The sequence below is a fragment of the Pseudomonas aestiva genome (assembly GCF_039908605.1).
Classification (GTDB): Bacteria; Pseudomonadota; Gammaproteobacteria; order Pseudomonadales; family Pseudomonadaceae; genus Chryseomonas; species Chryseomonas aestiva.
This window is the reverse complement of the sequence record NZ_CP150916.1, coordinates 4,250,030-4,306,703: the sequence shown is the minus strand read 5'-3', so window position 1 is coordinate 4,306,703 and position 56,674 is coordinate 4,250,030. Positions and strand designations below refer to the sequence as shown.

At 66.0% G+C, this 56,674-nt stretch carries 52 protein-coding genes (1 of these 52 only partly in view); 29 read left to right on the top strand and 23 right to left on the bottom strand.

The window, feature by feature from the left end; all coding sequences use genetic code 11:
- Window positions 1–99: 99 nt before the first annotated feature.
- Genes AABM56_RS19960 through AABM56_RS19950 form a run of 3 tightly spaced genes read left to right on the top strand, consistent with a single transcriptional unit; the run spans window position 100 to window position 1,426 of the window.
- Window positions 100–354 carry a hypothetical protein gene (locus tag AABM56_RS19960; RefSeq protein ID WP_133861518.1) on the top strand — a complete coding sequence of 85 codons (255 nt, stop codon included), beginning with the start codon at window positions 100–102 and terminating at the stop codon, window positions 352–354.
- Window positions 351–914: a lipocalin family protein gene (locus AABM56_RS19955; RefSeq protein ID WP_133861517.1), complete on the top strand. Its 564-nt coding sequence runs from the start codon at window positions 351–353 to the stop codon at window positions 912–914. Before AABM56_RS19960 ends, AABM56_RS19955 begins: the two co-directional genes overlap by 4 nt.
- Before the next feature lie 17 nt (window positions 915–931).
- Window positions 932–1,426, top strand: a complete 495-nt coding sequence (locus AABM56_RS19950) for a YbhB/YbcL family Raf kinase inhibitor-like protein (protein WP_252977208.1) — start codon at window positions 932–934, stop codon at window positions 1,424–1,426.
- A gap of 17 nt (window positions 1,427–1,443) precedes the next feature.
- Here the strand turns inward: AABM56_RS19950 and AABM56_RS19945 are convergent, their stop codons facing one another.
- Window positions 1,444–2,247 (bottom strand): hypothetical protein, encoded by an 804-nt coding sequence (locus AABM56_RS19945; protein ID WP_187980391.1) that lies wholly within the window; start codon window positions 2,245–2,247, stop codon window positions 1,444–1,446.
- A 131-nt stretch (window positions 2,248–2,378) separates the two neighbouring features.
- Between AABM56_RS19945 and pip the strand changes: the two genes are divergently transcribed.
- From pip to mdoH, 4 genes are all read left to right on the top strand, one after another.
- The gene (gene pip / locus AABM56_RS19940; RefSeq protein ID WP_263259277.1) at window positions 2,379–3,344 is read left to right on the top strand and encodes a prolyl aminopeptidase; all 966 of its coding nucleotides are present in this window, start codon (window positions 2,379–2,381) and stop codon (window positions 3,342–3,344) included.
- Window positions 3,341–3,778, top strand: a complete 438-nt coding sequence (gene dtd / locus AABM56_RS19935) for a D-aminoacyl-tRNA deacylase (protein ID WP_187980389.1) — start codon at window positions 3,341–3,343, stop codon at window positions 3,776–3,778. The genes pip and dtd overlap by 4 nt, the downstream gene beginning before the upstream one ends.
- A gap of 216 nt (window positions 3,779–3,994) precedes the next feature.
- Window positions 3,995–5,512 (top strand): glucan biosynthesis protein G, encoded by a 1,518-nt coding sequence (locus AABM56_RS19930; protein ID WP_173150387.1) that lies wholly within the window; start codon window positions 3,995–3,997, stop codon window positions 5,510–5,512.
- Window positions 5,505–8,102: a glucans biosynthesis glucosyltransferase MdoH gene (mdoH, locus tag AABM56_RS19925; RefSeq protein WP_347883657.1), complete on the top strand. Its 2,598-nt coding sequence runs from the start codon at window positions 5,505–5,507 to the stop codon at window positions 8,100–8,102. The genes AABM56_RS19930 and mdoH overlap by 8 nt, the downstream gene beginning before the upstream one ends.
- A 70-nt stretch (window positions 8,103–8,172) precedes the next feature.
- Here the strand turns inward: mdoH and AABM56_RS19920 are convergent, their stop codons facing one another.
- From AABM56_RS19920 to ubiE, 9 genes are all read right to left on the bottom strand, one after another.
- Window positions 8,173–8,883, bottom strand: coding sequence for a 16S rRNA (uracil(1498)-N(3))-methyltransferase (locus AABM56_RS19920; protein WP_133861510.1), 711 nt, complete (start codon window positions 8,881–8,883; stop codon window positions 8,173–8,175).
- Complete coding sequence (gene tatC, locus AABM56_RS19915; protein ID WP_133861509.1) at window positions 8,880–9,677, bottom strand: twin-arginine translocase subunit TatC; 798 nt, start codon at window positions 9,675–9,677, stop codon at window positions 8,880–8,882. The genes AABM56_RS19920 and tatC overlap by 4 nt, the downstream gene beginning before the upstream one ends.
- The gene (gene tatB / locus AABM56_RS19910; protein WP_133861508.1) at window positions 9,674–10,030 is read right to left on the bottom strand and encodes a Sec-independent protein translocase protein TatB; all 357 of its coding nucleotides are present in this window, start codon (window positions 10,028–10,030) and stop codon (window positions 9,674–9,676) included. The genes tatC and tatB overlap by 4 nt, the downstream gene beginning before the upstream one ends.
- Window positions 10,031–10,039: 9 nt before the next feature.
- The gene (locus AABM56_RS19905) at window positions 10,040–10,306 is read right to left on the bottom strand and encodes a twin-arginine translocase TatA/TatE family subunit (protein WP_059230854.1); all 267 of its coding nucleotides are present in this window, start codon (window positions 10,304–10,306) and stop codon (window positions 10,040–10,042) included.
- Window positions 10,307–10,333: 27 nt separating this feature from the next.
- Complete coding sequence (locus AABM56_RS19900) at window positions 10,334–10,666, bottom strand: phosphoribosyl-ATP diphosphatase (RefSeq protein ID WP_133861507.1); 333 nt, start codon at window positions 10,664–10,666, stop codon at window positions 10,334–10,336.
- Window positions 10,659–11,060: a phosphoribosyl-AMP cyclohydrolase gene (gene hisI, locus AABM56_RS19895; protein ID WP_133861506.1), complete on the bottom strand. Its 402-nt coding sequence runs from the start codon at window positions 11,058–11,060 to the stop codon at window positions 10,659–10,661. Before hisI ends, AABM56_RS19900 begins: the two co-directional genes overlap by 8 nt.
- A gap of 277 nt (window positions 11,061–11,337) precedes the next feature.
- Window positions 11,338–12,936, bottom strand: a complete 1,599-nt coding sequence (ubiB, locus tag AABM56_RS19890) for a ubiquinone biosynthesis regulatory protein kinase UbiB (protein WP_263259279.1) — start codon at window positions 12,934–12,936, stop codon at window positions 11,338–11,340.
- Window positions 12,933–13,568, bottom strand: coding sequence for an SCP2 domain-containing protein (locus AABM56_RS19885; RefSeq protein WP_263259280.1), 636 nt, complete (start codon window positions 13,566–13,568; stop codon window positions 12,933–12,935). Before AABM56_RS19885 ends, ubiB begins: the two co-directional genes overlap by 4 nt.
- On the bottom strand, window positions 13,568–14,338 hold the full coding sequence (gene ubiE, locus AABM56_RS19880) for a bifunctional demethylmenaquinone methyltransferase/2-methoxy-6-polyprenyl-1,4-benzoquinol methylase UbiE (RefSeq protein WP_017641038.1): 771 nt from the start codon (window positions 14,336–14,338) through the stop codon (window positions 13,568–13,570). Before ubiE ends, AABM56_RS19885 begins: the two co-directional genes overlap by 1 nt.
- Before the next feature lie 151 nt (window positions 14,339–14,489).
- On the opposite strand from ubiE, the gene AABM56_RS19875 reads away from it, so the two are divergent.
- Entirely contained in the window at window positions 14,490–14,768 is a 279-nt protein-coding gene (locus tag AABM56_RS19875; protein WP_347883656.1) for a polyhydroxyalkanoic acid system family protein, read from the top strand.
- Window positions 14,769–14,775: 7 nt separating this feature from the next.
- Here the strand turns inward: AABM56_RS19875 and AABM56_RS19870 are convergent, their stop codons facing one another.
- From AABM56_RS19870 to AABM56_RS19845, 6 genes are all read right to left on the bottom strand, one after another.
- Complete coding sequence (locus AABM56_RS19870) at window positions 14,776–15,147, bottom strand: DUF971 domain-containing protein (protein WP_263259281.1); 372 nt, start codon at window positions 15,145–15,147, stop codon at window positions 14,776–14,778.
- Window positions 15,148–15,198: 51 nt separating this feature from the next.
- Window positions 15,199–16,548 carry an ATP-dependent protease ATPase subunit HslU gene (gene hslU / locus AABM56_RS19865; RefSeq protein ID WP_042136625.1) on the bottom strand — a complete coding sequence of 450 codons (1,350 nt, stop codon included), beginning with the start codon at window positions 16,546–16,548 and terminating at the stop codon, window positions 15,199–15,201.
- Between the two features lie 19 nt (window positions 16,549–16,567).
- Window positions 16,568–17,101: an ATP-dependent protease subunit HslV gene (gene hslV / locus AABM56_RS19860; protein WP_017641034.1), complete on the bottom strand. Its 534-nt coding sequence runs from the start codon at window positions 17,099–17,101 to the stop codon at window positions 16,568–16,570.
- A gap of 245 nt (window positions 17,102–17,346) precedes the next feature.
- Window positions 17,347–18,084: an SPOR domain-containing protein gene (locus tag AABM56_RS19855; protein ID WP_133861501.1), complete on the bottom strand. Its 738-nt coding sequence runs from the start codon at window positions 18,082–18,084 to the stop codon at window positions 17,347–17,349.
- An 18-nt stretch (window positions 18,085–18,102) separates the two neighbouring features.
- Window positions 18,103–19,860, bottom strand: a complete 1,758-nt coding sequence (argS, locus tag AABM56_RS19850) for an arginine--tRNA ligase (protein WP_263259282.1) — start codon at window positions 19,858–19,860, stop codon at window positions 18,103–18,105.
- A gap of 96 nt (window positions 19,861–19,956) precedes the next feature.
- Window positions 19,957–22,170: a primosomal protein N' gene (locus AABM56_RS19845; protein WP_133861499.1), complete on the bottom strand. Its 2,214-nt coding sequence runs from the start codon at window positions 22,168–22,170 to the stop codon at window positions 19,957–19,959.
- A 157-nt stretch (window positions 22,171–22,327) separates the two neighbouring features.
- On the opposite strand from AABM56_RS19845, the gene rpmE reads away from it, so the two are divergent.
- The 3 genes from rpmE (at window position 22,328) to AABM56_RS19830 (ending at window position 24,751) form a co-directional block, all read left to right on the top strand.
- On the top strand, window positions 22,328–22,543 hold the full coding sequence (gene rpmE, locus AABM56_RS19840) for a 50S ribosomal protein L31 (RefSeq protein ID WP_133861498.1): 216 nt from the start codon (window positions 22,328–22,330) through the stop codon (window positions 22,541–22,543).
- Window positions 22,543–23,370 carry a thermonuclease family protein gene (locus AABM56_RS19835; protein WP_133861497.1) on the top strand — a complete coding sequence of 276 codons (828 nt, stop codon included), beginning with the start codon at window positions 22,543–22,545 and terminating at the stop codon, window positions 23,368–23,370. Before rpmE ends, AABM56_RS19835 begins: the two co-directional genes overlap by 1 nt.
- Before the next feature lie 112 nt (window positions 23,371–23,482).
- On the top strand, window positions 23,483–24,751 hold the full coding sequence (locus AABM56_RS19830; RefSeq protein WP_133861496.1) for a malic enzyme-like NAD(P)-binding protein: 1,269 nt from the start codon (window positions 23,483–23,485) through the stop codon (window positions 24,749–24,751).
- Between the two features lie 54 nt (window positions 24,752–24,805).
- On the opposite strand, the gene AABM56_RS19825 is transcribed toward AABM56_RS19830, so the two are convergent.
- The gene (locus tag AABM56_RS19825; protein ID WP_133861495.1) at window positions 24,806–27,226 is read right to left on the bottom strand and encodes a penicillin-binding protein 1A; all 2,421 of its coding nucleotides are present in this window, start codon (window positions 27,224–27,226) and stop codon (window positions 24,806–24,808) included.
- Window positions 27,227–27,393: 167 nt separating this feature from the next.
- Here AABM56_RS19825 and AABM56_RS19820 point away from each other — a divergent pair, with 167 nt between their 5' ends.
- The 18 genes from AABM56_RS19820 to AABM56_RS19735 all read left to right on the top strand — a co-directional run bounded on the left by AABM56_RS19820 (window position 27,394) and on the right by AABM56_RS19735 (window position 51,350).
- Window positions 27,394–28,458, top strand: a complete 1,065-nt coding sequence (locus AABM56_RS19820; protein WP_133861494.1) for a pilus assembly protein PilM — start codon at window positions 27,394–27,396, stop codon at window positions 28,456–28,458.
- Entirely contained in the window at window positions 28,459–29,049 is a 591-nt protein-coding gene (locus AABM56_RS19815) for a PilN domain-containing protein (RefSeq protein WP_133861493.1), read from the top strand.
- Window positions 29,046–29,699: a type 4a pilus biogenesis protein PilO gene (gene pilO / locus AABM56_RS19810; RefSeq protein WP_133861492.1), complete on the top strand. Its 654-nt coding sequence runs from the start codon at window positions 29,046–29,048 to the stop codon at window positions 29,697–29,699. Before AABM56_RS19815 ends, pilO begins: the two co-directional genes overlap by 4 nt.
- On the top strand, window positions 29,696–30,214 hold the full coding sequence (locus AABM56_RS19805) for a pilus assembly protein PilP (RefSeq protein ID WP_133861491.1): 519 nt from the start codon (window positions 29,696–29,698) through the stop codon (window positions 30,212–30,214). Before pilO ends, AABM56_RS19805 begins: the two co-directional genes overlap by 4 nt.
- Window positions 30,215–32,470 carry a type IV pilus secretin PilQ gene (pilQ, locus tag AABM56_RS19800; RefSeq protein ID WP_263259283.1) on the top strand — a complete coding sequence of 752 codons (2,256 nt, stop codon included), beginning with the start codon at window positions 30,215–30,217 and terminating at the stop codon, window positions 32,468–32,470. It begins immediately after the preceding gene.
- Window positions 32,471–32,475: 5 nt separating this feature from the next.
- Window positions 32,476–32,994 (top strand): shikimate kinase AroK, encoded by a 519-nt coding sequence (gene aroK / locus AABM56_RS19795; protein WP_133861489.1) that lies wholly within the window; start codon window positions 32,476–32,478, stop codon window positions 32,992–32,994.
- Between the two features lie 52 nt (window positions 32,995–33,046).
- On the top strand, window positions 33,047–34,141 hold the full coding sequence (gene aroB, locus AABM56_RS19790) for a 3-dehydroquinate synthase (protein WP_133861488.1): 1,095 nt from the start codon (window positions 33,047–33,049) through the stop codon (window positions 34,139–34,141).
- Between the two features lie 18 nt (window positions 34,142–34,159).
- On the top strand, window positions 34,160–35,758 hold the full coding sequence (locus tag AABM56_RS19785) for an AAA family ATPase (protein WP_133861487.1): 1,599 nt from the start codon (window positions 34,160–34,162) through the stop codon (window positions 35,756–35,758).
- Window positions 35,759–35,974: 216 nt separating this feature from the next.
- Complete coding sequence (gltB, locus tag AABM56_RS19780) at window positions 35,975–40,423, top strand: glutamate synthase large subunit (RefSeq protein ID WP_133861486.1); 4,449 nt, start codon at window positions 35,975–35,977, stop codon at window positions 40,421–40,423.
- A 90-nt stretch (window positions 40,424–40,513) separates the two neighbouring features.
- Entirely contained in the window at window positions 40,514–41,932 is a 1,419-nt protein-coding gene (locus AABM56_RS19775; RefSeq protein WP_133861485.1) for an FAD-dependent oxidoreductase, read from the top strand.
- A gap of 421 nt (window positions 41,933–42,353) precedes the next feature.
- Window positions 42,354–43,421: a uroporphyrinogen decarboxylase gene (gene hemE / locus AABM56_RS19770; RefSeq protein WP_133861484.1), complete on the top strand. Its 1,068-nt coding sequence runs from the start codon at window positions 42,354–42,356 to the stop codon at window positions 43,419–43,421.
- A 92-nt stretch (window positions 43,422–43,513) separates the two neighbouring features.
- Window positions 43,514–44,527, top strand: a complete 1,014-nt coding sequence (locus tag AABM56_RS19765) for an Ldh family oxidoreductase (RefSeq protein WP_263259284.1) — start codon at window positions 43,514–43,516, stop codon at window positions 44,525–44,527.
- A 110-nt stretch (window positions 44,528–44,637) separates the two neighbouring features.
- The gene (locus tag AABM56_RS19760; RefSeq protein WP_263259285.1) at window positions 44,638–46,161 is read left to right on the top strand and encodes an MFS transporter; all 1,524 of its coding nucleotides are present in this window, start codon (window positions 44,638–44,640) and stop codon (window positions 46,159–46,161) included.
- 191 nt (window positions 46,162–46,352) lie between these two features.
- The gene (locus AABM56_RS19755; RefSeq protein ID WP_007161635.1) at window positions 46,353–46,826 is read left to right on the top strand and encodes an RNA pyrophosphohydrolase; all 474 of its coding nucleotides are present in this window, start codon (window positions 46,353–46,355) and stop codon (window positions 46,824–46,826) included.
- A gap of 111 nt (window positions 46,827–46,937) precedes the next feature.
- The gene (gene ptsP / locus AABM56_RS19750) at window positions 46,938–49,217 is read left to right on the top strand and encodes a phosphoenolpyruvate--protein phosphotransferase (protein WP_133861481.1); all 2,280 of its coding nucleotides are present in this window, start codon (window positions 46,938–46,940) and stop codon (window positions 49,215–49,217) included.
- A gap of 76 nt (window positions 49,218–49,293) precedes the next feature.
- Window positions 49,294–50,076 (top strand): sulfite exporter TauE/SafE family protein, encoded by a 783-nt coding sequence (locus AABM56_RS19745; RefSeq protein WP_133861611.1) that lies wholly within the window; start codon window positions 49,294–49,296, stop codon window positions 50,074–50,076.
- A gap of 19 nt (window positions 50,077–50,095) precedes the next feature.
- Window positions 50,096–50,908, top strand: coding sequence for a prolipoprotein diacylglyceryl transferase (gene lgt / locus AABM56_RS19740; protein WP_059313521.1), 813 nt, complete (start codon window positions 50,096–50,098; stop codon window positions 50,906–50,908).
- An 85-nt stretch (window positions 50,909–50,993) separates the two neighbouring features.
- Window positions 50,994–51,350, top strand: coding sequence for a multidrug transporter (locus AABM56_RS19735; protein ID WP_133861480.1), 357 nt, complete (start codon window positions 50,994–50,996; stop codon window positions 51,348–51,350).
- A 23-nt stretch (window positions 51,351–51,373) separates the two neighbouring features.
- On the opposite strand, the gene AABM56_RS19730 is transcribed toward AABM56_RS19735, so the two are convergent.
- The 6 genes from AABM56_RS19730 to AABM56_RS19705 all read right to left on the bottom strand — a co-directional run.
- Window positions 51,374–51,625 (bottom strand): YfhL family 4Fe-4S dicluster ferredoxin, encoded by a 252-nt coding sequence (locus tag AABM56_RS19730; RefSeq protein WP_133861479.1) that lies wholly within the window; start codon window positions 51,623–51,625, stop codon window positions 51,374–51,376.
- Window positions 51,626–51,724: 99 nt separating this feature from the next.
- On the bottom strand, window positions 51,725–52,210 hold the full coding sequence (gene coaD / locus AABM56_RS19725) for a pantetheine-phosphate adenylyltransferase (RefSeq protein WP_133861478.1): 486 nt from the start codon (window positions 52,208–52,210) through the stop codon (window positions 51,725–51,727).
- A 99-nt stretch (window positions 52,211–52,309) separates the two neighbouring features.
- A complete protein-coding gene (locus AABM56_RS19720; RefSeq protein WP_263259286.1) occupies window positions 52,310–53,314 on the bottom strand; it encodes a hydrolase in 1,005 nt (334 codons plus the stop codon).
- Window positions 53,311–53,880 (bottom strand): 16S rRNA (guanine(966)-N(2))-methyltransferase RsmD, encoded by a 570-nt coding sequence (rsmD, locus tag AABM56_RS19715; protein ID WP_133861476.1) that lies wholly within the window; start codon window positions 53,878–53,880, stop codon window positions 53,311–53,313. Before rsmD ends, AABM56_RS19720 begins: the two co-directional genes overlap by 4 nt.
- Window position 53,881: 1 nt before the next feature.
- Window positions 53,882–55,321, bottom strand: coding sequence for a pitrilysin family protein (locus AABM56_RS19710; RefSeq protein ID WP_133861475.1), 1,440 nt, complete (start codon window positions 55,319–55,321; stop codon window positions 53,882–53,884).
- Window positions 55,318–56,674: the 3' portion of a pitrilysin family protein gene (locus AABM56_RS19705; protein WP_263259288.1), read on the bottom strand. Its footprint extends 5 nt past the window's final position; 1,357 of the gene's 1,362 nt are visible here — the last part of the coding sequence; its start codon lies off the right edge, out of view; its stop codon occupies window positions 55,318–55,320. Before AABM56_RS19705 ends, AABM56_RS19710 begins: the two co-directional genes overlap by 4 nt.

Sequence of the window (56,674 nt, the reverse complement as noted above, 5' to 3'; positions counted from 1 at the left end):
TGGCTCTAGCTCGCGAGATCGTGAACAGCTTCTGACGAAGCGAACCCTGGCGGCGGGGCGGGCTCTATAGCCTTGCCGTCAGGATGAGAGGAGGCAGTTATGAAGGGGCGCATGGCGCTGTTGTTGGTGGGCGGTCTGCTGCTGGCCGGCTGCGGCAAGGTCAATCAGGAAAACTATTCCCGGCTCAAGGCCGGCCAGACCAAGGCCGAGGTGGAGCAGGTCCTGGGTGCACCCACGGAATGCGCGGGCGCCCTGGGCGTCACCACCTGTACCTGGGGCGATCGCGGCTCCTTCATCAGCGTGCAGTATCTCAACGACAAGGTGGCGATGTTCGCCGGGCAGGGTCTGCGATGAAAACCTCTACCAAGATTCTACTGCTGGCGGGCGCCGCCGGACTGCTCGCGGCCTGCGCCAGCGGTCCGCGCGAGGTCCCGCCGCTCACCGCGGGCAATGTCGATCTGCAGCGTTACCAGGGCCAATGGTACGAGGTCGCGCGGCTGCCGATGTTCTTCCAGCGCAAGTGCGCCCAGTCCGACGCCAACTATCACGTCATGGCCGATGGCTCGGTGGCCGTGTTCAATCGCTGCCGCACCCTGGACGGCAAGGTCCAGGAAGCTACGGGTACCGCCACCCCGATCAAGCCGGGCGTGACCGATCGCCTGGAAGTGCGTTTCGACACCTGGTTCAGTGGCGTGCTGCCCAATGTGGCCAAGGGACCCTACTGGATCCTCTATGTCGATGACGACTACAAGACCGCCCTGGTCGGCAGCCCGGATCGCAAGTACCTCTGGTTGCTGGCGCGCAAGCCCGAGATTTCCTCGGCGCAGAGCGAGAAGCTGCTGCGTATCGCCCGCGAGAAAGGCTACAACCTCAATCGTCTGGTCTGGCGCGAGACCGACGCCCACATGCCCTAGGCCTCAGGAGCACCCCCGTGAAACTCTGGACCGACGCCTTTTCCGATAACGCCTTCATGCCCAAGCGCCACGAATTCGACGTGGCCGATTTCGGCGCCCACGGAGAGAACATCTCGCCCGCCTTGCAGTGGGCCGATCTACCCGCCGATACCAAGAGCCTCGCGCTGACCGTTTACGATCCCGATGCCCCTACCGGTAGCGGTTTCTGGCACTGGGTGGTGGTCAACATCCCGGTCGGCACCCGGGGTCTGGCGGAAGACGCCGGTCGCGCCGATGGTTCGGGCCTGCCCGCAGGTGCGCTGCAGCTGATCAACGACTACGGCACCCGTGGCTTTGGTGGCGCGGCGCCGCCCAAGGGCGACAAGCCGCACCGCTATATCTTCCAGTTGCATGCGCTCAAGGTCGATCAGCTGCCGGTGCCGGCGGACGCCACCAATGCGGTCGGCCGCTTCATGATCCACCTCAACCAGCTGGCTTCGGCCACCTACACCGGTCTCTACGAGATCAAGTGAGGCAGCGGGCGGACGGGCTAGAACTCGTCCGTCGAGATCGCCAGGCGGATGCCTGCCGCACGCATCTCGGCCAGGAACGCCTCGCCCTGGGCTTCGAAGCCCGGCACCGAATGACTGCAGTCGGTGAGCAGCACCAGGTCCTGGCGCCGCTCCCGCGGCCAGTATTCCAGCAGATCGCGCAGGGTACTGGCCACGCAGTGTGACAGCGCCTCGCCCGCCACCAGCAGGGTGTCGGCGGACTGCAACCGGGCAATCAGTCCGGCGTCCACTACAGTGCCCGGGTCCGCCGGATCCAGGACCTCGGCGCGCAGGGCCGAATAATGTTCGGTGTGGGGATTGCCGCCCTTGGCGATGAATTCCACCAGGCGTCCCTGCTGCCGTCCCCAGCCATTGAGCGCCTGGTGCACATCCTGGTGTACGCCATGGCCCCAGCCACCCACCAGGCAGTGCTCCGGCCAGATCACCAGGCGATAGCGACCCCCGGCCTCCAGGGCCTGCACATAGGCCAGCGCACGGGTGTGCTCGGCCGGATCGCGGGTCTGCCAGCGACCGCTGGCCACGTCGTCCGCGCTGATCTGGGTAAAGGGCGCCGGCGGCCCGCCCCGGGCATCCTGCCAGCCGTGCGGGTGGGCGATGTGCAGCGGCTGGTGGGAATCCAGGGTCACCCGGACCGCGGTGAGTCGGGCACCCAGGCGTTCGATCAGGGCGGCGACACGCTGCAGCCCGGCTACTGCGCCGGGCACCGGCAGGGCTGCCCCCGGCAGGTCGCAGAAATCGTTTTGCGGATCGATCAGCAGCAAGTGCAGCTTGGCATGGGGCATGGCGATCTCCTTGGTGACGGGCTGTCGATGGTGCGGGCGCCGCTGGACGCGAGGCAAGCCCGGGCAGCGTGGAAACCCGGTAAGGTGCAGGTCTATGATGAAGGGGCCGACCCTGCCCCGCGGAGCGCGACATGCTGAATCTGTACCCGGAAATCAAGCCTTACGCCCGCCACGAGCTGGCCGTCGAAGTCCCCCATGTGCTCTATGCCGACGAAAGTGGCTCGCCGGATGGTCTGCCGGTGCTGTTCATCCATGGCGGACCCGGCTCCGGATGCGATCGCCTGAGCCGGCGCTTCTTCGATCCCAATCTCTATCGCATCGTCACCTTCGATCAGCGCGGCTGTGGTCGCTCCATCCCCTATGCCAGCCTGGAGAACAACACCACCTGGCACCTGGTCGAGGACATCGAGCGCCTGCGCGAGCACCTGGGCATCGAGCAGTGGGTACTGTTCGGCGGCTCCTGGGGCTCCACCCTGGCCCTGGCCTATGCCCAGCGCCATCCCGAGCGGGTCAAGGCCATGGTCCTGCGCGGCATCTTTCTCTGCCGCCCGGTGGATCTGCACTGGTTCTACCAGGAAGGCGCGAGCCGACTCTTTCCCGACTTCTGGCAGGACTATCTGCATCCCATCGCCGAGGAAGAACGCGGCAATCTCATTCAAGCCTACTATCGCCGCCTGACCGGCCCGGACGAACTGGCGCAGATGTCCGCCGCCCGCGCCTGGTCCTGCTGGGAGGGCCGTACGGTGACCCTGAGGCCCAATCCCGACGTGCTGGAGAAATTCAGCGAGCATGCCCTGGCCATTGCCCGTATCGAGTGCCACTACTTCATCAACGCTGCCTTTCTCGAACCCGACCAGCTCTTGCGCGACATGCCCAGGATCGCCCATATCCCGGCGGTAATCGTGCACGGCCGCTATGACATGGTCTGTCCCCTGGACAATGCCTGGGCCCTGCACCACGCCTGGCCGGGCAGCGAATTGCAGATCATCCGCGACGCCGGTCATGCGGCCAGCGAGCCCGGTATCTGCGACGCCCTGGTGCGGGCGACCGACCAGATCGCCCGTGAACTGCTCGATCTGCCCCAGGAGGCCGAGTGAAGGCGCTGCTGCAAAGGGTCATCAGCGCCAGCGTCGAGGTGGAGGGAGAGACGGTCGGCGCCATAGGCCCGGGGCTGCTGGTCTTTGTCGGCATCGAACCCGCGGATGACGAAGCGGCCTGTGCTCGGATGCTCAAGCGGCTGCTGGAATACCGGGTATTCGCCGACGGCGAACAGCGCATGAATCTGTCCCTGCAGGATGTCGGCGGCGGTCTGCTGCTGGTCTCCCAGTTCACCCTCGCTGCCGATACCCGCAGCGGGCGGCGGCCGAGCTTTTCCACCGCCGCGCCTCCGGCCCAGGGCGAACGGCTGTTCGGTCACCTGGTGGGCCTCGCCCGTGATCTCCAGCCCGAGGTCCAGACCGGGCGTTTCGGTGCGGACATGCAGGTTTCCCTGGTCAACGACGGACCGGTGACATTTTTATTGTCGATTTAGTGAGGGCGCCCCTTACAGCGCCCTGCCAAGTGTCTATGATTGCGCAGTTCGAGTTTGAACGGTCGTCCAACTGGGGAATCATTGACCCCCGAGGGAGTCGGACCACTGCCTATCCGTTTCGCGACTACCCGTCGCCAAACGTATTCGTACGCTGATTTAGGAGGCTGCGTGTTATCTCATTCCAAAGTTAAGCCGGGCAAGCAGGGCTTCGCCCTGATCGGGCTCTCCGTCGCACTGGGTCTGTTCAGTGCCCAGGCCCTGGCCTTCAGCCTGGACGACGTGGCCGCCAAGGCCAAAGAACTCTCCGGCCAGAAGTTCGTCGCGCCCAAGAGCAACCTGCCCGCATCCTTCAGCGGCATGAAGTATGCCGACTATCAGCAGATCACCTTCAATCAGGACAAGGCCTACTGGAAGGACGCCAAGACGCCCTTCCGGCTGAATTTCTATCACGAGGGCATGCACTACAGCGTGCCGGTGAAGATCAACGAGGTCACCGCCAACAACGTCGAAGAGATCAAATACGATCCCTCGATGTTCAACTTCGGCAATCTGCAGATCGATCAGGCCCAGCTCAAGGATCTCGGCTTCGCCGGATTCAAGGTGCTCTATCCGCTGAACAAGGCGGACAAGCATGACGAGCTGATGACCATGCTCGGCGCCAGCTATTTCCGCGTGATCGGCAAGAACCAGGTCTATGGCCTGTCCGCCCGTGGTCTGGCCATCGACACCGCCCTGCCGTCCGGCGAGGAGTTCCCGCGCTTCACCGAGTTCTGGGTCGAACAACCCCAGTCGGATCGTCGCAACCTGGTGATCTATGCACTGCTCGATTCGCCGCGGGCCACCGGTGCCTATCGCTTCGTGCTGACGCCTGGCAAGGACAGCACCGTCGACGTCGAAGCCAAGGTGTTCCTGCGCGACAACGTCAACAAGCTCGGCATCGCGCCGCTGACCAGCATGTACCTGTTCGGTCCCAACCAGCCGAGCGCCCAGGTCAACTATCGTCCGGCCCTGCACGACTCCAATGGCCTGGCGATCCACGCCGGCAACGGCGAGTGGCTGTGGCGTCCGCTGAACAACCCGCGTCGGCTCTCGGTCAGCACCTACACCATCGAGAATCCGCGTGGTTTCGGTCTGCTGCAGCGCGGTCACGAGTTCTACAAGTACCAGGACCTGGACGAGCGCTACGACAAGCGTCCCAGTGGCTGGGTCGAGCCCAAGGGCGACTGGGGCAAGGGTCATGTCGAACTGGTGGAAATCCCCACCCCGGACGAGACCAACGACAACATCGTGGCCTTCTGGACGCCGGACACCCTGCCGGAGAAGGGCCAGCCGATCGATGTCAGCTATCGCCTGCACTTCACCACCGACGAACCCAACCTGCACACCAAGGACCTGGCCTGGGTCGCTCAGACGCGCCTGTCCACCGGCGATGTGCGGCAGTCCAACCTGGTCCGTCAGACCGATGGCAGCCTGGCCTACATCATCGATTTCGAAGGGCCGAATCTCGACGATCTGCCCGAGGATTCGCAGGTCGGCTCCCAGGTCAGCCTGGACGCCAACGGTGAACTGGTCGAGAACTCTGTGCGCTACAACCCGGTTACCAAGGGCTATCGTCTGACCTTGAGACTCAAGGTCAAGGATCAGACCAAGCCGGTGGAAATGCGCGCCAACCTCGCCCAGGGTGACAAACCGCTCAGCGAAACCTGGACTTACCAGCTACCTGCCAATGAATAACACCACCCGCGATACCTCGGTCGCCGCCACTGGCGACTACCTCGAACACCTGCCGTTGCCTACCGGGCAGCGGCAGGGGCTGGACCAGACGGCCGATGTCGAGTCGCTGCACCGGCAACTGGCCGGTGCCCGCGGCGAGGGCGCCCAGGGCGCCGACGCGGTGATCGCCTCCACCGAGGCACGCCTGGCCGCCGGTTGGGACGAGACGCTGGACGACGGCGAGCTGCTGGGCAGCGATGCCCAGGGGCGTGTCTTCATCCAGGCCACCCCGCCCATGACCCGCTCCATGATGGTGCCCGATCCCTGGCGCACCAATCCCGTGGCGCGGAGCTGGAAGCGTCTGCTCGGCCGCAAGGACCACAGTCGCTGGCAGCCCGATCCCGAAGCCGATGCCCATGCGCACTGGCGCAAGGTGGGTTCCTTCCGGCGCTTCATCCTGCTCATCCTGATGCTGGTGCAGACCGGCATCGCCACCTGGTACATGAAGGCCGTGCTGCCCTATCAGGGCTGGGCGCTGGTCGATCTCAGCGAGGTCTACCGCCAGGGCTGGGGCGAGTCCATCCGCCAGGTGCTGCCCTATGTGGTGCAGACCAGCATCCTGTTGCTCTTCGCCCTGCTGTTCTGCTGGGTCTCCGCCGGTTTCTGGACCGCCCTGATGGGCTTCTGGCAACTGCTCAGCGGACGTGACAAGTACAGCATCTCGGCCAGCTCCACCGGCACCGAGCCGATCGATCCCCAGTCGCGTACCGCCCTGGTGATGCCCATCGCCAACGAAGACGTGCCGCGGGTCTTTGCCGGTCTGCGCGCGACCTACGAGTCGGTCCGCGCCAGCGGCGAGCTGGAGCACTTCGATTTCTTCATCCTCAGCGACAGCAACGACCCCGACAAATGCGTGGCCGAAGAGAAGGCCTGGCTGGAGCTGTGCCGCGAGGTCGGCGGCTTCGGACACATCTTCTATCGTCGCCGCCGCCGTCGGGTGAAGCGCAAGAGCGGCAACATCGACGACTTCTGCCGTCGCTGGGGCAGCCAGTACAAGTACATGGTGGTGCTCGACGCCGACAGCGTGATGAGTGGCGAATGCCTGTCCAGCCTGGTCCGGCTGATGGAAGCCAATCCCCGTGCCGGCATCATCCAGACCGCGCCCAAGGCGTCCGGCATGGATACCCTGTACGCGCGTCTGCAGCAGTTCGCCACCCGGGTGTACGGACCGCTGTTCACCGCCGGCCTGCACTTCTGGCAACTCGGTGAATCCCACTACTGGGGCCACAACGCCATCATCCGGGTTAAGCCGTTCATCGACCATTGCGCCCTGGCTCCGCTGCCGGGCACGGGTTCGTTCGCCGGTGCGATTCTCTCCCACGACTTCGTCGAAGCCGCCCTGATGCGGCGCTCCGGCTGGGGCGTGTGGATCGCCTACGACCTGCCGGGCAGCTACGAAGAACTGCCGCCCAACCTGCTGGACGAACTCAAGCGTGACCGCCGCTGGTGCCATGGCAACCTGATGAACTTCCGGCTGTTCCTGGTCAAGGGCATGCACCCGGTGCACCGTGCGGTGTTCCTCACCGGGGTGATGTCCTATCTGTCGGCGCCGCTGTGGTTCCTCTTCCTGGTGCTGTCCACGGCGCTGCTGGCGATCCACAAGTTGCTGGAGCCCCAGTACTTCTTCCAGCCTCGCCAGCTGTTTCCGGTCTGGCCCCAGTGGCATCCGGAGCAGGCCATAGCCCTGTTCTCCACCACCCTGATCCTGCTGTTCCTGCCCAAGCTGCTCAGCGTGGTGCTGATCATCGCCAAGGGCGCGAAGGAATTCGGCGGTGGGTTGCGGCTGTTCCTTTCCATGATGCTGGAGATGCTCTTCTCGGTGCTGCTGGCACCGGTACGGATGCTCTTCCACACGGTGTTCGTGACGGCCGCCTTCCTTGGCTGGTCGGTGCAGTGGAATTCGCCCCAGCGGGACGACAACGACACGCCCTGGAGCGAAGCCTTCCGCCGCCATGGTTCGCAGATGCTGCTCGGCCTGATCTGGACCGCCGGCGTGGCCTGGCTGGACCCGCGCTTCCTCTGGTGGCTGTCGCCCATCGTGGTGTCGCTGATCCTGTCGGCGCCGGTGTCGGTGATCTCCAGTCGGACCAACCTGGGGCTGGGCAGTCGTCGTCATCATCTGTTCCTGATCCCGGAAGAGTACGCACCGCCGCGCGAACTGGTGGCGACCGACGAGTACCTGCACCTGAACAACCGCAACGCCCTGACCAAGGGCTTCCTGCGCGCCACTGTCGATCCGGTGCTCAATGCCCTGGCCATCGGCATGGCCCGCGGTCGCCATGGCAAGGTAGTGGAGCCGGCCCGTCGGCTGCGCGAAGAGCGGGTGGCGCGGGTCCTGGCCGCCGGTCCCGAGAAGACCAAGGGCGACGACCAGTGGCGTCTGCTCAGCGATCCGGACGGCATGGCGCAACTGCACCTGCAGGTCTGGAAGGCCGAAGAGCACCGCAACTGGCGAGAAGCCTATGCCACCCTGCGGCCACGCTCCCACAGCGATTCCGCTACGGATGCCCCAGCCAGTCCGGCCAGCATGACCCCGCGGCCCGCCTCCTGAGGAGGCGCTCCGCCCACGAAAAAGCCCCAGTGTCGCAGGACACCGGGGCTTTTTCTTGTCCGTGATCCGGCTAGAACAGGCGGGCGAGGAGGGCGGGTACCGCGTTCTCGACGCGCAGGATGCGTTCACCGAGCTGCACGGGCGCCAGGCCCGCTTCCTGCAGCTTCTCGACCTCGTAGGGTATCCAGCCACCCTCGGGCCCGATCGCCAGCGTCACGGGCTCGTCGAGGGCACGAGGGCAGGCGGGATAGCTGCCCGGATGCCCGACCAGGCCACGGGTGCCGGCGGCGAGTGCGGGCAGGCGATCCTCGACGAAGGGCTTGAATCTCTTTTCGATCAAAACCTCCGGCAGCACCGTGTCCCGGGCCTGCTCCAGCCCGAGACGCAGTTGCTCCTCGATGGCCTCGGGCGCCAGGAACGGCGTCTGCCAGAAGCTCTTTTCCACGCGATAGCTGTTGAGCAGTACCAGTCGCGCGACGCCCATGGCGGACACGGTCTGCAACACCCGGCGCAGCATCTTGGGGCGGGGCAGGGCCAGCAGCAGGGTGAGCGGCAGCTTGGCCGGCGGCGGCTGATCGAGGGTGACGTTCAGGCAGGCCTGGCCGGCATCGAGGGACTCGATGTGGCCGGTACCCATCAGGCCGTTCAGCAGGCCAACGCGCATCCGGTCGCCGGCGGCCGCCTGGTGGACCTCGCGCAGATGGGCAAGACGGCGCGGATCGCGCAGCACGACCCGGTCAGCGTCCGTGAAGTCGGCCGCCTCGAGCAGGATCAGATTCACGGGCGTTCGGCGGGCGGCTGGGCGTCGGGACTGGCATCTTCGTCGCTGAGCGGGCGCTCGCGCTTCTGCACGAAGCGACCGAACAGCAGGCCGATCTCGAACAGCAGCCACATGGGCACGGCCAGCATGGTCTGGGAGAAGACATCCGGCGGGGTCAGGATCATGCCGACCACGAAGCAGCCGATGATGACGTAGGGGCGGATCTTCTTCAGGTAGGCGACGTCGACCACGCCGATCCAGATCAGCAGCACGGTGGCCACCGGAATCTCGAAGGCCACGCCAAAGGCGAAGAACAGCGTCAGGATGAAATCCAGGTAGGCATTCAGATCCGGCATCATCACGGCGCCTTCCGGCGTGATGCTGCTGAAAAAGTGGAAGATGATCGGGAACACCAGGAAGTAGGCGAAGGCCATGCCGGTGTAGAACAGCACGATGCTGGAGATCAGCAGCGGGATGGCGACCTTCTTCTCGTGACGATAAAGACCCGGCGCGATGAAGCCCCAGACCTGGTGCAGGATCACCGGCATGGCGATGAACAGCGACACCACCAGGGTCAGCTTGAAGGGTGCGAGGAACGGCGAGGTGACGTCCGTGGAGATCATGGTCGCGCCTTCGGGAAGGACGCGGCGGATCGGCTCGGAAGCGAAGGCATAGATCTTCTGGGCGAAGTAGAACAGGCCGAGGAAGATCAGAAAGGTCGCCAGCACGCATCTGAGGATACGGGTGCGCAATTCGGTGAGGTGCGAGACCAGGGGCATTTCCTGGTCATCGTGTTCGGAGGGCTTGTCGCTCATGGTGCTCTTGGCGGCGTCTGGGGCGGATCCTGCGGGCGTTCGGCAACCACGTCCTGAGGCATGGGCGGAGTAGCGGCGGCGGGCGGTGTCTGGACCTCCGGCGTGGAAGCGGCAGGCTTGGGCCGGTTGTCGCGCTGTTCCATGGACAGGATATGCTCGTTGCGCAATTGCTGGCGAATTTCGTCAGCGCCGATCTCGCGCTCCACTTCCTGGCGGATGCTGTTGAAGCTGCGCCTCAGGCGACCGATCCACAGCCCCGCGGTGCGTGCGGCACCCGGCAGGCGTTCCGGGCCCAGCACCAGCAGGGCGACGAACCCCACCAGCATCATTTCGGGAAAGCTGATTCCGAACATGGCGGGGCCTTAGTCCTTGCGTACCACCGGCTCTTCGACCTTGCGGTGCTCGGCGTCGAAGGTCTGGGGGCGATTCAGGGGAGCATTCGGGTTGGCCGTGCTGGTGGTAGGCGTCGGCTGTTCGGCCTTGTCGTCCTCGTCGGTGTGCATGGCCTTGCGAAAGCCCTTGATGGCCTCGCCCACGTCGGAGCCCAGATGCTTCAGGCGTTTGGTGCCAAAGACGATCACCACGACGAGCAGGATGACGATCCAGTGTTTCCAGTCGAAGATACCCATGGTCTTTCCTCGTTGCGAAGCTTGGGGTCAGGATTGAGTGCGGGCGGCCTTTTCGGCGTGCCCGGAGAGGCCGAAACGACGATCCAGTTCGTCCAGCACGGCCTGGGGATGCTGGCCGAGGGCCGAGAGCATGATCAGGCTGTGGAACCAGAGGTCGGCGGTCTCGTAGATGACGTCGTCGTACTGCTGGCTGATGGCGGCGTCTTTCGCCGCGAGAATGGTCTCGACGCTTTCTTCGCCGACCTTTTCTAGGATCTTGTTCAGGCCCTTGTGATAGAGGCTGGCCACATAGGAGGAATCCGGGGCGGCCTGCTTGCGTTCTTCCAGCACCTGCGCCAGACGCGTTAGGGTGTCAGTCATGGCCGTGCCCTCCGGCATAGATCGCTTGGGGATCCTTGACCACCGGGTCGACGGTCGTCCACTCGCCATCGCGCAGCACGCGATAGAAGCAGCTCTCCCGACCGGTGTGGCAGGCGATGCCGCCAAGTTGCTCCACCTGCAGCACCACCACGTCGGCGTCGCAATCCAGGCGCAGTTCGATGACGCGCTGTACGTGACCGGACTCCTCGCCCTTGCGCCACAGGCGGTTGCGCGAGCGCGACCAGTAGACTGCACGGCCTTCGGCGGCGGTCAGGGCCAGGGATTCGCGGTTCATCCAGGCCATCATCAGGATGCGCCCCGAGGTGGGGTCCTGGGCGATGGCCGGTACCAGGCCGTCGCTGTTCCAGTGGATCTCGTCTAACCAGTCGCTCATGAGTCTGTTCAATACTACGAATTAGGGTACAGGGCTCTGTCCGAAAATTGCCTGCGCTCGGTCATGTGGCGTTAAAAATCCGTTCGGAATGCTCATTTACCGTTCGTAAACTCCGCTTCCTCACGAATTTTTGCCTTGCCTGACCTTCGCTCGGCGACTTTTCAGACAGGCCCTAGCCTCGCACAAGACGCAACTCGAATACAGCGGCAGGGCACCAGTGGCTGAGGGCGTGTATTTCGCCCGATAAAAATGACAGGACGGTTACAGCTTAAGGAGTTCAGCGCCTGATCACCAGAACCAGGCCGCCGACCAGCATGGCCCAGGCCGGCCAGGCGTGGGGCTGGGGATCGAGACCCAGCTGTGCCGCACCCACCAGCAGGACCGCACCGACCACCCGCACGATCCAGTCGTCGTTGCGTCTGCCCCAGGGATTGGGTGGATCCTTGCGATGCGGCTGGGTAATGCGTTCCAGGGTATCGCGCGCCATCTGCGCCAGATGGGGGATCTGCTCCAGTTGCTGCTGGATATTGCGGGCGACCTGCGGCGGACTCAGCCGCTTGCGCATCCACTTTTCCAGGTAGGGCTTGGCGGTGGACCAGAGATCCAGGTCCGGATAGAGCTGGCGGCCCAGGCCTTCGATGTTGAGCAGGGTCTTCTGCAGGAGCACCAGTTGCGGCTGGATCTCCATGTTGAAGCGGCGCGCCACCTGGAACAGCCGCAACAGCAGCTGGCCGAAGGAAATGTCCTTGAGCGGCTTCTCGAAGATGGGTTCGCAGACGGTGCGGATGGCCGCTTCCAGTTCGTTGACCTGGGTGTTGGCCGGTACCCAGCCGGAGTCGATGTGCAACTGCGCGACCTTGCGGTAGTCGCGCTGGAAGAAGGCCCAGAGGTTGCGCGCCAGATAGTCCTGGTCCTCGGGGGTCAGGCTGCCGATGATGCCGCAGTCCACCGCGATGTAGAGCGGATCCCAGGGCTTGGCGGTGCTGACGAAGATGTTGCCCGGGTGCATGTCGGCGTGGAAGAAGCTGTCGCGGAAGACCTGGGTGAAGAAGATCTCCACCCCTCGCTCGGCCAGCAGCTTGAAGTCGGTGCCCTGGTCGCGCAGGGCGGCCAGGTCGGTTACCGGGATGCCGTAGATGCGCTCCATGACCAGCACCCGCTCGCGGCACCAGTCCCAGTACACCTGGGGCACATAGAGGCGCTCGGAGCCGTCGAAATTGCGTCTGAGCTGGCTGGAGTTGGCCGCTTCGCGCAACAGGTCCAGCTCGTCGTAGATGGTCTTCTCGTAGTCGCTGACCACGTCCATCGGGTGCAGGCGGCGGGCTTCGGCGGACAGCCGTTCGGCCAGGCGCGCCAGCAGGAACAGCCAGGCGATGTCCTGGCTGATGATGTTCTTAAGCCCCGGGCGCACCACCTTGACCACCACCTCTTCGCCAGTCCGCAGCTGGGCGGCATGGACCTGGGCCACCGAGGCCGAGGCCAGCGGCTGGTGATCGAAGCGGGCGAAGGCCTGCTTGATGGGTACGCCAAGCTGGGACTCGATGAGCGCCACGGCCTTTTCCGGCGGAAAGGGCGGGACCTTGTCCTGCAGGAACATCAGTTCGTCGGCGATATCCTCCGGCATGAGGTCGCGCCGGGTGGAAAGGATCTGCCCGAATTTGACGAACACCGGTCCCAGACCTTCCAGCGCCAGGCGCAGACGGGCGCCGCGCGGCAGGGTCTTGCTCGGACGTGGCAACCAGCGCCAGGGCAGCACGTAGCGGGTGGCACGCAGGTACCAGGGCAGCGGCAGGGCATAGACGATGTCGTCAAGCCGATAGCGGATGACCACGAAGAAGATCCGCAACAGGCGGTTGAGGGCAGCGAACAGCTTCATTCGTCGGGGTTATCCCTGGTGTTGCGGGCGGTGCCCAGGCGGGCGAGACGGGCGTCGAGACGATCCACGTCCAGGCGCAGGGCATCGATCTCGGCGAAGCGGGCCTCACCTTCGAGACGACCCACCAGCTGGCGGCTCTCCTCGTTCAGCCAGTTGGACAGCGTCAGTTGCAGGCTGTCACGGCTCTGTCCACCGAGCGCCTGGCCGCGCCGGGCCAGATCGCCCAGCAGCGCCGCCGGCAGCGGGCCAAGCCAGCGACTGACCTCGTGCTGCCAGTCCAGCTCCAGCTTCTGCAGGATGTCGGCCAGCTCGATCAGCAGGGTGCTGTCGCCTTCCAGACGCACGTCCGGCTGGTGCAGCACCCGCTGCTTGTCACGGGCCAGGGCCAGTTCGGCCAGACGTGTCGCCGGGGCACTCAGGGTGCAGTCGATATCGCCTTCGTGATGGGCGGCGAAATGCAGGCCGTCACCGGCGGGCAGGACGTACAGGCGCAGCGCCGGTTGCCGGGTCTGCACCGCGATCACCCGGCCGGTCAGGCCGGCCAGCCGCGGCAAGGCCACGGGGTCGAGCGCCAGTAGCGGATTCAGGCCACGCTCAAGCGCGGCCAGCAATGCCTGGGTGACGAGGGCCATCAGGGCTTGATGCCGCGATGCAGGGCGACCACGCCGCCGGTCATGTTGTGGAAGGTGACCCGGGCGAAACCGGTCTCTTCCATCATGGCCTTGAGGGTCTGCTGATCGGGGTGCATGCGGATGGATTCGGCCAGGTAGCGATAGCTTTCGGCGTCACCGGCCACCAGCTTGCCCATCAAGGGCAGGAAGCCGAAGGAGTAGGCGTCATAGGCCTTGGACACCAGCGGATTGGTGGGCTTGGAGAACTCCAGCACCAGCAGCCGGCCACCCGGCTTGAGCACGCGCAGCATCGAGGCCAGGGCCTGGTCCTTGTGGGTGACGTTGCGCAGGCCGAAGGCGATGGTGATGCAGTCGAAATGGTTGTCGGGGAAGGGCAGCTTCTCGGCATCCGCCTGGACGAAGCGCACATTGCTGGCGACGCCTTCGTCGAGCAGGCGGTCGCGGCCGACCCGGAGCATGGAATCGTTGATGTCGGCCAGGACCACCTCGCCGGTGGGGCCGACCAGGCGGGCGAACTGCTTGGTCAGGTCGCCGGTGCCGCCAGCGATGTCCAGCACGCGGTTGCCGCGGCGCACGCCGGAGAGCTCGATGGTGAATCTCTTCCACAGCCGGTGGATGCCCGCCGACATCAGGTCGTTCATCACATCGTACTTGGCCGCCACCGAATGGAAGACCTCCGCGACCTTGTAAGCCTTCTGGCTCTCCGGAACGCTCTGGTAGCCGAAGTGGGTCTGGGATTCGGCCTCGGGGCCTTTGCGCGGATCGCTCATGGGGCTACACCTGGGACAGGGACAAGAGGGCATTCTAGCAGGCCGATCGCCCGGCATGCCCGGCTAAAACCGGGGCTGACCGCTCGGTTCTCGCGATTGGCGACGTGGCGGGCCCTCGCTATAGTCAGGGCCCCTTATCCGGAGTTCCCCGATGTCCCAGATCACCATCGAACGCAGCCATTCGCTTGGCTTGGAAGGCGTTCGCCAGAAGGCCGATCAACTGGCCGAAAAACTCACGCGTGACTATGGGGTGGCCTGCGCCTGGGAAGGCGATACCCTGACATTCACGCGCAGCGGCGTGGATGGACGGATCGAGGTCGGTGAAGACCGGGTGCGGATGCTGGCGACCCTGGGCATGATGTTCTCGATGCTCAGTGGCCAGATCGAGAAAGAGATCGAGCGCAAGCTGGACAAGGCCCTGGCGGCCTGAGCCAGGGCTAGAGCATCAGCTTGACCGCGCTGACGTGTGGGTCCCGCGTCTTGCCGGCGCGGGCCAGCTGCTCCAGGTAGTCGGCCCAGAGTTCGTCGCGGCGACTGCCTAGTTCATAGAGATAGTCCCAGCTGAACAAACCACTGTCGTGGCCGTCATCGAAGGTCAGCTTGATGGCGTAGCGCCCCGCCGGTTCGACGGCGCTGATGCCGACCTGCTGCTTGCCCCACTGCAATACCGGATTGCCGTGTCCCTGGACCTCGGCCGAAGGCGAGTGCACCCGCAGGAATTCGGCGGGCAGCTCGAAGGTTTCCGTGCCATAGCTGACGCTGAGGGTCTTGGAAGCCTTGTGGAGCTGGATGGCGGTTGGGGTACGCATGGCAACTGATCTCGCGGGAGAAGCCGGCGCCCAGCGGCGCCGGCAGTATCGTCACAGTATATAGCGAGACAGGTCTTCGTCCTGCGCCAGTTCGCCCAGGTGGCCGTTCACATAGGCCGCGTCGATGACGATGGGCTCGCCATTCTGCTGGCCAGCGAGGTCGGCGGCGCTGAAGGACACCTCTTCCAGCAGGCGTTCCAGCAGGGTGTGCAGGCGCCGGGCACCGATGTTCTCGGTCTTCTCGTTGACCTGCCAGGCGATCTCGGCGATGCGGGTGATGCCGTCGGCGGCGAATTCCACCAGCAGCCCCTCGGTCTTGAGCAGTTCGCGATACTGCTCGGTGAGGGAGGCATGCGGCTCGGTGAGGATGCGCTCGAAGTCCTGCGGGGTCAGCGCCTTGAGTTCGACGCGAATCGGCAGACGACCCTGCAGCTCCGGCACCAGATCGCTGGGCTTGGACAGGTGGAAGGCGCCCGAGGCGATGAACAGGATATGGTCGGTCTTGACCATGCCCAGCTTGGTGTTGACGGTGCAGCCTTCGATCAGCGGCAGCAGGTCACGCTGCACACCCTCGCGGGAGACATCGGCACCGCTGGTGTTGCCACGCTTGGCGACCTTGTCGATCTCGTCGATGAAGACGATGCCGTGCTGCTCGACGGCTTCCAGGGCGCGGCCCTTGAGTTCTTCCTCGTTGACCAGGCGCGCGGCTTCTTCGTCGCGCACCAGCTTGAGCGCTTCCTTGACCTTGAGCTTGCGCTGCTTGGTCTTGCCCTTGTGCATGCCGGCGAAGAGATTCTGCAGTTGGCTGGTCATCTCCTCCATGCCGGGCGGGGTCATGATCTCGACGCCAGCGGGGGCATCGGCCACCTCGATGTCGATTTCCTTGTCGTCCAGCTGGCCTTCGCGCAGGCGCTTGCGGAACAGCTGACGGGTGTTGCTATCGGTCGATGCCGGCTGGGGCTCGTTGCTGAAGCCCACCGACGGCCGCGCCGGCGGCAGCAGGGCATCGAGGATGCGCTCTTCGGCGGCGTCTTCGGCGCGATGGCGGTTACGCACCATTTCCTGTTCGCGCAGCATCTTCACCGCGGCGTCGGCGAGGTCACGGATGATGGACTCGACGTCGCGGCCGACATAGCCGACCTCGGTGAACTTGGTGGCTTCCACCTTTAGGAAGGGCGCATTGGCCAGCTTGGCCAGGCGCCGGGCGATTTCGGTCTTGCCCACACCCGTGGGACCTATCATCAGGATGTTCTTGGGGGTGACCTCGGGACGCAGCTCGACGGGCAGCTGCATGCGCCGCCAGCGGTTGCGCAGGGCGATGGCCACGGCGCGCTTGGCGTCGTCCTGGCCGATGATGTGGCGATTGAGTTCGTGGACGATCTCGCGGGGGGTCATGGACATGGGCAGTCTCTAAACCGGATCACGCCTGGGGCGCGTCCAGCTCCTCGATGGTCAGGTTGCGGTTGGTGAACACGCAGATGTCACCGGCGATATTCAGGGAGGTCTCGGCGATCTCGCGGGCACTGAGGTCGGTGTGCATGAGCAGGGCGCGAGCGGCGGCCTGGGCATAGGCACCACCGGAGCCCATGGCGATCAGGCCTTCTTCGGGTTCCACCACGTCGCCGTTGCCGGTGATGATCAGGGAGGCGTCCTTGTTGGCGACCGCCAGCATGGCTTCCAGACGGCGCAGGGCACGGTCGGTACGCCAGTCCTTGGCCAGCTCGACGGCGGCGCGGACCAGGTGGCCCTGGTGCTTCTCGAGTTGCGCCTCGAAGCGCTCGAAAAGGGTGAAGGCGTCGGCGGTACCGCCGGCGAAACCGGCCAGCACCTCGCCCCGGTACAGCCGCCGGACTTTCTTGGCGTTGCCTTTCATGACGGTGTTGCCCAGGGAAACCTGGCCGTCGCCGCCGATCACGACCTTGCCGTTGCGGCGTACAGAAACGATGGTGGTCAAGGGAATCTCTCCGCGTTGCTTGGGGCGTCGGCCCCGGTTAAGCGGAGATATGGGGATGGCCGCGGCGCCCTTCAAGCGTCGCGGCGGGGGGATTCGGCAGGTGAGAGTCTGTTCACGGCCTCGCGAGCTAGAGCCAAACCAGGCGAAAGTTCTCGAGGAAGCGCAGTTTACGCGTGGTAAATGAGCATTCCGAGAGAGTTTTCAACGCCGTTTGGCCGACGCGCAGCAGGCCATGGGCAGACTCTTTAGTGACCGCGTCGCTGCTGCAGCAACAGATTCTTGAAGCCGCTGCCGGCGAGCTGTTTCTGCGCCTGGGTCAGCTGGTCGCGATCGCTGTAGGGACCGACCAGTACCCGGTACCAGGTGTCGTCCTTGACCTTGCCCGATTCCACGCGCACGTCCTGGCCGAGCATGATGATCTGGGCGCGGACCCGGTCGGCATCGGCCTGGGTGCGGAAGGAGCCGGCCTGGAGGAAGAACAGGGTTACCGGCGGCTGGGCCTTGGTGGTGGCTTCCTTGGGCGGCGTGGCGGCCGGCTGGCCCGGGGTGGTCGCGGGCGTGGCCGACGTCGCGGTCGCCGGCTGGCCGGGTTGCGCCGGGGTCGCGGCGGCATCCGCTTTGGCCGGGGTGGTCGGCTTGGCGGCCGGATTGCGCGGCACGGCATCCGGCGGCACGATCACCTCGGATTCGGGCAGCAGGGTATAGAAATCGTACTTGGGCTTGATCGGCGTGGGCGGCGTACCCTCGGTCTTGCCGGTAGCGGTCGACGACTTGCCATTGCCCGCCGTGGCGGCCGGGCGGCCTTCTTCCGGCTTGGCACGCTGCACCGCCTTGTTGCCTGGTTCGAGCTTCATCAGGAACACCACGAAGGCCCCGATGGCCAGACCCGACGCAAGCCAGACCCAGCCGGGCAGGGGCTGTTTCTTGGGAGTCGAGGTGTTGCGACTGGCGCCGCGCTTGGGTGGGGCTTTCTTGGTGGCCATCAGGCGGTGATCCGTCTCTTACATGCGTTCCAGGGTGTGCAGGCCGAGCAGTTCCAGACCCTGCTTGAGGGTGCGCCCGGTGAGGGCGGCCAGCCGCAGGCGGCTCTGGCGCAGCGCGGGGTCCTCGGCGGTCAGGATCGGGCAGTTCTCGTAGAAGCTGGAAAACAGGCCGGCCAAGTCATAGAGGTAGCTGCACAGCAGGTGCGGGGTACCCTTGTCGGCAACGCTGGCGAGGATTTCGCCGAATTGCGCCAGGCGACCGCCCAGATCCTGCTCCTGCGGGGCATCCAGGCGGATGCTGCCGGCGGGTTCGCTCTGCTCGGCCTTGCGCAGCACGCTGGCGACGCGGGTGTAGGCGTACAGCAGATAGGGCGCGGTATTGCCCTCGAAGCTGAGCATCTGCTCGAAGTTGAAGCTGTAGTCGCTGGTGCGGTGCTTGGACAGGTCGGCGTACTTGACCGAGGCGATGCCTACCACGCGGCCGATATGGCGCAATTCGTCCTCGCTGAAGGGTGCCTCGCCACGCTCGGCGCGACCGGCATTGCGCTCCTTGACCAGCTGGTAGGCACGTTCCTCGGCTTCGTCAAGCAGGTCGACCAGCTTGACGGTACCGCCGTCGCGGGTCTTGAACGGGCGACCGTCGGCACCGTTCATGGTGCCGAAGCCCATGTGCTCGAGTTGCATGGTCGGCGCGACGAAGCCGGCGCGGCGCGCCACCTCGAAGGCCATCTGGAAGTGCAGGGCCTGGCGCTGGTCGACGAAGTAGAGCGCCCGATCGGCGTGCAGCTGGCGGCTGCGGTAGCGCATGGCGGCCAGGTCGGTGGTGGAATAGAGATAGCCGCCACCGGCCTTCTGCACGATCACCGGCAGCGGATTGCCCTCGGCGTTCTTGAATTCGTCGAGAAAGACGCAGCGGGCGCCGTCGCTCTCGGTAAGCAGGCCGGCGGCGTCCAGATCGCTCACCACCTGGGCCAGGTCGTCGTTGTAGGCGCTCTCGCCCTTGACGTCGGCCGGGGTCAGGCAGACGTTGAGGCGGTCGTAGACTTCCTGGCAATGGGACAGGGAAACGGCATTGAAGCGTTCCCAGAGCCGCAGGCAGTGGGCATCGCCGGCCTGCAGCGCCACCACCAGTTCGCGCGCGCGGGCGGCGAATTCCGGCGAGGCGTCGAAGCGACCCTTGGCGGCGCGATAGAACACCTCGAGATCGGCCAGCTCGCCTTCGGCGGCTTGCGGCTGCTCTTCCATGTAGGCCAGAAGCATGCCGAACTGGGTGCCCCAGTCACCCACGTGGTTCTGGCGGATCACTTCGTCGCCGAGGAATTCCAGCACCCGCGCCACGGCGTCCCCGATGATGGTGGAACGCAGGTGACCGACGTGCATTTCCTTGGCCAGGTTCGGCGAGGAGAGGTCCACCACCACGCGCTGACGCGGCTCGTGCCTGGGCACCCCCAGATGCGGATCGGCGAAGGCGGCATCCAGGCGCGCGGCCAGTTGCGCGTGATTCTGGAAGAAATTGAGAAAGCCGGGTCCGGCGATTTCCACCTTGCTGACCGCCGGATCGGCGGGCAGGGCGGCGAGCAGCTTTTCGGCCAGATCGCGGGGTTTGGCGCGGGCCGGCTTGGCCAGCAGCAGGGCGACGTTGCTGGCGAAGTCGCCGTGGCTCTTGTCCTTGGTGTTTTCGACCTGGATGGCCGGAGCCACGTCGGCCGGCAGGGTGCCGTCGGCGATCAGGCGGTCGAGGGCGTGCTGGATGAGCTGGCGGATGCTGTCTTTCATGATCATTGGCCTTCGGCGTGCGCCGAGCGCGCACTGCGATGAAAACCCGGCATTATCCGTGGCGAGCCCGGCCTTGCCAATGGTAAGCCAATGCCACTAGAAGAGATCGATGGGATCCACGTCCAGCGACCAGCGTACCTGACGGGCTTCAGGCAGGCTTTCCAGCTGGACGACCCAGATGCCCAGCAGGCGATGCAGAGGCGCGCGGCTGCTGCTCTGCAGCAGCAACTGGGCCCGGTGGCGACCGGCTCGGCGCTCCATCGGCGCCGGTACCGGCCCCAGCAACTCCACCTGAGGCAGGGCGAGATTGACCGCCAGGCCCTCGGCGACGTGATAGGCCGCCTCCAGGAAATTCTCCACCTGGTCCTGGCGATGGGCATCGGCGCGCAGCAGCGCCAGATAGGCGAAGGGCGGCAGCCCGGCGGCGCGGCGCTCCTGCAGAGCCTGGCGGGCAAAGGCCGGATAGCCCTCCTCGGCCAGCTGCACCATCAGCGGATGATCGGCCAGATGGGTCTGGATCAGCACCTGCCCTGGTTCCTCGGCGCGACCGGCGCGACCGGCCACCTGGACGATCTGCTGGGCCATGCGCTCGCTGGCACGAAAGTCGGCGGAAAACAGCCCGCTGTCGGCGTCCAGCACGGCCACCAGGGTCACCTTGGGAAAGTGGTGCCCCTTGGCGAGCATCTGGGTGCCGACCAGGATGCAGGGCGCGCCGCTGTGGATGATTCTCAGCAGCTTGCCCAGGGCGTCCTTGCGCGCCGTGGTGTCGCGGTCGATGCGCAGCACCGGGACGTCCGGAAACAGCAGCTGCAGGCGTTCCTCGGCGCGTTCGGTACCGGCGCCCACCGGGCGCAGGTCGAGCTTGCCGCAGGACGGGCAATGCCGCGGCGGCGTCTGGCGCTGATCGCAGTGGTGGCAGCGCAATTCGCCGGAGCCGCGGTGATAGGTCATGCGCGCATCGCAGCGTGGGCACTGGGCCAGCCAGCCGCAGTCGTGGCAGAGCAGGGTGGGGGCGAAGCCGCGACGATTGAGGAACACCAGCACCTGCTGGCCGCGCTCCAGGGTCGCGCCCATGGCCTTGAGCAGTGGCTGGGACAGACCGCTGTCGAGCGGGCGACTGCGCACGTCCAGGCGCTCGAAGCGTGGCGGCTGGGCACCGCCGGCGCGCAGTGACAGGCGCAGGTGGGCATAGCGCCCCTGGTCGGCGTTGTGCAGGCTTTCCAGCGAGGGCGTGGCCGAGCCCAGCACCACCGGCAGATTCTCGAAGCGCGCGCGAACCACCGCCAGGTCGCGGGCGTGGTACCTGAGGCCCTCCTGCTGTTTATAGGAGGCGTCGTGTTCCTCATCGACGATGATCAGCCCAGGGTGTTTGAGTGGGGTGAACAGCGCCGAGCGGGTGCCGACCACGATGTCCAGTTCGCCATCGCGGGCGGCCAGCCAGATATCCATGCGCTCGCGATCGGTCAGCGCCGAGTGCAGCAGGGCGATGCGCGCATTGAAGCGCTGCTCGAAACGCCCCAGGGTCTGGGGGCCCAGGTTGATCTCGGGGATCAGCAGCAGCGCCTGGCGCCCCGCTTCCAGGGTGGCGCGGATCAGTTGCAGATAGACCTCGGTCTTGCCGCTGCCGGTCACCCCTTCCAGGAGATAACAGTGGAAGCCGCTGCTGGCGCGGACCGCTTCATAGGCCAGGCGCTGCTCGCTGTTGAGTGGCAACTCGGCCTGGGCCAGCCAGGAGCCCTGGTGCCGGGTCGGCTGGTGATAGCGGGTCTCCACCTTGACCAGGCCCTTGGCCTGTAGGAGATCGAGACTGTCCTTGACCAGGCCGAGCTGGCCGAGCAATTCGTGCAGCACCCCGTGGGGGTGCTGGCGCAGGGTCTTGAGTGCCTCGCGCTGGCGCGGCGCCCGGGCCAGGCGTGGATCTTCCGGGCGCGCATCGGGCTGGGCGATCCAGAAGCGCTGCAGTCGTCGCTCGGCCGGCTCCCCCTGACGCAAAAGGGCAGGAAGTGCCCAGCTCAGGGTGTCGCCGAGGCTGTGCTGATAGTACTGGGCAGACCACTGGCAGAGCTCGAACAGCGCGCTGGGCAGCGGCGGACGCTCGTCGAGCAGTTGCAGCGCCTTGCGCAGCTTGTCCGGCGGCACCTCGGTTTCCCGGGCCACCTCGATCAGCACCCCGACCACCTCGCGGCGACCGAAGGGTACCCGCAGCCGCACGCCCGGGCGCAACTGCTCCTCGACCACTCCCTTGGGCGGCAGATAGTCGAACAGGCGGCGCAGTGGGGAGGGCAGCGCCAGGCGCAGGATCAGGGGCACGGCAGGGCTCGCAGGAGGAAAGCCCGATGGTAGCAGACGGGCGGTGAGGGAGCTGCTTGCACCTCCTATCTGCTCTGGTATGATTCGCAGCCCAAATCTGTGCGGTATCCGGCAATGGCGCCGGGTGGCGGCACAGCTAGACCCCGAGGATAGTCCCGTGAAAGCTGATATCCATCCGCAGTACGATGCCATCGAAGCCACCTGCAGCTGCGGCAACGTCATCAAGACCCGCTCGACCCTGAGCAAGAACATTCACCTGGACGTCTGCTCCGAATGCCACCCGTTCTACACTGGCAAGCAGAAGGTCCTGGACGCTGGCGGCCGTATCGATCGCTTCAAGCAGCGCTTCGGCGTGTTCGGCAGCAACAAGTAATGCGCTGCCGTCGGCCATCTCTGCATGGTTCGACACTGAAAAAGGCGTCCCTCTGGGGCGCCTTTTTTGTTTGTGGCCTGGCTGGCGCACCGGCGGCCCAGGCGGCGGACTGTCCGCTGCTGCCGGGCGGACAGGAGGTCGTGGTCCGCCAGGTGGTGGATGGCGATACCCTGCGCCTGGTCGACGGCCGTTCGGTGCGCCTGATCGGCGTCAATGCTCCGGAGCTGGGCACGTCCGGCGGTACCGCCCAGCCCTATGCCGAGGCGGCGCGTAGGCGGCTGCAGGAGCTGGTCGCGGCCAGCGACGAGCGCCTGCGGCTGGTGCCGGGCAGCGAGGCGACCGACCACTATGGTCGCACCCTGGCGCATCTCTATGATCGCCAGGGCGGCAACCTGGAAGCCCGGCTGATCACCGAGGGCTTCGGCTATGCCGTCGCCATCGCCCCCAATACCCGGCTGGCCGCCTGTCAGGCCGCCGCGGAACGCCAGGCGCGCAAGGCGCGACGGGGCGTCTGGAAGCAGGATCCGACCATCGCCTCGACCCGCATAGAAGAGAGTGGTTTCGCCGTGGTGCGGGGGCGTCTGCTGGACGTCGAGCGCAATCGTGGCGGCCTTTGGCTGCAGTTCGAAGGCGATCTGGTGGTCAATGTCCCCGAGCGCTTCGTCGCGGCCTTCGACGAGGTGCCGCTGCGCCAATGGACAGGGCGCGATCTCGAAGCCCGAGGCTGGATCGTCGATCGCAGTCGGCGCCAGGACGCGGGTCGCGGGCGCTGGCAGATGACCCTGAGCGACCCGCACATGCTGGGTTTGCGGGTTGAATCGTTTTAGCCGAAAGTCGTATTGCGATTGATTTCAGGCATATGGCCGATTGCTTGTGGCACCTTGAGTCTTTGCGTATTCTCGCCCGACCCAAGACCCACACCACGCGGATATACCAATAATGTCTGATCTCAAAACCGCCGCCCTCGAATACCACGCCCAGCCGCGCCCCGGCAAACTCAGCGTCGAGCTGACCAAGCCCACCGCGACCGCCCGTGACCTGTCCCTGGCCTACAGTCCCGGCGTCGCCGAACCGGTCCGCGAGATCGGTCGCGATCCCGAACTGGCCTACCGTTACACCGGCAAGGGCAACCTGGTCGCCGTGATCTCCGACGGTACCGCCATCCTCGGCCTGGGCAACCTCGGCCCGCTGGCCTCCAAGCCGGTGATGGAAGGCAAGGGCGTGCTGTTCAAGCGCTTCGCCGGTGTGGACGTCTTCGACATCGAGGTGGACGCCGAGAGCCCCCAGGCCTTCATCGACACCGTCAAGCGCATCTCCATCACCTTCGGCGGCATCAACCTCGAAGACATCAAGGCGCCCGAGTGCTTCGAGATCGAGCGCGCCCTGATCGAGCAGTGCGACATCCCGGTCTTCCACGATGACCAGCATGGCACCGCCATCGTCACCGCCGCCGGCATGCTCAACGCCCTGGAAATCGCCGGCAAGCGCCTGGAGGACGCCAAGATCGTCTGCCTGGGTGCCGGCGCTGCCGCCATCTCCTGCATGCGCCTCCTGGCCAGCATGGGCGCCAAGGTCGAGAACATCTACATGATCGACCGTCAGGGCGTGGTCCACAGCGGTCGCAGCGACCTGAACCAGTACAAGGCGGCTTTCGCCACCGAGACCAGCAAGCGCACTCTGGACGACGCCCTCGAAGGCGCCGATGTCTTCGTCGGTCTGTCCGGTCCGAACCTGCTGTCGGCGGAAGGCCTCAAGCGCATGGCGGCCAACCCCATCGTCTTCGCCTGCTCCAACCCGGATCCGGAAATCACCCCCGAGCTGGCCCACGCCACCCGCGACGACGTGATCATGGCCACCGGTCGCTCCGACTATCCGAACCAGGTCAACAACGTGCTGGGCTTCCCCTTCATCTTCCGCGGTGCCCTGGACGTTCGCGCCCGGGTGATCAACGAAGAGATGAAGATCGCCGCGGCCCTGGCCCTGCGTGATCTGGCCAAGCTGCCGGTGCCCAAGGAAGTCTGCGCCGCCTACAACGTCGACAGCCTGAGCTTCGGTCGCGAGTACATCATTCCCAAGCCGATGGACGCGCGCCTGATCACCCTGGTATCCGATGCCGTGGCCAAGGCCGCCATCGAAACCGGCGTGGCCACGCTGCCCTATCCGGCGAACTATCCGCTGAAGTCGGTGGATGACGTCTTCGCCAAGTAAGGTCCGAAGCAATAAAAAAACCCCGCCAAGGCGGGGTTTTTTATTGGGCGCGGATCAGAAGATGTCCATGGGCACGTTTTCGCTGGAGGGCAGCGGCGTGCCGGGCGCGACGCCGGGCGGCAGCTCGTCCAGGCTCGGCGGGGTGTCCTCGCTCTTGAACAGCTCGAAATAGGCGTTGGGCGTGCCGGGCGGCGCGGCGCGACCCGTGGTGGGATCGACGCGGATGGAGACGATGCCGTCCGGTTCCTTGAGCTGATGCGGCGGCTTGTCCTTGAGCGCCGCGCCCATGTAGCTCATCCAGATCGGCAGGGCCACGGTGCCACCGAATTCCTGGCGACCCAGGGTTTCGGGCTGATCGAAGCCGGCCCAGACCGTGGTCACGTAGTCGCCGTTGTAGCCGGAGAACCAGGTGTCCTTGGATTCGTTGGTGGTGCCGGTCTTGCCGGCCAGGTCGTTGCGACCCAGTTCCAGCGCCTTGCGCCCGGTACCGCGCTTGATCACGTCCTGCAGCATGCTGTTCATGATGAAGGCGTTGCGCGGGTCGATGACCTGGGGCGCGAACACCGGCGGCGGATTGGCCGGATCGGTGGCGGCGGTATCGGCCACCGGCGTGACCTCGACGCCGGCTGCGGCCTTGGCCTGCACCTGCTGGGGCACCCGCGGCGCGGCAGTGCGATAGACCACCTTGCCGTCGCGATCGGTCACGTGATCGACCACGTAGGGCGTCACCTTGTAGCCTTCGTTGGCGAACACCGACCAGCCGGTGGCCACCTCCAGCGGCGTCAGGCCCGGGGTGCCGAGGGCGAGGGACAGGTTGCGTGGCAACTGATCGCGCTCGAAGCCGAAGCGACTGACGTAATCCAGCGCATAGTCGATGCCGATGGCCTGCAGCACCCGGATGGACACCAGGTTGCGCGAGCGATACAGCGCCTCGCGCAGGCGGATGGGGCCGAGGAAGGTGTTGTTGTCGTTCTTCGGTCGCCAGGCTTCGTCGGGATTCTCGTCCATGAAGACGATGGGCGCATCGTTGACCAGGCTGGCGGCGGTAAAGCCCTTCTCCAGGGCCGCGCTATAGATGAACGGCTTGAAGCTGGAGCCGGGCTGGCGGCGGGCCTGGGTCGCGCGGTTGTAGTTGCTCTGCTCGAAGGAGAAGCCACCGATCAGGGCGCGGATGGCGCCATCCTGGGGGTCGAGCGACACCAGGGCGCTCTGCGCCTTGGGGATCTGCGAGAACTTCAGGCTGCCATCGTCCTGGCGCTGCACCCGGATCAGATCGCCGACCTTGACCACGTCGGCCGGACCGTTCGGGCGCGGCCCCAGGCTGTTGGCGCTGAGGTAGGGGCGTGCCCACTTCATCGAGTCCCAGGAGACCGCCTCTTCCTTGCCCTCGCGGGTCAGGACCAGGATGCCGCTCTTCTCCACCTGGGTGACGAGAGCCGGATCCTGGCCGCCGACGATGCGCTGCTTCTGGATCAGCGCGGTCCACTCGGCGCGGCTGCGGTTGGGCCACTGGGCCTCGGGGCCGCGATAGCCATGGCGGCGGTCATAGTCGGTCAGGCCGTCGCGCACGGCGTTGAAGGCGTCCGTCTGCAGCCGGCTGTCGATGGTGGTATAGACCTGATAACCGTCGGTATAGGCGTCGCCGCCGTAGCGCCCGACCATTTCCGCCCGCGCCATTTCGGCGATGTAGGGGGCGTTGAGTTCAGGCACGGCGACGTGGTGGTAGGCCTCGAGCGGCTCGGCGATGCCGGCCTGGTAGGCCGCCTGATCGATATAACCGAGCTTGAACATGCGTTCGAGGATCCAGTTGCGTCTTTCCAGGCTACGCTCAGGATTAGCGACCGGGTTGTAGCGCGACGGCGCCTTGGGCAGACCGGCGATCATCGCCATCTGGGCGACGGTCAGGTCCTTGATGGACTTGCCGTAGTAGACCTGGGCGGCGGCCTCGATACCGTAGGCGCGGTTGCCCAGGTAGATCTTGTTGACGTAGAGCTCGAGGATCTCGTCCTTGCTCAGTTGGCGCTCGATTTGCAGCGCCAGGAGGATCTCGGTGAATTTGCGCGAGAAGCTGCGTTCGCTGGTCAGGAAGTAGTTCTTGGCGACCTGCATGGTGATAGTGCTGCCGCCGGTCTGGATGTGTCCGGTCTTGACCAGCTGGCTCACCGCGCGCGCCAGGCTTTTCACATCCACGCCATAGTGATTGGCGAAGTTGTCATCCTCGGCGGAGAGCAGGGCATGGATGAAGTTGGGCGGTATCTCGTTGAACCGCAGCGGCGAGCGGCGCATTTCGCCGAATTCGGCGATGAGTTTGCCGTCCGCGCTGTACACCCGCAGAGGGATCTGCAGTTGCACGTTTCGCAGGGCGTCGATGGAGGGCAGGCTGGGGCTGAGGTAGAGGAAGGCACCGCTGAGACCCAGCAAAAGGCTGCAGACCAGGGCGACCAACGACCACCAGAAAAATTTCAGAACACGCATCAAGAGACTTTTCGAATGGAAAGAAGGAAAGGGCGACAGGTGAGGGTCAGCCTACACGGCGTCGCCATTATAGGCGCGTTTGGCGGTTGGCCGCTATTTGCTCGGGTGTCAAGTCTGTTATCTAATGCCCGTCCGCGGAAGACCACCGTCGCTCATAGGGAACTGATGTGCTAGGGCTATTCAGAAAGAAGGCGAATACGCTGCTGGGTATCGACGTCAGTTCGACATCCGTGAAACTCATCGAGTTGAGCCGTTCAGGCGGACGCTACCGGGTGGAGGCCTATGCGGTCGAGCCCCTGCCGGCCAATGCCGTGGTGGAAAAGAACATCGCCGAACTCGAAGGCGTGGGCCTGGCCATCGGCCGGGTGCTGGTCAAGGCGCGCAGCTCCGCGCGCAGCGCTGCGGTGGCCGTCTCCGGCTCGGCGGTGATCGCCAAGACCATCGAGATGGATGCCGGCCTGACCGACGACGAGCTGGAAAACCAGATCAAGCTGGAAGCCGACCAGTACATTCCCTATCCGCTGGACGAGGTCGCCATCGACTTCGAGGTGCAGGGGCCGTCGCCGCGCAACGCCGAGCGCGTCGAGGTGCTGCTGGCCGCCTGCCGGAAGGAAAACGTCGAGGTTCGCGAGGCGGCCCTGGCGCTGGCCGGCGTCGCGGCCAAGGTAGTCGACGTCGAGGCCTATGCCCTGGAGCGCGCCTACCAGTTGCTGGCCAATCAGCTTGGCGGCCATGTCGACGACCTGACCGTGGCGGTGGTCGACATCGGCGCCACCATGACCACCCTGAGCGTGCTGCACAACGGCAAGACCATCTATACCCGCGAGCAGCTGTTCGGCGGTCGTCAGCTCACCGAAGAGATTCAGCGCCGCTACGGCCTCTCGGTAGAGGAGGCCGGTCTGGCCAAGAAGCAGGGCGGATTGCCGGACGACTACCAGAGCGAGGTGCTGACGCCCTTCCGCGAGGCCGTGGTGCAGCAGGTGGCGCGTTCGCTGCAGTTCTTTTTCGCCGCCGGGCAATACAATGATGTGGACTACATCTTGCTTGCTGGAGGAACCGCGTCAATTTCCGGACTCGACCGCTTGATCCAGCAGAAAATCGGCACCCCCACGGTCTTGGCCAATCCCTTCGCCGACATGACCGTCAGCAACAAGGTCAATGCGGCAGCCCTGGCAGGTGACGCCCCGGCGCTGATGATCGCCTGCGGCCTGGCCATGAGGAGTTTCGACTAGATGGCCCGCATCAACCTCTTGCCCTGGCGGGAGCAGCTGCGCGAAGAAAGGCGCAAGCAGTTCCTGGTGATCCTGGGCGGTATCTTCGTGCTGTCGTGCGGCGCCGTATTTCTCGGGGATCAGTACCTGTCCGGCGAGATCACCCGGCAGGAGGCGCGCAACGCCTTCATCCAGCAGAACATCGCCCAGCTGGACGTGCGCATCAAGGAGATCAGCGAACTCAAGACCCGTCGTCAGCAGCTGCTGGCGCGGATGAAGATCATCCAGGACCTGCAAGGCAACCGCCCGGTCATCGGCCACGTCTTCGACCAGTTGGTGCGTACCCTGCCGGACGGCGTCTACTTCCGCGAGCTGAAGATGCAGGGCGACACCCTGTCGATCAGCGGCGAGGCGGAATCCAACAACCGCGTTTCCAACCTGATGCGTAACCTGGATGCCTCCGACTGGTTCGCGTCGCCTACGCTGATCGAGGTCAAGGCGACCACTGCCGGAGCGGTGGACCAGGCCAACACCTTCCAGCTCACCGTCAAGCAGACCCAGCCCGGCGCCCCCGTTGCCCCGGCCCCGCTCGCCAAGGGAGGCAAACCATGAGTCTCGCCGATTCCCTGGCCAGCCTGCGCAAGGTCGACATCAACGAGCTCAGCCTGGAGAACCTCGGTTCCTGGCCCAAGCCGGTCAAGGTCATCGCCTGCCTGCTGATCGTGCTGGTGGTGCTCCTGCTCGGCTATCAGTTCCATCTCAGCGACATGCAGGCCCAGCTGGACAGTCAGCGCAACCAGGAAGAGACGCTCAAGCAGCAATACGCCAGCAAGGCCTTCCAGGCCGCCAATCTGGATGCCTACAAGCAGCAGATGGTGGAGATGGAGGAGTCCTTCGGTGCCCTGCTGCGGCAACTGCCCGGCGATACGGAAGTGCCGGCGCTGCTGGAAGACATCACCCGCACCGGTCTCGGCAGCGGTCTGGAATTCGAGCAGATCAAGCTGCTGCCCGAAGTCACCCAGCAGTTCTACGTCGAGTTGCCGATCCAGATCACCGTGGTGGGCAACTATCACGACCTGGCGACCTTCGTCAGCAGCGTCTCCAGCCTGCCGCGCATCGTCACCCTGCACGACTTCGATCTCAAGCCGGTGGACGACAAGAATGCCAATGGTGGCGGTACGGTCTCCGGAGGCGGTGGCAAGTTGCGCATGAACGTCCTGGCCAAGACCTACAGGTACAACGACAAGGGGCTCGGCAAATGAGGACGCCCCTGTTGCTTTGCCTGCTGACCGGCGTGCTGGTCGGCTGTGGTTCCAGCGATACCAGCGATCTGCAGGCCTTCATGGACGAAACCCGGGCCAAGCCGCGCGGTTCCATCGAGCCGCTGCCGCAATTTCGCGCCTACGAACCCTTCACCTACGCCGCCGCGGCCCTGCGCAGCCCCTTCCAGGCGCCGGTGCGCATCGATCCCACGGTGCGCCAGCGCGGAACCGGCAACATCAAGCCGGACGCGAACCGGCCAAAGCAGTTTCTCGAAGGCTTCAACATCGAGACCTTCAGCATGGTCGGCATCCTGGCCAATGCCAGCGGCCGCTATGCTTTGGTCAACGGTGCCGGGGGCGTGCATCGCGTCAAGGTGGGCGACTACCTGGGGCGCAACGATGGGCGCATCACCAAGATTACCGATGGCGAGATCGACGTGATCGAAATCGTCCCGGATGGCGAGGGTGGCTGGCTGGAACGGCCGCGCACCATCACCTTGAAGGAAAAGACTTAAATGGGCAGGGCGAGCACTGTGAACACTACTATCGCGGGACGACTGGGACTGGGACTGGGACTGGCCCTGCTGCTGAGCAGCCTGGCCGGTCAGGCCCTGGCAGCCGATCTGCAGGCCTTGAACGTCGCCTCCCTGCCCGGGGATCGCATCGAACTCAAGCTGACCTTCGATCAGCCGGTGCCGGTGCCCAAGGGGTACACCATAGAGCAGCCGGCGCGGATTGCCCTGGATCTGCCCGGCGTCGCCAACAAGCTGGGTACCAAGAGCCGCGAGCTGGGCAATGGCAATGCTCGCAGCGTGACGGTGGTCGAGGCGGGCAATCGCACCCGCCTGATCATCAACCTCACCAACCTGGCCAGCTACGACACCCGGGCCGACGGCCGCAATCTGTTCGTCACCATCGGCGGCACCGCCGGTCGCCAGACTGCCAGCGCCCAGGCCAACCTGACGCCCAACCTGCCGCGCGCCGCCGCGCCGGCCACCGTGACCGCACCCTCGTCCGCCGCCCTGCCTGGCGCGGTCGCCCGCACGCCGCTGCCGCCGACCCAGGCCACCTCCACCGTGGCGGCCATGACCGCGCCGCGGCCGCAACTGCGCGGCAAGGCGATCCGCCATATCGATTTCCAGCGGGGTCCCCAGGGCGAGGGCAACGTAGTCATCGACCTGAGCGAGACCGGCATCAACCCGGACATCCAGGAGCAGGGCGGCAAGATCCGCCTGACCTTCGCCGGTACCCAGCTGCCCGAAGAGCTGCGGGTGCGCCTGGACGTCAAGGACTTCGCCACCCCCGTGCAGTTCGTCAACGCCTCCGCTGACAGCGGCGGGGCGTCCATCGTCATCGAGCCGACCGGGACCTACGACTACCTGGCCTACCAGACCAACAATCGTCTGACCTTGAGCGTCAAGCCGCTCACCACCGAGGAAAAGGAAAAGCGCGCAGCCGATCGCTTCACCTATACCGGCGAGAAACTGTCGCTGAATTTCCAGGACATCGACGTCCGCTCGGTGCTGCAGCTGATCGCCGACTTCACCAACCTCAACCTGGTGGCGAGCGACACCGTGCAGGGCAACATCACCCTGCGCCTGCAGAACGTGCCCTGGGACCAGGCGCTGGATCTGATCCTCAAGACCAAGGGTCTCGACAAGCGCCAGATCGGCAACGTGCTGCTGGTTGCACCGGCCGACGAGATCGCCGCGCGCGAGCGTCAGGAGCTGGAATCCCAGAAGCAGATCCAGCAGCTGGCCCCGCTGCGTCGCGACCTGATCCAGGTCAACTACGCCAAGGCCGCCGATATCGCCAAGCTGTTCCAGTCGGTGACCAGCGCCGACAAGACCGCCGACGAGCGCGGCTCCATCTCGGTGGACGAGCGCACCAACAGCATCATTGCCTACCAGACCCAGAATCGCCTGGACGAACTCCGGCGCATCGTCTCGCAGCTGGATATCCCGGTGCGCCAGGTGATGATCGAGGCGCGGCTGGTGGAGGCCAACGTCGACTACAGCAAGCAGCTGGGCGTGCGCTGGGGCGGTAACGCCAGTTCGGGCAACTTCGCGGTCTATGGTAAGGACGGCGCCACCACCGTCGATTCCACGACCGGTCAGGTGTTCCTGCCGGGGACCAGTACCGTAGGCAGCTTCACCTCCGCCAGTGGTGTGGCGCCCACGCCCTTCGTCGACATGGGCGTTTCCGGCAGCACCTCGGGCATCGGTGTCGGCTTCATGGTCGGTGGCAAGATGCTCGACCTGCAGCTGTCCGCGCTGCAATCCAGCGGCAATGGCGAGATCATCTCCCAGCCCAAGGTGGTGACCTCGGACAAGGAGACCGCCAAGATCCTGCGCGGTACCGAGATCCCCTATCAGGAAGCCAGTTCCAGCGGTGCCACCAGCACCAGCTTCAAGCAGGCCGCCCTGTCGCTGGAGGTCACGCCGCAGATCACCCCGGACAACCGCATCATCATGGAGGTCAAGGTCAACAAGGACGCCCCTGACTACCAGAACGCCCTCAACGGTGTGCCGCCGATCAGCAAGAACGAGGTCAATGCCAAGGTGCTGGTGAGCGATGGCGAGACCATCGTGCTGGGCGGGGTGTTCTCTAATACCCAGACCAAGTCCACCACCAAGGTGCCGATGCTGGGGGATATTCCCTATGTCGGCCGACTGTTCCGCCGGGATTCGGTCACCGACAGCAAAGTCGAGCTGCTGATCTTCCTCACGCCGCGTATCATGAACAACCAGGCGATAGCGGTTGGTCGATGACATAAGTGCGTAATCTGTTTCTCGTAGGACCGATGGGCTCGGGCAAGAGCACCATCGGCCGGCTCCTGGCGAAGGAATTGCGGCTGCCGTTCAAGGATTCCGACAAGGTAATCGAAGAACGTACCGGTGCCGACATCCCCTGGATCTTCGATGTGGAAGGCGAGCAGGGCTTTCGCGAGCGCGAACGCGCCGCGATCGCCGAGCTGTGCGCGGAAAACGGCCTGGTAATGGCCACCGGCGGGGGCGCCGTGCTGCGCGAGGACAATCGCCAGGCGCTCAAGCACGGCGGACGGGTCATCTATCTGCATGCCTCCATCGAGCAGCAGATCGAACGCACCTCCCGCGATCGCAATCGTCCCCTCCTGCAGACCGCCGATCCCGCGGCGGTGCTGCGCAATCTCATGGCCATGCGCGACCCGCTGTACCGCGAGATCGCCGATATCATCATCGAGACCGACGAGCGGCCACCCCGGCTGGTCGTGCTGCAGATACTCGACCGTCTGAAAGCCCTGGCGCCGCATTAAAGCCGCAAGCGTTCTGCGCTATGCTAGGCGCCCTTTGAATCAAGGTGACGGCATGCGGACTCTTCACGTCGAGCTCGGTGAGCGCAGCTACCCGATCTACATCGGCCAGGGCCTTCTGGATCGGCCGGACTGCTTCCTGCCCCATCTCGCCGGGCGCAAGGTGGCGATCGTCACCAATGAAACCATCGCGCCGCTCTATCTGGAGCGCCTGCTGCGCACCCTGGGCGACCGCCAGGTCAGCTCGATCGTGCTGCCCGATGGCGAGGCGCACAAGAACTGGGAAACCCTGCAGCTGATCTTCGATGGCCTGCTGCAGGATCGCCATGATCGCAAGACCACCCTCATCGCCCTCGGTGGCGGGGTGGTCGGCGACATGGGCGGATTCGCCGCGGCCTGCTATCAGCGTGGGGTGGACTTCATCCAGGTGCCGACCACGCTGCTGTCCCAGGTCGATTCCTCGGTGGGCGGCAAGACCGGCATCAACCACCCGCTGGGCAAGAACATGATCGGCGCCTTCTACCAGCCCAAGGCCGTGGTCATCGACACCGACAGCCTGGCGACCCTGCCGGCGCGCGAACTGTCGGCGGGTCTGGCCGAGGTCATCAAGTACGGACTGATCTGCGACGAACCCTTCCTCGGCTGGCTCGAAGAGCATGTCGAGGCGCTGCTGGCGCTGGACCAGCAGGCCCTCACCGCAGCCATCGAGCGTTCCTGCGCGGCCAAGGCCCAGGTGGTCGGCAGCGACGAGCGCGAGTCGGGCCTGCGTGCCATCCTCAATCTTGGCCATACCTTCGGCCACGCCATCGAGACCCACCAGGGCTATGGCGTCTGGCTGCATGGCGAGGCGGTTTCCGCCGGCATGGTCATGGCGTTGCAGATGTCCCTGCTGCTGGGCTGGCTCACGGCCGCCCAGCGCGACCGCGCCCTGCGCCTGCTGGTCCGGGCAGGACTTCCCGTGGTACCGCCGGCGGACATGCAGCCGGCCGATTTCGAACGCCTCATGGCGGTGGACAAGAAGGTCCTGGATGGACAACTCCGGCTGGTACTGCTCAGTGACCTGGGCCAGGCCGTGGTGACCGCCGACTTCGCCCGCGACATTCTCGAGCAGACGCTGCGTACCGATTACCAAGCGCTGACCGCCCAGTAAGGAGAACAAGAGAGTCCCATGTCCAATCTGCACGCCGACGAAGCCTTCCTCGGTCACTATCAGTTCACTCACGACCCGTTCGCCGCCCGCGTTCCCGGTTTCAAATTCTTTCCGGCGCAGCGCAAGCCGGTGCTGGGCCAGTTGCATCATCTGGCCCGCTACAGTCAGCTGCTGCTGGTGGTCAGCGGCCCCGAGGGCAGTGGCAAGACGCTGCTGCGCCAGGCGCTGGCGGCCAGTACCAAGAAGGAGGCCGTGCACTGCGTGGTGATTTCCGCGCAGAACGGCGGCGACGCCCGTACCGTGCTGGCCCAGGTCGCCAAGGGCGTGGGCGCCGACAGCCAGACGCCGGCGGCCATTCTCGCGCAGGCGGCGGAAGTGCGCCTGGCGGGGCAGGAGGTCTACATCCTGGTGGATGACGCCGAGGCGCTGGCCACCCCCGCGCTGGAAGCCCTGCTGGAACTGGCCGGTGGCGGCGAAAAGGAGCGTCTGCACGTCTTCCTGTTCGGCGAAGCGGAAGTGGTGATGCGCCTGGAAGACATCGCCCAGGGCGAAGAGCGCTATCACGCCATCGAATTGCTGCCCTACAGCGAGAGCGAGGCCGAGGAATATCTGGCCCAGCGCCTGGAGGGTGCCGGTCAGGGCCTGGAGATCTTTACCGACGAGCAACTCGCGACCATCCACCAGCGCTCCGGCGGCTGGCCCGGTCGGCTCAACGAAGAAGCCCGGGATGTCCTGGTGGCGGGCATGAGCGCCCGGCGCAAGAAGGCCGCCGCACCGGCGAAAGGCTCGCGCAACTTGCTGGCGGCGCTGCCGCGCAAGCACCTGGTCATTCTCGGGGTGGTGGTGCTGGCGGTGGGCGCCGCGGCGCTGTCGCTGAAGGGCGGCAAGAGCGAGACCCCGGCCACCGGCACGGCCGGACAGGACCTGCCCATGGGGGGGCAGAACACCGCGTCCGCCGGCAAGGACGCCCAGGGGGCGCCCATCCAGTTCGACGGCTCTTCCAAGCCGCTGCCCCTGCCGCTGGTGGGTGAGTCGCAGCCGGTCATCCGTGAACCCCTGGCGGAAGCGGCTGGTGGCCGGCAGGCGGGTACCGCGGCCGGTAACGACATGGGCGCTGGCGGCGTGCCGCCGACCGTGACCACCGAGGCCCCGCCGGTCAGTGACGAAGACGAACTGCCCAGCCGGACACCGGCACGCACGCCAGCGCCCAGTGCGCCGGCAGTGGCTGCCCCGGCGCCCCGGCATACCGCGCCTGCGCCTACCGCCGCGCCGGCACCGGCCAAGCCGGCCCCGACGGCGGCGCCTGCCCACGCCGGCAGTGCCGCGGCGGGCTGGTACGGCAGCCAGGCCGGTAGCAAATACGCCTTGCAGGTGGTGGGCACCAGCACCGAAAAGGCCGCGCAGGACTTCATCGCCGGCCAGTCCGACAGTGGCAACTTCCGCTATTTCAAGAAGAGCTACCAGGGCAAGGCGCTCTATGTGGTGACCTACGGCAACTTCGCCAATCGGGCGGCGGCGGAAGCGGCGGTCAAGCAGCTGCCGGCCAAGGTACAGGCCAGCAAACCCTGGCCGCGGACCTTCGCCAGCATCCAGCAGGACATCGCCACCAGTCGCTGATTCTTGCCTGAGATGCAAATAAAGCCCCGGTGCTATCACGAGCGTGATGCCGGGGCTTTCTTTTTTGCGTCACCAAATTTTCATCAGGTGTCATCAGTGTTTGTCGTAAGCGATTTTTTCGCTACACTGGTCAGCCTTTGACTGTCCGAAAAAAGTTCAAATAAGCGGACCGTTTTGTGATGCCTTCGCAATAACCTGATTGCCGGTGAGAGCGCTATGAAAGCAGGCCTGTTCAATCCCGATAGCTTCAAGGACAACTGCGGCTTCGGCCTGATCGCCCATATGCAGGGCGAGCCCAGCCACGACCTGCTGGAAACGGCCATTGAAGCCCTGACCTGCATGACCCACCGGGGCGGTATCAACGCGGACGGCAAGACCGGTGACGGTTGCGGTCTGCTCATGCAGAAGCCGGACGCCTTCCTGCGCGCCATCGCCCAGGAGCAGTTCGGTGCCGAATTGCCCGAGCAGTACGCTGCCGGCGTGGTGTTCTTCAACCAGGACGAGGCCCGTGCCGAACGGGCCCGTGCCAACATGAACCTGGAGATCGAGGCCGCCGGCCTGACCCTGGTCGGCTGGCGCAAGGTGCCCATCGATACCTCGGTGCTGGGTGAATTGGCCCTGGCCCGCCTGCCGCGCATCGAGCAGGTGTTCGTCGCCGGTCCGGGTCTCGACGACCAGCAGTTCGGCGTCAAGCTGTTCTCCGCCCGCCGCCGTTCCTCGGTGCGCAACGCCGAGGACGCCGAGCACTACATCTGCAGCCTGTCGTCCCGGGTCATCGTCTACAAGGGCCTGATGATGCCGGCGGATCTCGCCGCCTTCTATCCGGACCTCGGCGATCCGCGTCTGGCCACCGCCATCTGCGTCTTCCACCAGCGCTTCTCCACCAACACCCTGCCGAAGTGGCCGCTGGCGCAGCCCTTCCGCTATCTCGCCCACAACGGCGAGATCAACACCATCACCGGCAACCGCAACTGGGCCCAGGCGCGGCGGACCAAGTTCGTCAACGAACTGATCCCGGATCTCGACCAGCTCGGTCCGCTGGTCAACCGCGTCGGTTCCGACTCCTCCAGCATGGACAACATGCTGGAACTGCTGGTGACCGGCGGCATGGATCTGTTCCGCGCCGTGCGCATGATCATTCCGCCGGCCTGGCAGAACGTCGAGACCATGGACGCCGATCTGCGCGCCTTCTACGAATTCAACTCCATGCACATGGAGCCCTGGGACGGTCCGGCCGGCGTGGTGCTGACCGAAGGCCGCTACGCGGTCTGCCTGCTCGACCGCAACGGCCTGCGCCCGGCGCGCTGGGTGACCACCAAGAACGGTTACATCACCCTGGCTTCGGAAGTCGGCGTCTGGAACTACCAGCCCGACGACGTCATCGCCAAGGGCCGGGTCGGCCCGGGCCAGATCCTCGCCGTGGACACCGAGACCGGCGAGGTGCTGCAGACCGACGACATCGACAATCGCCTCAAGGCGCGCCATCCCTACAAGCAGTGGCTGCGCAAGAACGCCATGCGCATCCAGGCGACCCTGGACGACAACGATCACGGTTCGGCCTTCTACGACCAAGATCAGCTGCGCCAGTACATGAAGATGTTCCAGGTCACCTTCGAGGAGCGTGATCAGGTGCTGCGCCCGCTGGGCGAGCAGGGCCAGGAAGCCGTGGGCTCCATGGGTGACGACACCCCGATGGCGGTGCTGTCGCGGCGCATCCGTTCCCCGTACGACTATTTCCGCCAGCAATTCGCCCAGGTCACCAACCCGCCGATCGACCCGCTGCGCGAGTCCATCGTCATGTCCTTGGAGACCTGCCTGGGCGCCGAGCGCAATGTCTTCGAGGAAACCGCCGAGCACGCCGATCGCGCCATCCTGAGCAGTCCGGTGGTCTCGCCGGCCAAGTGGCGGACCATCCTCAACATGCCCAAGCCCGGCTTCGAGCATGTCAAGATCGACCTCAACTACCCCGAGTCCATGGGCCTCGAGGCTGCGCTGCGCAACATCGTCGAGCAGGCCGAGGAGGCCGTGCGCGCCGGCAAGGTGCTGCTGGTGCTGACCGACCGCCACATCGAGCCGGGCAAGCTGCCGGTACACGCGGTGCTGGCCACCGGCGCCGTGCACCATCACCTGGTCAACCTGGGGCTGCGCACCAGCAGCAACATCCTGGTGGAGACCGCCACCGCCCGCGATCCGCACCACTTCGCCGTGCTGCTGGGCTTTGGCGCCACCGCGGTCTATCCGTTCCTGGCCTACGAGGTGCTGGGCGACCTGATCCGCACCGGCGAGGTGCTGGGCGATCTCTACGAGGTGTTCAAGTACTACCGCAAGGGCATCACCAAGGGCCTGCTCAAGGTGATCTCCAAGATGGGCATCTCCACCGTCGCCTCCTATCGCGGCGCCCAGCTGTTCGAGGCCGTGGGCCTGGCGGACGAGGTCACCGACCTCTGCTTCCCCGGGGTCACCAGCCGCATCAAGGGCGCGCGCTTCGTCGACCTGGAAGCCGAGCAGAAGCTGCTGGCCGGCGAGGCCTGGAACAACCGCAAGCCGATCCAGCCGGGTGGCCTGCTCAAGTTCGTCTATGGCGGCGAGTACCACGCCTACAACCCGGACGTGGTCAATCTGCTGCAGGCCGCCGTGCAACAGGGCGACTACGCCAAGTTCCGCGAATACACCGCGCTGGTGGACCAGCGTCCGGTGGCCATGATCCGCGACCTGCTCAAGGTCAAGACCAGCGACCAGCCCCTGGCGCTGGACGAGATCGAGCCGCTGGCCAACATCTTCACCCGCTTCGACGCGGCCGGCATCTCCCTGGGCGCTCTCTCGCCGGAGGCCCACGAGGCGCTGGCCGAGGCCATGAACCGCCTGGGTGGGCGCTCCAACTCAGGTGAGGGCGGCGAGGACCCGGCGCGCTACGGCACCATCAAGAGCTCCAAGATCAAGCAGGTGGCCACCGGCCGCTTCGGCGTCACCCCCGAGTACCTGGTCAATGCCGAGGTCCTGCAGATCAAGGTGGCCCAGGGCGCCAAGCCGGGCGAGGGCGGTCAGCTGCCCGGTGGCAAGGTCAACGGCCTGATCGCCAAGCTGCGCTATGCGGTACCCGGCGTGACCCTGATCTCGCCGCCGCCGCACCACGACATCTATTCAATCGAAGACCTGTCGCAGCTGATCTTTGACCTCAAGCAGGTCAACCCCAAGGCGCTGGTATCGGTCAAGCTGGTGTCCGAGCCCGGCGTGGGGACGGTAGCGGCTGGTGTGGCCAAGGCCTATGCCGACCTCATCACCATCTCCGGCTACGACGGCGGCACCGGTGCTTCGCCGGTGACCTCCATCAAGTACGCCGGTTCGCCCTGGGAACTGGGCCTGGCCGAGGCGCACCAGACCCTGCGCGGTAACGACCTGCGCGGCAAGGTGCGGGTGCAGACCGACGGCGGTCTGAAGACCGGCCTGGACGTGATCAAGGCGGCCATCCTCGGCGCCGAGAGCTTCGGCTTCGGTACTGCGCCGATGATCGCCCTGGGCTGCAAGTACCTGCGCATCTGCCACCTGAACAACTGCGCCACCGGCGTCGCCACCCAGAACGACCGCCTGCGCAAGGAACACTTCATCGGTACGGTAGAGATGGTGATGAATTTCTTCACCTTTATCGCCGAGGAAACCCGCGAGTGGCTGGCCAGGCTGGGCGTGCGCAGCCTGGGCGAGCTGATCGGCCGTACCGATCTGCTGGAAATCCTGCCGGGCGAGACAGCCAAGCAGCAGCACCTGGACCTCACCCCGCTGTTGGGGAGTGATCATATTCCGGCCGAGAAGCCGCAATATTGCCAGGTGGAAAAGAACCCGCCGTTCGACCAGGGCCTGCTGGCCGAGGAAATGGTGCGCCTGTCGCTGCCCGGGATCGAAAAGCTCGAAGGCGGTGACTTCAGCCTGAACATCGGCAACTGCGACCGCTCCATCGGCGCCCGTGTCTCCGGTGAAATCGCCCGGCGTCACGGCAACCAGGGCATGGTCAAGGCGCCGCTGACCTTCCGCTTCAAGGGCACCGCTGGCCAGAGCTTCGGTGTCTGGAACGCCGGCGGCCTGCATATGTATCTGGAAGGCGATGCCAACGACTACGTGGGCAAGGGCATGACCGGCGGCAAGCTGGTCATCACCCCGCCCCAGGGCGCGGGCTTCAAGAGCCAGGAATCGGCCATCATCGGCAACACCTGCCTCTATGGCGCCACTGGTGGCAAGCTGTTCGCCGCCGGCACCGCCGGTGAGCGCTTCGGGGTGCGCAACTCCGGGGCCCACACGGTGGTGGAAGGCACCGGCGACCACTGCTGCGAGTACATGACCGGCGGCTTCGTCTGCGTGCTGGGCAAGACCGGCTACAACTTCGGCTCGGGCATGACCGGCGGCTTCGCCTATGTGCTGGACCTGGACAACGGTTTCTATGACCGGGTCAACCACGAACTGGTGGAGATCCAGCGCATCAACAGCGAGGCCATGGAAGCCTATCGCAGCCACCTGGAAGGGGTGCTGGCCGAATACGTGCGCGAGACCGGCAGTGCCTGGGGCAGCCATCTCCATGAGAATCTGGACGACTACCTGCGCAAGTTCTGGCTGGTGAAGCCCAAGGCGGCCAGCCTGGCGTCGCTGCTGGTCAGCACCCGCGCCCGTCCGGAATAACGACTTCGATGCCGGCTCCCCAGGGCGCCGGTTTCACCGTGATAGCTCGTGGCGCCCTGCTGAAGGGGCGTCGCTTCAAGAGGTTTGGAAATGGCTGAACGTCTGAACAACGACTTCCAGTTCATCGAGGTCGGTCGCAAGGATCCGAAGAAGAAGCTGCTGCGCCAGCGCAAGAAGGAATTCGTCGAGATCCACGATCCCTTCAAGCCGCAGCAGGCCGCCGAGCAGGCGCACCGCTGCCTGGGTTGCGGCAACCCCTATTGCGAATGGAAGTGCCCGGTGCACAACTTCATTCCCAACTGGCTCAAGCTGGTCTCCGAAGGCAACATCCTGGCGGCGGCGGAGCTGGCGCACCAGACCAACACCCTGCCCGAGGTCTGTGGCCGGGTCTGCCCGCAGGATCGGCTCTGCGAGGGCGCCTGTACCCTCAATGACGGTTTCGGCGCGGTGACCATCGGGTCGGTGGAGAAATACATCACCGACACCGCCTTCGCCATGGGCTGGCGCCCGGACATGTCCAAGGTCAAGCCGACCGGCAAGCGCGTCGCCGTGATCGGTGCCGGTCCGGCCGGCCTGGGCTGTGCCGACATCCTGGTACGCAACGGCGTGACCCCGGTGGTGTTCGACAAGCATCCCGAGATCGGTGGCCTGCTGACCTTCGGCATCCCCGAATTCAAGCTGGAAAAGACCGTGCTCAGCCGCCGCCGCGAGGTCTTCGGCGGGATGGGTGTGGAATTCCGCCTCAACACCGAGGTGGGCAAGGACGTGACCATGGACCAGTTGCTCGAGGAATTCGATGCGGTCTTCCTGGGCATGGGCACCTACACCTACATGAAGGGCGGCTTCCCCGGCGAAGACCTGCCCGGCGTGCACGACGCCCTGGATTTCCTGGTGGCCAACGTCAATCGCAACCTGGGTTTCGAAAAGGATGCGGCCGACTTCGTCGACATGAAGGGCAAGCGCGTGGTGGTCCTGGGCGGTGGTGACACCGCCATGGACTGCAACCGCACCTCCATCCGCCAGGGCGCCAAGAGCGTGACCTGCGCCTACCGCCGCGACGCCGCCAACATGCCGGGCTCGCGCAAGGAAGTGAAGAACGCCAAGGAAGAGGGCGTGAAGTTCCTCTTCAACCGCCAGCCCATCGCCATCATCGGCGAAGACAAGGTGGAAGGCGTCAAGGTGGTGGAGACCCGTCTGGGCGAGCCCGATGCCCGTGGTCGCCGCAGTCCCGAGCCGATTCCCGGTTCCGAGGAGATCCTGCCGGCCGATGCGGTGGTCATCGCCTTTGGTTTCCGCCCGAGTCCCGCGCCCTGGTTCGAGCAGTTCGGCATCGATCTCGACAGCCAGGGGCGCGTGGTCGCGCCAGGGCTGCACGAATTCAAGCACCAGACCAGCAATCCGAAGATCTTTGCCGGTGGCGACATGGTGCGTGGCTCCGACCTGGTGGTGACCGCCATCTTCGAAGGCCGCAACGCCGCCGAGGGCATCCTCGACTACCTGGGCGTCTGAGCCCAGGCCGCTGGACAGGAGCCGACCGGTGCAAGCCGGTCGGCTTTTTTGTGGCTGAAAGATTATCGAGGCCATGGCGGTTCGCCGATGCGACCGCTCCTGCCTGGCATGACGCTCTTGTAGGAGCGGTCGCTACGGCGCACCGGCATGGCCGCGATCAGCTCGTTGAATCCGTCCTCTCGAGGGCCGCTGTAATGTGCTGGGCTTGACGGTGGGTAAGGCTGCGCCGTTACCCACCCTACGGCTTCACGCCGCCACCGATGCGTAGGGTGGAAAACCGCACAGCGTTTTCCACGCGGCTATCCCTTGCCAGTCACAACCGCCACCCCATCGCCCCGATAGACAAAAGGCACGACCCCTCGCCGTGCCTTTTGCCAGCCGCTTTGCGACAATGCCGGCACTTTTGCTGCCGGATGTCGCCATGACTGCCCTGAAGAACGACCGTTTCCTGCGTGCCCTGCTCAAGCAGCCGGTGGACGTCACCCCGGTGTGGATGATGCGCCAGGCCGGGCGTTATCTGCCCGAGTACCGCGCCAGCCGGGCCCGCGCCGGGGACTTCATGAGTCTGTGCAAGAACCCGCAATTCGCCTGCGAGGTGACCCTGCAGCCGCTGGAGCGCTATCCGCTGGATGCCGCCATCCTCTTTTCCGACATCCTCACCATCCCCGACGCCATGGGTCAGGGCCTCTATTTCGAGACCGGCGAGGGGCCGCGCTTTCGCAAGGTGATCGACACGCCGGCCGACATCGAGGCGCTGCCGATCCCCGATGCCGAATCCGACCTGGGCTACGTGATGGACGCCGTGCGCACCATCCGCACGGCGCTGGACGGCCGGGTACCCCTGATCGGCTTTTCCGGCAGCCCCTGGACCCTCGCCACCTACATGATCGAAGGCGGCTCCAGCAAGGATTTCCGCAAGGCCAAGGCCATGCTCTACGACACCCCCGAGGCCCTGCACCTGCTGCTGGACAAGCTGGCCCAGGCGGTCACCGCCTACCTCAACGGCCAGATCCGCGCCGGCGCCCAGGCGGTGCAGATCTTCGACACCTGGGGCGGCAACCTGTCCGCCGCGGCCTACCAGGAATTTTCCCTGGCCTACATGCGCAAGATCGTCGCCGGGCTGATCCGCGAGCATGAAGGACGCCAGGTACCGGTGATCCTCTTCACCAAGAATGGCGGTCTCTGGCTGGAAAGCCTGGCCGACAGCGGGGCCGAGGCCCTGGGCCTGGACTGGACCTGCGACATCGGCGAAGCGCGCCGCCGTGTGGGTACCAAGGTTGCCCTGCAAGGCAACATGGACCCCAGCGTGCTCTACGCCAAGCCGGCGGCCATCCGCGCCGAGGTGGGGCGCATCCTGGAAAGCTACGGCCAGGGCAGCGGCCACGTCTTCAACCTGGGCCATGGCATCACCCCCGAGGTGGATCCGGCCCATGCCGGTGCCTTCATCGAAGCTGTCCACGAGTTGTCGGGGCGCTACCACCAAGGCTGACTGTGCCGGGATCGGCACGACCGGTCCCAAGTCGAGCGAGCGGGGCGTGGCCGGTTACGGCATAGTCGGGGTTTTCCCGACGGAGCGCCGCCATGGCCCAGATGACCCCGGAAGAGCTGCAGCACCTGGCCGAAGAGGTGCTCGCGGCCCATGGCTTCAGTCAGCCGCAGGGCGCGGCCATCGCCGCCATGATGGTGGCTGGCCAGCGTGACGACTGCGCCTCCCACGGCATCTATCGGCTCCTGGGCATCGTCAAGACGCTCAAGGCCGGCAAGGTGGTGGCGGATGCCGAGCCTCGCGTCGAAGACGTGGCACCGGCCATTGTCCGGGTCGATGCCGGGGGCGGCTTCTCGCCGCTGGCCTTTCATACGGGCCTGCCGCTGCTGGAAGCCAAGGCGCGCAATTGCGGTCTGGCAGCCCTGGCGATCAACAACTGCGTGCACTTCTCGGCGCTCTGGGTGGAGATGGAAGCCCTCACCGCCAGGGGCCTGGTGGCCTTGGCCTGCAATCCGACCCAGGCCTATGTCGCCCCGGCCGGTGGGCGTCGTCCCCTGTTCGGTACCAATCCCATCGCCTTCGGCTGGCCACGGCCGGAAGGGCAGCCCTTCGTCTTCGACTTCGCCACCAGCGCCGTGGCCCGCGGCGAAATCGAATTGCATCGACGCGCCGGCAAGGCCCTGCCCGAGGGCTGGGGGGTGGATGCCGAGGGTGCTCCCAGCAGCGATGCCCGCACCGTGCTGGAGGAGGGCGCCATGCTCACCTTTGGCGGTCACAAGGGCTCGGCGCTGTCGGCCATGATCGAATTGCTCGCCGGTCCCCTGATCGGCGATCTCACCAGTCCGGAGTCCTCCGTGGTCGACGCCGGCGCGGGCGGGTTGCCCTATCACGGCGAACTCATCCTGGCCTTCGATCCCCAGCGCTTTCTCGGCGCCGCGGTAGCCGACTATCAGCAGCGCGCCGAGCAGCTGTTCGCCGGCATCGAGGCCCAGGGCGCCCGCCTGCCGTCGCAGCGCCGCTATCAGGCACGGACTCGTAACACCACCCGTGGCTGGGTGGAGGTGCCGGACGAACTCCTGGCCGACGTCCGGGCCCTGCTGCCCGGCTGAGTCGGGACGCGATCCGTATCACCTGAAGGAGGCTGCGACAACGCGGTCTCTGAACCCCGCCCCGGACGCAGGGTCCACGACTGGCCCCCTTAGTGCCAGCCTGGGTCTTCATGTACGCCGACGACACCGATCGCCCTCACCACCGCGGCCTGTTGCTGCTGAGCATCACCCTGATGGTGCTGGTGTACTTTCTCGACAACCTGTCGATCGCCCTGGCCAACCGCTATGTCTACGGCGGCCTGGGTATCGACCCGCGCAGCTACACCCTGGCCACGGCCTGCTACAGCGCCGCGGTCATCGTCACCAGTGCCCCGCACCAGTGGTTCGCCCAGCGCCTGGGCTATCGCAACCTGATCTTCACCGCCGTCGGCATCCACCTGGTCGGACAGGTGTGCTGCCTGGTGGCCACCGATCTGCCGACCTTCATCGTCGGGCGAGTACTGATGGGCGCCGGCGCCGCCACCTTCTTTGCCGGGGCGCGGGTACTGGTGCAGATGTATTTCTCCGGTCCGCAGTTGCCGACCGGGATCCGCGCCTTCGCCTCCGGCGTGCCCCTGGGTGGTGCGCTCGCGTCCTTCACCACCGCGGAATTGCTGGAAGGTCATCAGTGGCGCGCCATTTTCATGGTGCCGGCGCTGGCCTGCGCGCTGGTGGCGGTGTGCGTCTGGCTGTCGCTGCCGCGGCGCTCCCATCCGCTGCAGAATTCCGGAGCGCCTTCGCTGCTGTCCATAATGTTGCTGGCGGTGGGCAGCCTGCTGCTGACCACCACCACCCAGCGCCTGGCCTTCGACTTCTTCAGCGACGGGCCGTGGCTGGCCCTGGAGCTGCTGCTGGGAACGGCCATCCTCGGACTCTATGTCTACTACGAGCGCGGCCTGGCGCGGCCGACGCTGGACTTCAAGCACGCCATCACCCCGGGCTTTCTCGCCGGCATGCTGTTCATGATGCTCAACTACTTCCTGCTCGGCGCCTACAACTTCATCATCCCCCAGTACGTGGTCAACGGCCTGCAACTGCCGGTCTATACCGCCGGGGGCGTCATGGCGCTGGGCTGGCTGTGCGGTCTGGCCCCGCTGCTGATGATCACCTCGGTGCGGCTGCGCGAGCGCTTTCCCTGGGGCGGCTTTCGCAAGTACCTGGTGGCGGGCTATCTGCTGCTGGCCGGCTACGGCTTCTGGATGGTGCGCCAGCACGCCGACGTGCCCCTCTACCAGCAACTGGTCCCGGGGCTGATGATGCATGGCACCTACCTGATCGGCACCTTCGCGGTGATCATCATGTACACCTTCATGCGCGTCGAGCCGGCCTATTTCAGCCAGGCCTACCAGATCAAGAACATGACCCAGCAACTGGTCATGCCCATGGGCATCGTGCTCTCCAACGTCTTCCTGCAGTGGCGCGACGCCTTTCACGCCGCGGTGCTCAGCGCCGCGGTCAATCCCTATGCGCAGACCTACCAGGCCTATGGCGAACGCTATCGGCAAGCCACCGGCGCCGACAGCGCCCTGGCGCAGATCTCCAGTCTGGTCACCCGCCAGAGCCAGGTGCTGGGCTATCTCGACTATTTCTGGCTGGTCGGCTGGATCGGTCTGGCACTGGCCCTCTACATGGCCGTGCAACGGCATTTTCGCTGAGGCGCGACGTTTGCCGGCCCTTAAGCCGACGTTCAGCTAGCGACCACCATAATGCGGGCTTTTGCAGGTCGCGGCAGCTGTCGGGCGCCTGCGCCGGTCGGCCGCGCCCCAGTCGGTCCGGAGCTTGCATTGCTGGGCTGTCGGGCTTTGTGGAACAATGCGGGCAACGACATTTTTCAAGGGTGGCAGCCGTGATCGACGCTGATGGTTTTCGCCCCAATGTCGGCATCATTCTCGCCAACGATGCCGGCCAAGTACTGTGGGCCCGCCGCATCAATCAGGATGCCTGGCAGTTCCCCCAGGGTGGGATAGATGACCGGGAAACGCCCGAAGAGGCGCTGTACCGGGAGCTGAACGAAGAAGTGGGGCTGAGCCCCGATGACGTCCGCATCCTGGCCTGCACCCGGGGCTGGTTGCGCTATCGTCTGCCGCAGCGCATGGTGCGCACCCACAGCCGTCCGCTGTGCATCGGCCAGAAGCAGAAGTGGTTTCTGCTGCGGCTGACCGCGGAAGAGCAGCGGGTGCGGATGGATGTGACGGGCAAGCCGGAATTCGATGGCTGGCGCTGGGTAAGCTACTGGTACCCACTGGGCCAGGTGGTGACCTTCAAGCGAGAGGTCTATCGGCGGGCGCTCAAGGAGTTGGCACCCCGCTTGCTGGCCTGATTACCGGTACGGCCGGTGCGAAAGAGGTGAGGAGAAGCTGTGGTCATGCAGGATGAACGACACGTGATGCACGCCGGCGGCTCCGCCGGGCGTCGGCTGCGGAGGCGCTAGATGCTTGCAGTTCTGCGCAAGATCGTCCAGGAGGTCAATGCCGCCAAGGATCTGGGGTCGGCACTGTCCATCATTGTGCAGCGCGTCCGCGCGGCCATGCAGTCGCAGGTCTGCTCCGTCTATCTGCTGGATCCGGATACCAACCGTTTCGTGCTGATGGCCACCGAAGGCCTCAACAAGAAGTCCATCGGTCGCGTCAGCATGGCCCCCAACGAGGGCCTGGTCGGCCTGGTCGGGACCCGCGAAGAGCCGCTCAATCTCGAAGACGCCGCCAGTCACCCGCGCTTTCGCTACTTTGCCGAGACTGGCGAAGAACGCTATGCCTCCTTTCTCGGCGCGCCCATCATCCACCACCGGCGCGTCATGGGCGTGCTGGTGGTGCAGCAGAAGGAGCGTCGCCAGTTCGACGAGGGTGAGGAGGCCTTCCTGGTGACCATGAGCGCCCAGCTCGCCGGGGTGATCGCCCATGCCGAGGCCACCGGGACCATCCGCGGTCTGGATCGGCAGGGCCGGGGTATCCAGGAGGCCCGTTTCGTCGGCATCCCCGGTTCGCCCGGGGTCGGCGTCGGCAAGGCGGTGGTGGTCCTGCCACCGGCCGACCTGGAAGTGGTCCCGGACAAGACCGTGACCGACATCGACGCCGAGTTGCAGCTGTTCCGCACCGCCATCGAAGGCGTGCGGGCGGACATGAAGGCGCTGTCCAAGCGCCTGTCCACCCAGTTGCGCAAGGAAGAGCAGGCGCTGTTCGACGTCTATCTGATGATGCTCGACGACGCCGCCCTCGGTAACGAGGTGACCACCATCATCAAGAGCGGCCAGTGGGCCCAGGGCGCCTTGCGCCAGGTGGTGATGGAGCACGTCCAGCGCTTCGAACTGATGGACGACGCCTATCTGCGCGAACGCGCCGCCGATGTGCGCGACCTTGGTCGCCGGTTGCTGGCCTATCTGCAGCAGGCCCACCAGGCCTGCCTGATCTATCCGGAAAACACCATCCTGGTCAGCGAGGAACTCTCGCCGGCCATGCTCGGCGAGGTGCCCGAAGGGCGCCTGGTCGGCCTGATCTCGGTGCTTGGCTCGGGCAACTCCCACGTGGCCATCCTGGCGCGCGCCATGGGCGTGCCCACCGTCATGGGCGCGGTGGATCTGCCGTATTCCAAGGTGGACGGCATCGACCTCATCGTCGATGGCTACCACGGCGAGATCTTCACCAATCCTTCGCCGACGCTGATTAAGCAGTATGGCGACGTGGTGGAAGAGGAGCGCCAGCTGACCCAGGGCCTCGACGCCCTGCGCAGCCTGCCCTGCGAGACCCTCGACGGTCACCGCATGCCGCTGTGGGTCAACACCGGCCTGATGGCCGACGTGGCCCGTGCGCAGCAGCGCGGCGCCGAAGGGGTCGGGCTGTATCGCACCGAAGTGCCCTTCATGGTCAACGAGCGCTTTCCCAGCGAGAAGGAACAGCTCTCCATCTATCGCGAGCAACTGGCCGCCTTCCATCCGGCGCCGGTGACCATGCGCACCCTGGACGTCGGCGGCGACAAGGCGCTGTCCTATTTCCCGATCAAGGAAGACAATCCCTTCCTCGGCTGGCGCGGGATCCGCGTCACCCTGGACCATCCGGAAATCTTCCTGGTGCAGACCCGCGCCATGCTCAAGGCCAGCGAAGGCCTGAACAACCTGCGCATCATGCTGCCGATGATTTCCGGCGTGCACGAGGTGGAGGAGTCCCAGCATCTGCTGCACCGTGCCTGGTGCGAGGTGCGTGACGAAGGCGTCGATATCCCCATGCCGCCGGTGGGTGTCATGGTCGAGGTTCCGTCGGCGGTCTACCAGGCCCGTGATCTGGCGCGCCAGGTGGACTTCATCTCGGTGGGTTCCAACGACCTGACCCAGTACCTGCTGGCGGTGGATCGCAACAACCCGCGGGTGGCTGACCTCTACGACTACTTCCACCCGGCGGTGCTGCAGGCGCTGCAACAGGTGGTCGATGGCGCCCATGCCGAAGGGGTGCCGGTCAGCATCTGCGGCGAGATGGCCGGCGATCCGGCGGCGGCGGTGCTGCTCATGGGCATGGGCTTCGATACCCTGTCGATGAACGCCACCAACCTGCCCAAGGTGAAGTGGCTGCTGCGCCAGGTCACCCTGGAAAAGGCCCGCGAGCTGGTGCAGCAGATGCGCCAGATCGACAATCCCCAGGTCATCCACAGCGCCCTGCACCTGGCCTTGCGCAATCTCGGACTGGGCCGGGTGATCAACCCGGCAGCCAGCGTCCAGAGCTGAGCGTGTCAGGCGGGAAGGCTGCTTCCCGCCTGACAGGTAGCGGCGTACCATGCCGCCTCTTGCGCCCGAGGTGATGATGGATCTCTTGCTCTTCCTGGTGCTCGGCGCCTGCGCCGGGCTGCTGGCCGGTCTGTTCGGGGTCGGCGGTGGCCTGATCATCGTGCCGGTGCTGGTCTACAGCTTTACCGCCAAGGGCCTCGATCCGGACATCCTCACCCACTTGGCGGTGGGCACCTCGCTGGCCACCATCGTCTTCACCTCGCTGAATTCCGTCTGGGCCCACCATCGACTCGGCGCCGTGCGCTGGCGGCTGTTCGCCTGGATGGCCCTGGGCATCGTCTTCGGCAGCGCCTTGGGCGCCCTGACCGCCGCTGCCATCCATGGCCCGCTGCTGCAGAAGATCATCGGCACCTTCGCCATTCTCATTGCGCTCCAGCTGGCGCTGGACCTGCGCCCCAGGCGCCAGGCCGGCGAGCCCGGCAAGCCGACGCTGACGGTGGCGGGGGCGGTGATCGGCTGGGCCTCGGCGATCTTCGGCATCGGCGGCGGCTCGCTCACCGTGCCCTTCCTGGTCTGGCGTAGCCTGTCGATGCAGCAGGCGGTGGCCACCTCGGCGGCCTGTGGCCTGCCCATCGCCCTGTCCGGGGCGCTGTCCTTCATCCTGGTCGGCTGGCAGCAGCCGGGTCTGCCCGCCTGGAGTCTGGGCTATGTCTATCTGCCGGCCTTGCTGGGCATCGCCCTGACCAGCATGTTCTCGGCCCGTTTCGGTGCGCGACTGGCCCATCGCCTCTCGCCCCGGCTGCTCAAGCGCCTGTTCGCCCTGCTGCTGTTCGGCGTCGGTCTCAACTTCCTACTCTGATCCCTTTCAAGGAGGCACCATGCTGCCGTATCCGCAAATAGACCCGGTGGCCCTGTCGCTGGGGCCGCTGAAGATCCACTGGTACGGCCTCATGTACCTGGTGGGGATCGGCGGCGCCTGGTGGCTGGCCAAGCGTCGGCTCAATCGCTTCGATCCGCGCTGGACCAGCGAGACGCTGTCAGATCTGGTGTTCTGGGTGGCGCTGGGGGTCATCGCCGGGGGGCGACTCGGCTACGTGCTGTTCTACAACCTGGCGGAGTACATCGCCAATCCGACGCTGATCTTCGAGGTCTGGAAGGGCGGCATGTCCTTCCACGGCGGCCTGCTCGGCGTGATCCTGGCGGTCTGGTGGTTCGGCAAGCGCCACAACAAGGGCTTCTTCGAGCTGATGGACTTCATCGCGCCGCTGGTACCCATCGGCCTCGGTGCCGGTCGCATCGGCAACTTCATCAACGCCGAGCTCTGGGGCAAGCCCACCGATGTCCCTTGGGCGATGATCTTCCCGCCCTACAGCGATCCGGCCCAGCTGCCGCGCCATCCGTCGCAGCTCTATCAGTTCGCCCTGGAAGGCGTGGCGCTGTTCGTCATTCTCTGGCTGTACTCGCGCAAGCCGCGGCCGACCATGGCCGTGTCCGGCCTGTTCGTACTCTGCTACGGCATCTTCCGCTTCATCGTCGAATTCGTCCGGGTGCCCGACGCCCAGCTCGGCTATCTGGCCTGGGGTTGGCTGACCATGGGGCAGGTACTCTGCGTACCCATGGTGCTCGGCGGTATCGCGCTCATGGTCTATGCCTACCGCCGTGCGCCGCAGCCGGTCGTCCGCGCCGAATGACGTCTGGGGGCCGCCCGCATGACAAGTGCGGGCGGCCTGTTATAGTTCAGGAACCACCATTACAACCGCGCAAGGGATCAGCCGTATGAATCCGTTCCGTAGCCTGGCCGCCGTGCTGGCGCTGGCCCTGACGATGCAGGTCCTGCCGGCGCAGGCACAGCAGGCCCAGGGTGACGTCACCGAATATCAGACCGCCGACCAGGCGTTCGGTGAAGCCCAGGCTCCCGCCGCCTTTTCCATGATCGGCGATCTGCTGATCGCGCGACCGCTGCTGATCGCCGCCACCGTGATCGGTGCGGGCGCCTTCGTGGTCAGTCTGCCGTTCACCGCCGCCGGCGGTAACATCGGCAAGGCCGGCAAGGCGCTGGTGGTCGAGCCGGGCAAGGCGGCCTTCGTGCGCTGCCTGGGCTGCACCCAGAGCGGGTACGGGCGTACCGAATAGGCCCTGGCGCCAGGCCAGGTCGCTTAGGCCTGGCCGCTGATCTTCAGATACTTGTCGTGCAGCTGATCCTTGGTCTCGACATGGTTCTCGTCGAGGGGGATGCAGTCCACTGGGCAGACCTGCTGGCACTGAGGTTCGTCGTAGTGGCCTACGCACTCGGTGCACAGGTTCGGATCGATCACATAGATCTCCGCACCCTGGGAGATGGCGCCGTTCGGGCACTCGGGCTCGCACACGTCGCAGTTGATGCAATCGTCGGTAATGATGAGGGACATCGTCGGCTCCACGCCGCGCGAACGCGCAGCGATCCAAAAGTCAGGCGCGCATTTTGCCCCATCCGCGCGCCGGCTGCACCCGACAGTCCTTGGGGTTAATCAGCTGCCCGGGGCAAAACGCTCCAGCAGCGCCTGATGCACGGTGGGATGGACGAACTTGGTCACGTCGCCACCGAGCGCCGCGATCTCCCGCACCAGGGTGGAGGACAGGTAGGAATAGTGCTCCGACGGGGTCAGGAACATGCTTTCCGCCTGGGGCGCGAGCACCCGGTTCATGTTGGCCAGCTGGAATTCGAATTCGAAATCCGACACGGCGCGCAGGCCGCGCAGGATGATGGTCGCCTGCTGCTGCTCCACCAGGGTGGCCAGCAGGCAGCTGAAGCCGATCACCTCGACGTTGGGCAGGTGCGCGGTCACCGCCTTGGCCAGCTCGACCCGGCGCTCCAGCGGAAACAGCGGATTCTTCTTGGGGCTGGCCGCCACCGCCACCACGACTTCGTCGAACAGCCGCGAGGCGCGCTCCACCAGATCGCCATGGCCCTTGGTGATGGGGTCGAAGGTGCCGGGGTATAGCACTCGGTTCATGACGCTGTCCTGGGGGCGAAGCTGTTGGGGCTTGGATGGTAGCTCAGGGGCGGAGTGAGGCCAAGGCGACAGCCGCCGGGATCGCTGACCCGTGGGCGTTTATCGGCCGGATGGCGCTGCCCGCTGGCTGACCAGCCAGTCGGGGATGCGTCTTTCCAGATAGTAGTCCGGATCGCGGAAGGCACCGCCGACGAAACCCACGTGGCCGCCGTGGGGCAGGCGCTCGAACAGGGTGTCGGGCGCCAGTTCGGCGCGGGCGGGCAGGGCGTCGGTGCCGATGAAGGGATCGTCCTCGGCCTGGATCAGCAGGGTGGGAATGCGGATTCCCCCCAGGTAGTAGCGGCTGGAGGCCTGGCGGTAATAGTCCCGGGCGTCGCGAAAGCCGTGCAGGGGCGCGGTGTAGCGGTCGTCGAAGTCCCAGAAGGTCTTGAGCCCCTCGGGCGGCCCCAGGCGCGCGAGGATCTCGTGCTGCTCGGGGTGGCGCTCGCGGTCGAACAGCGCCTGCTTGTCGCGCACGTAGCGCGCCAGTTCGCGGATGAAGTGCCGCTGGTAGATGCGCGAGAAGCCGAGGCCGATGCGATCGGCGCAGAGGTCCAGGCGAAAGGGCACCGAGACCGCGGCTGCGGCGGTGAGACCACTGTCCGCGCCGCGCTCACCGAGATACTTGAGCAGCACATTGCCACCGAGGGAAAAGCCCACCGCATGCAGTGGCGCCTCCGGACGACTGGCCTGCAGATGGCGCACCACTGCCGCCAGGTCTTCGCTGACGCCGGAGTGATAGCCGCGCGGCAGGCGGTTGGGTTCGCCGGAGCAGCCGCGCCAGTTGAGGCCGACGCTGGCCCAGCCGCGGGCGGCGAGGGCGAACTGCAGGCCGAGTACGTAGTGGGAGCCGGAGCTGCCGGTCAGGCCGTGGGCGATCAGCACCAGCGGCGCACGCGGATCCTCGGCGTGGTACCAGTCCAGATCGAGGAAGTCGCCATCCTCCAGCCACAGCCGCTCCCGCGGCCGGGTGATGGGTGGCAGGCGGCGCCACAGCGAGCCCCAAAGGGTCTGCAGGTGCGGGCCGGGCAGCCAGCGCGCCGGGCGAAAGGGTGCGCTGTTCACGCCTGGCGGCGCCAGAGGGCGTAGTGGACGTTGCCGGTCTTCTTCTCGCGGTGCAGCTGCCAGGTCGCGGGCAGGGCCAGGCGCGAGGGCTGGGTCTCGCTCTCGGTGTAGATCCAGGCGTCCGCGGCCAGCCAGCCCTGGGCTTCCAGAGCCGCGCAGGCCGGCTCCAGCAGGTCCTTGGCAAAGGGTGGGTCGAGAAACACCAGGTCGAAGGGCGTCTCCGCCGGCTTGGCCAGGGCCTGCAGGGCGTCGGTCTGGCGCACCTCGGCGTGGGCGCAGCCGAGGGCCTGCAGATGGCCGCGCAGGGCATTGGCGGCCTGGGCATTGAGGTCGAAGGCCAGCGCCGGGCCGGCGCCGCGGGACAGGGCTTCCAGCAGCAGGGCGCCGCTGCCGGCGAAGGGATCCAGCACCCGTGCGCCCGGGGTGACGGCGGCCAGCCAGTTGAACAGGGTCTCGCGGACCCGGTCCGGGGTGGGTCTCAGGCCCAGGGCATCGGGAAAGACGAAGCGCCGGCTGCGCCAGTCGCCACCGATGATGCGTAGTTGGTTGGCAGTCTTCTGGGCCATGCTAGTGCTCCGGAACGCCGCTGGGCGGCAGGTTGGGAAGAGGGCGGGATGGCGGCAGCGGCTGCTGGGCGACCCGTGGGCCGGCGCTGACCACGACGAACTTTTCCGGGTCCAGATGGCGCCGCAGGGCGACATGCACCTGTTCCACCGTGAGGCGACGGACCTGCTGGAGGAAGTCGTCCAGGTAGCTGCTGGGCAGGTCGTAGAAGCCGATGTTGCCCAGTTGGGCGACGATGGCGCCGTTGCTGGCGTTGGCCAGCGGGAAGCTGCCTTCGATCTGCCGCTTGGCGCGGTCCAGTTCGGCCTGGGTGGGGCCCTGGGCCAGGTAGTCGCGCAGCAGTTCGCGGACCAGCGCCAGGGTGGCATCGCCCAGTTCGGCGCGGGTCTGCAGGCCGATGGTGAAGGGACCGGGCTGACGCATGGGGGTGAAGCCCGAGCTGACGCCGTAGGTGAGACCACGGCGTTCGCGCAACTCGGTCATCAGCCGACTGCCGAAGCCGCCGCCACCGAGGATCTGGTTGCCGACGAAGAGGGCGGCGTAGTCGGGATCGCGGCGGGTGATGCCGAGTTGGCCGAGCAGCAGACGCGTCTGCTGGGCCGGGACCTCCAGCTGCACCACTGCCGGTGCGGCAGGCGCTGGCACCGGCAGTGGCGGCAGGGCCGGACCGCGGGGCAGGGCGCGCGACAGCCGGGCGGCGATCTGTTCGGCGCGCGTTCGATCCAGGTCGCCAGTGAGGGCGATCACCGCATTGCCGGCGGCATAGGCACGGGCATGGAAGGCCCTGAGGCTGGCCGCATCGAGAGGGGTCACTCCGGCTGCGGTGCCCCGTGGCGAATGGGCATAGGGATGATTGCCGTAGAGGCGCTCCTGCAGCGCTTCGCCGGCCAGGCTGGCCGGTTCGCGGCGGCTGGCGGCGATCAGCGTCAGCAACTGGTCACGGATGCGCTGGATGGCTTCGGTGGGAAAGGTCGGGCGACCGACCACCTCGGCCAGCAGCGCCAGGGCCGGTTCGCTGTGGGCCGGATCGGCGAGGGTGCGCAGTCCGACCACCGCCTGATCACGATAGGCGCCATTGCTGAAATCGGCGCCCAGGCGCTCGAAGCCGTCGGCGATGGCGCCGGCATCGCGTCCCGGGGTGCCTTCGTTGAGCAGGCCGTTGGTCAACATGGCCAGGCCCGGGGTGGCGCCGTCCTGGCTGCTGCCGGCGGCGAAGATCAGGCGCACGTCGAACATCGGCAATTCCGGCGCCGGCACGAACAGCACCTGGGCGCCCTCGGCGGTGCGCCAGCGCTGGATATCCAGCTGGCGACCCAGGGGCGGTGCGTCCTTGAGCGTCCTGAGAGTGTCCACGGCGGGATAGGCGCGCGCCAGGTCGCCGACCGGGGTAGGGGACTGGCAACCGGCGAGCAGGCACAGCGACAGCCAGAACAGCGGCTTCATGGACGATTCTCCGCGGTGACTGCGGGCTTGAGCTGGGCCAGGGTCAGGCGCTCGCGGGTGAAGTAGGTGCGCGCCACCCGGCGCAGGTCGTCGGGGGTGACCCGGCCCAGTTCGTCAAGCAGCCGATCGCCCTGACGCCAGCCGAGGCCGACGCTTTCCAGCTGACCGATGCTGCTGGCCTGGGCGGTGATGGAGTCGCGGCCATAGACCAGCCCGGCCACCAGCAGGGCGCGGACCCGGGCCAGCTCCTCGGTGCTGGGCGGCTCGCGCTTGAGCAGGTCCAGTTGCGCCCAGAAGGCCGCTTCCAGCTGGTCGAGGGTCTTGCCGCGCTGGGTGTTGGGGGTGCCACTGAGCAGGAAGAGGCTGTCGCCACGGGTGTAGGCACCATAGGCGGCGCGCACGCTGCTGGCCACTTCCGCGCCGCGTTCGAGACGGCTGGGCAGGCGCGCCCCCGAACCGCCGCCGAGCAGGGCGGCCAGCAGTTGCAGCGCATAGGCATCGCGCGGCTGGGCGGCGGTGGCCAGGCTGGGCACGTTGAAGCCCATCAGCAGGCTGGGCAGTTCGCGGGCCTGCAGGTCCAGGCGGCGCTCGCCCGGCGCCGGCAGTTCCAGCGGGCGGCGCGGCGCGGGCAGGTCGCTGCGCGGGAGAGTGCCGAACCAGCGCTGCACCTCGGCATGGATCGCCTGGGGGTCGACGTCACCGACCACCACCAGGGTGGCGTTGTTGGGCGCGTACCAGGTCTGGTACCAGCGGCGCAGGTCATCCACGCCGAGGCGCTGCAGGTCCTGGGGCCAGCCGATGGTGGGATTGCGATAGCCGCTGGCCGGGTAGGCGGCGGCCTTGAAGCGCTCGAAGGACAGTGCCTCGGGGCGGTCGTCGGTGCGCAGCCGGCGTTCCTCCTTGATCACCTCCAGCTCGCGACTGACCTCGTCGGGCGCCAGCCGCAGGTGCTGCATGCGATCGGCTTCCAGCTCCAGGGCCACCGGCAGGCGATCACGGGCGAGCAGCTGGTAATAGACGGTGTAGTCGTCGGTGGTGAAGGCATTCTCCTCGGCGCCCAGGTCGCGCAGCAGGTGCGAGGCCTCGCCGGCGTCAAGCTTGCGGCTGCCCTTGAACATCAGGTGTTCCAGGGCATGGGACAAGCCGGTCGCACCGGGCGCCTCCAGGCTCGAACCCACGCGGTACCAGAGTTGCACCACGGCGACCGGCGCCCGGTGATCTTCGCGGACCACCAGCTTGAGGCCGTTGTCGAGGGTGAATTCCTCGGTGTTCTGCCGGCTGGCCGTGGCCAGGGCGAGGGTGGGAAGCAGGCTGAGCAGGACGACCAGGGCGGTCCGACGGGAGCGGGAGGCG

What these genes read in the sequence shown, in the direction of transcription:
- AABM56_RS19710 (WP_133861475.1), bottom strand. Translation starts at nt 55,321, where the DNA reads ATGAAGCCGCTGTTCTGGCTGTCGCTGTGCCTGCTCGCCGGTTGCCAG.
- AABM56_RS19785 (WP_133861487.1), top strand. Translation starts at nt 34,160, where the DNA reads ATGTCCAATCTGCACGCCGACGAAGCCTTCCTCGGTCACTATCAGTTC.
- AABM56_RS19765 (WP_263259284.1), top strand. Translation starts at nt 43,514, where the DNA reads ATGGCCCAGATGACCCCGGAAGAGCTGCAGCACCTGGCCGAAGAGGTG.
- coaD (WP_133861478.1), bottom strand. Translation starts at nt 52,210, where the DNA reads ATGAACCGAGTGCTATACCCCGGCACCTTCGACCCCATCACCAAGGGC.
- AABM56_RS19855 (WP_133861501.1), bottom strand. Translation starts at nt 18,084, where the DNA reads ATGGCCACCAAGAAAGCCCCACCCAAGCGCGGCGCCAGTCGCAACACC.
- AABM56_RS19815 (WP_133861493.1), top strand. Translation starts at nt 28,459, where the DNA reads ATGGCCCGCATCAACCTCTTGCCCTGGCGGGAGCAGCTGCGCGAAGAA.
- aroB (WP_133861488.1), top strand. Translation starts at nt 33,047, where the DNA reads ATGCGGACTCTTCACGTCGAGCTCGGTGAGCGCAGCTACCCGATCTAC.
- AABM56_RS19905 (WP_059230854.1), bottom strand. Translation starts at nt 10,306, where the DNA reads ATGGGTATCTTCGACTGGAAACACTGGATCGTCATCCTGCTCGTCGTG.
- argS (WP_263259282.1), bottom strand. Translation starts at nt 19,860, where the DNA reads ATGAAAGACAGCATCCGCCAGCTCATCCAGCACGCCCTCGACCGCCTG.
- AABM56_RS19955 (WP_133861517.1), top strand. Translation starts at nt 351, where the DNA reads ATGAAAACCTCTACCAAGATTCTACTGCTGGCGGGCGCCGCCGGACTG.
- gltB (WP_133861486.1), top strand. Translation starts at nt 35,975, where the DNA reads ATGAAAGCAGGCCTGTTCAATCCCGATAGCTTCAAGGACAACTGCGGC.
- tatC (WP_133861509.1), bottom strand. Translation starts at nt 9,677, where the DNA reads ATGAGCGACAAGCCCTCCGAACACGATGACCAGGAAATGCCCCTGGTC.
- AABM56_RS19825 (WP_133861495.1), bottom strand. Translation starts at nt 27,226, where the DNA reads ATGCGTGTTCTGAAATTTTTCTGGTGGTCGTTGGTCGCCCTGGTCTGC.
- AABM56_RS19735 (WP_133861480.1), top strand. Translation starts at nt 50,994, where the DNA reads ATGAATCCGTTCCGTAGCCTGGCCGCCGTGCTGGCGCTGGCCCTGACG.
- AABM56_RS19960 (WP_133861518.1), top strand. Translation starts at nt 100, where the DNA reads ATGAAGGGGCGCATGGCGCTGTTGTTGGTGGGCGGTCTGCTGCTGGCC.
- lgt (WP_059313521.1), top strand. Translation starts at nt 50,096, where the DNA reads ATGCTGCCGTATCCGCAAATAGACCCGGTGGCCCTGTCGCTGGGGCCG.
- AABM56_RS19830 (WP_133861496.1), top strand. Translation starts at nt 23,483, where the DNA reads ATGTCTGATCTCAAAACCGCCGCCCTCGAATACCACGCCCAGCCGCGC.
- AABM56_RS19805 (WP_133861491.1), top strand. Translation starts at nt 29,696, where the DNA reads ATGAGGACGCCCCTGTTGCTTTGCCTGCTGACCGGCGTGCTGGTCGGC.
- pip (WP_263259277.1), top strand. Translation starts at nt 2,379, where the DNA reads ATGCTGAATCTGTACCCGGAAATCAAGCCTTACGCCCGCCACGAGCTG.
- ptsP (WP_133861481.1), top strand. Translation starts at nt 46,938, where the DNA reads ATGCTTGCAGTTCTGCGCAAGATCGTCCAGGAGGTCAATGCCGCCAAG.
- rsmD (WP_133861476.1), bottom strand. Translation starts at nt 53,880, where the DNA reads ATGGCCCAGAAGACTGCCAACCAACTACGCATCATCGGTGGCGACTGG.
- ubiB (WP_263259279.1), bottom strand. Translation starts at nt 12,936, where the DNA reads ATGAAGCTGTTCGCTGCCCTCAACCGCCTGTTGCGGATCTTCTTCGTG.
- AABM56_RS19775 (WP_133861485.1), top strand. Translation starts at nt 40,514, where the DNA reads ATGGCTGAACGTCTGAACAACGACTTCCAGTTCATCGAGGTCGGTCGC.
- hisI (WP_133861506.1), bottom strand. Translation starts at nt 11,060, where the DNA reads ATGAGCGACTGGTTAGACGAGATCCACTGGAACAGCGACGGCCTGGTA.
- AABM56_RS19885 (WP_263259280.1), bottom strand. Translation starts at nt 13,568, where the DNA reads ATGGCCCTCGTCACCCAGGCATTGCTGGCCGCGCTTGAGCGTGGCCTG.
- AABM56_RS19945 (WP_187980391.1), bottom strand. Translation starts at nt 2,247, where the DNA reads ATGCCCCATGCCAAGCTGCACTTGCTGCTGATCGATCCGCAAAACGAT.
- AABM56_RS19835 (WP_133861497.1), top strand. Translation starts at nt 22,543, where the DNA reads ATGCGCTGCCGTCGGCCATCTCTGCATGGTTCGACACTGAAAAAGGCG.
- mdoH (WP_347883657.1), top strand. Translation starts at nt 5,505, where the DNA reads ATGAATAACACCACCCGCGATACCTCGGTCGCCGCCACTGGCGACTAC.
- ubiE (WP_017641038.1), bottom strand. Translation starts at nt 14,338, where the DNA reads ATGAGCGATCCGCGCAAAGGCCCCGAGGCCGAATCCCAGACCCACTTC.
- pilO (WP_133861492.1), top strand. Translation starts at nt 29,046, where the DNA reads ATGAGTCTCGCCGATTCCCTGGCCAGCCTGCGCAAGGTCGACATCAAC.
- tatB (WP_133861508.1), bottom strand. Translation starts at nt 10,030, where the DNA reads ATGTTCGGAATCAGCTTTCCCGAAATGATGCTGGTGGGGTTCGTCGCC.
- hemE (WP_133861484.1), top strand. Translation starts at nt 42,354, where the DNA reads ATGACTGCCCTGAAGAACGACCGTTTCCTGCGTGCCCTGCTCAAGCAG.
- hslU (WP_042136625.1), bottom strand. Translation starts at nt 16,548, where the DNA reads ATGTCCATGACCCCCCGCGAGATCGTCCACGAACTCAATCGCCACATC.
- AABM56_RS19900 (WP_133861507.1), bottom strand. Translation starts at nt 10,666, where the DNA reads ATGACTGACACCCTAACGCGTCTGGCGCAGGTGCTGGAAGAACGCAAG.
- AABM56_RS19730 (WP_133861479.1), bottom strand. Translation starts at nt 51,625, where the DNA reads ATGTCCCTCATCATTACCGACGATTGCATCAACTGCGACGTGTGCGAG.
- AABM56_RS19875 (WP_347883656.1), top strand. Translation starts at nt 14,490, where the DNA reads ATGTCCCAGATCACCATCGAACGCAGCCATTCGCTTGGCTTGGAAGGC.
- AABM56_RS19870 (WP_263259281.1), bottom strand. Translation starts at nt 15,147, where the DNA reads ATGCGTACCCCAACCGCCATCCAGCTCCACAAGGCTTCCAAGACCCTC.
- AABM56_RS19760 (WP_263259285.1), top strand. Translation starts at nt 44,638, where the DNA reads ATGTACGCCGACGACACCGATCGCCCTCACCACCGCGGCCTGTTGCTG.
- pilQ (WP_263259283.1), top strand. Translation starts at nt 30,215, where the DNA reads ATGGGCAGGGCGAGCACTGTGAACACTACTATCGCGGGACGACTGGGA.
- AABM56_RS19745 (WP_133861611.1), top strand. Translation starts at nt 49,294, where the DNA reads ATGGATCTCTTGCTCTTCCTGGTGCTCGGCGCCTGCGCCGGGCTGCTG.